Annotated in this window: 56 protein-coding genes, 1 rRNA gene, 1 pseudogene and 1 riboswitch (1 of these 59 only partly in view); of the genes and pseudogenes, 22 read left to right on the top strand and 36 right to left on the bottom strand. The window is 72.5% G+C overall.

From position 1 onward, the window contains the following. Window positions 1–146: the final stretch of a 4-hydroxybenzoate 3-monooxygenase gene (locus tag ACGF5T_RS27600; protein ID WP_366767577.1), read on the top strand. The gene continues 1,078 nt to the left of window position 1, outside the view; 146 of the gene's 1,224 nt are visible here — the last part of the coding sequence; the start codon falls outside the window, past its left edge; its stop codon occupies window positions 144–146. Window positions 147–181: 35 nt separating this feature from the next. On the opposite strand, the gene ACGF5T_RS27595 is transcribed toward ACGF5T_RS27600, so the two are convergent. The 3 genes from ACGF5T_RS27595 to ACGF5T_RS27585 form a co-directional block, all read right to left on the bottom strand. Further along, complete coding sequence (locus tag ACGF5T_RS27595; protein ID WP_356606353.1) at window positions 182–739, bottom strand: YbaK/EbsC family protein; 558 nt, start codon at window positions 737–739, stop codon at window positions 182–184. 43 nt (window positions 740–782) lie between these two features. After that, complete coding sequence (locus tag ACGF5T_RS27590; protein ID WP_366767576.1) at window positions 783–1,355, bottom strand: XRE family transcriptional regulator; 573 nt, start codon at window positions 1,353–1,355, stop codon at window positions 783–785. A 126-nt stretch (window positions 1,356–1,481) separates the two neighbouring features. Further along, a complete protein-coding gene (locus ACGF5T_RS27585) occupies window positions 1,482–2,285 on the bottom strand; it encodes an acyltransferase (RefSeq protein WP_356606349.1) in 804 nt (267 codons plus the stop codon). A gap of 107 nt (window positions 2,286–2,392) precedes the next feature. On the opposite strand from ACGF5T_RS27585, the gene ACGF5T_RS27580 reads away from it, so the two are divergent. After that, a complete protein-coding gene (locus ACGF5T_RS27580) occupies window positions 2,393–2,929 on the top strand; it encodes a gamma carbonic anhydrase family protein (RefSeq protein ID WP_356606915.1) in 537 nt (178 codons plus the stop codon). 86 nt (window positions 2,930–3,015) lie between these two features. Here ACGF5T_RS27580 and ACGF5T_RS27575 read toward each other — a convergent pair whose 3' ends face one another. Together ACGF5T_RS27575 and ACGF5T_RS27570 are read right to left on the bottom strand one after the other, a co-directional pair. Beyond that, the gene (locus tag ACGF5T_RS27575; protein ID WP_356606347.1) at window positions 3,016–3,639 is read right to left on the bottom strand and encodes a DedA family protein; all 624 of its coding nucleotides are present in this window, start codon (window positions 3,637–3,639) and stop codon (window positions 3,016–3,018) included. A 107-nt stretch (window positions 3,640–3,746) separates the two neighbouring features. Then, window positions 3,747–4,184, bottom strand: a complete 438-nt coding sequence (locus ACGF5T_RS27570) for a DUF4442 domain-containing protein (RefSeq protein ID WP_356606913.1) — start codon at window positions 4,182–4,184, stop codon at window positions 3,747–3,749. Window positions 4,185–4,332: 148 nt separating this feature from the next. Between ACGF5T_RS27570 and ACGF5T_RS27565 the strand changes: the two genes are divergently transcribed. Next, a complete protein-coding gene (locus ACGF5T_RS27565; protein ID WP_356606345.1) occupies window positions 4,333–5,358 on the top strand; it encodes a hypothetical protein in 1,026 nt (341 codons plus the stop codon). Between the two features lie 41 nt (window positions 5,359–5,399). On the opposite strand, the gene ACGF5T_RS27560 is transcribed toward ACGF5T_RS27565, so the two are convergent. The 3 genes from ACGF5T_RS27560 to ACGF5T_RS27550 form a co-directional block, all read right to left on the bottom strand. After that, a complete protein-coding gene (locus ACGF5T_RS27560) occupies window positions 5,400–6,191 on the bottom strand; it encodes a fused MFS/spermidine synthase (protein WP_366767621.1) in 792 nt (263 codons plus the stop codon). Between the two features lie 225 nt (window positions 6,192–6,416). After that, the gene (gene tuf / locus ACGF5T_RS27555) at window positions 6,417–7,607 is read right to left on the bottom strand and encodes an elongation factor Tu (protein WP_361010085.1); all 1,191 of its coding nucleotides are present in this window, start codon (window positions 7,605–7,607) and stop codon (window positions 6,417–6,419) included. A 270-nt stretch (window positions 7,608–7,877) separates the two neighbouring features. Continuing rightward, window positions 7,878–8,600 (bottom strand): DNA alkylation repair protein, encoded by a 723-nt coding sequence (locus tag ACGF5T_RS27550; protein ID WP_361010082.1) that lies wholly within the window; start codon window positions 8,598–8,600, stop codon window positions 7,878–7,880. Window positions 8,601–8,649: 49 nt separating this feature from the next. Here ACGF5T_RS27550 and ACGF5T_RS27545 point away from each other — a divergent pair, with 49 nt between their 5' ends. From ACGF5T_RS27545 to ACGF5T_RS27535, 3 genes are all read left to right on the top strand, one after another. After that, window positions 8,650–9,429 carry a TVP38/TMEM64 family protein gene (locus ACGF5T_RS27545; RefSeq protein WP_356606320.1) on the top strand — a complete coding sequence of 260 codons (780 nt, stop codon included), beginning with the start codon at window positions 8,650–8,652 and terminating at the stop codon, window positions 9,427–9,429. A gap of 258 nt (window positions 9,430–9,687) precedes the next feature. Continuing rightward, a complete protein-coding gene (locus ACGF5T_RS27540; protein ID WP_356606318.1) occupies window positions 9,688–10,563 on the top strand; it encodes an undecaprenyl-diphosphate phosphatase in 876 nt (291 codons plus the stop codon). 63 nt (window positions 10,564–10,626) lie between these two features. Continuing rightward, a complete protein-coding gene (locus tag ACGF5T_RS27535) occupies window positions 10,627–10,806 on the top strand; it encodes a hypothetical protein (RefSeq protein ID WP_356606316.1) in 180 nt (59 codons plus the stop codon). Window positions 10,807–10,878: 72 nt separating this feature from the next. On the opposite strand, the gene ACGF5T_RS27530 is transcribed toward ACGF5T_RS27535, so the two are convergent. Next, window positions 10,879–11,655 (bottom strand): SDR family oxidoreductase, encoded by a 777-nt coding sequence (locus ACGF5T_RS27530; RefSeq protein WP_361010078.1) that lies wholly within the window; start codon window positions 11,653–11,655, stop codon window positions 10,879–10,881. 180 nt (window positions 11,656–11,835) lie between these two features. Between ACGF5T_RS27530 and lnt the strand changes: the two are divergent. Both lnt and ACGF5T_RS27520 read left to right on the top strand, forming a co-directional pair. After that, window positions 11,836–13,383: pseudogene (gene lnt / locus ACGF5T_RS27525) on the top strand (apolipoprotein N-acyltransferase); the annotation flags it as partial. 12 nt (window positions 13,384–13,395) lie between these two features. Then, window positions 13,396–13,908, top strand: coding sequence for a DinB family protein (locus ACGF5T_RS27520; protein ID WP_356606308.1), 513 nt, complete (start codon window positions 13,396–13,398; stop codon window positions 13,906–13,908). Window positions 13,909–14,582: 674 nt separating this feature from the next. Here the strand turns inward: ACGF5T_RS27520 and ACGF5T_RS27515 are convergent. From ACGF5T_RS27515 to fabG, 5 genes are all read right to left on the bottom strand, one after another. Further along, entirely contained in the window at window positions 14,583–15,125 is a 543-nt protein-coding gene (locus tag ACGF5T_RS27515) for a hypothetical protein (RefSeq protein ID WP_366767575.1), read from the bottom strand. Between the two features lie 130 nt (window positions 15,126–15,255). Beyond that, window positions 15,256–15,939 carry a uracil-DNA glycosylase gene (gene ung / locus ACGF5T_RS27510; RefSeq protein ID WP_366767574.1) on the bottom strand — a complete coding sequence of 228 codons (684 nt, stop codon included), beginning with the start codon at window positions 15,937–15,939 and terminating at the stop codon, window positions 15,256–15,258. 83 nt (window positions 15,940–16,022) lie between these two features. Then, a complete protein-coding gene (locus tag ACGF5T_RS27505; protein WP_356606302.1) occupies window positions 16,023–17,609 on the bottom strand; it encodes an ABC transporter substrate-binding protein in 1,587 nt (528 codons plus the stop codon). A gap of 208 nt (window positions 17,610–17,817) precedes the next feature. Beyond that, window positions 17,818–18,579, bottom strand: coding sequence for an SDR family oxidoreductase (locus ACGF5T_RS27500; protein ID WP_356606300.1), 762 nt, complete (start codon window positions 18,577–18,579; stop codon window positions 17,818–17,820). A gap of 36 nt (window positions 18,580–18,615) precedes the next feature. Continuing rightward, a complete protein-coding gene (gene fabG, locus ACGF5T_RS27495; protein WP_356606298.1) occupies window positions 18,616–19,377 on the bottom strand; it encodes a 3-oxoacyl-ACP reductase FabG in 762 nt (253 codons plus the stop codon). A gap of 271 nt (window positions 19,378–19,648) precedes the next feature. On the opposite strand from fabG, the gene ACGF5T_RS27490 reads away from it, so the two are divergent. After that, window positions 19,649–20,434, top strand: coding sequence for a hypothetical protein (locus ACGF5T_RS27490; RefSeq protein ID WP_366767573.1), 786 nt, complete (start codon window positions 19,649–19,651; stop codon window positions 20,432–20,434). Window positions 20,435–20,466: 32 nt separating this feature from the next. Here ACGF5T_RS27490 and ACGF5T_RS27485 read toward each other — a convergent pair whose 3' ends face one another. Then, a complete protein-coding gene (locus ACGF5T_RS27485) occupies window positions 20,467–20,850 on the bottom strand; it encodes a DUF3037 domain-containing protein (protein WP_356606294.1) in 384 nt (127 codons plus the stop codon). Continuing rightward, on the bottom strand, window positions 20,847–21,608 hold the full coding sequence (locus tag ACGF5T_RS27480; RefSeq protein WP_366767572.1) for a HipA family kinase: 762 nt from the start codon (window positions 21,606–21,608) through the stop codon (window positions 20,847–20,849). Before ACGF5T_RS27480 ends, ACGF5T_RS27485 begins: the two co-directional genes overlap by 4 nt. Window positions 21,609–21,800: 192 nt before the next feature. Here ACGF5T_RS27480 and ACGF5T_RS27475 point away from each other — a divergent pair, with 192 nt between their 5' ends. Beyond that, window positions 21,801–22,295: a Rieske (2Fe-2S) protein gene (locus tag ACGF5T_RS27475; protein ID WP_361010057.1), complete on the top strand. Its 495-nt coding sequence runs from the start codon at window positions 21,801–21,803 to the stop codon at window positions 22,293–22,295. After that, window positions 22,292–22,759, top strand: a complete 468-nt coding sequence (locus ACGF5T_RS27470) for a pyridoxamine 5'-phosphate oxidase family protein (protein WP_356606288.1) — start codon at window positions 22,292–22,294, stop codon at window positions 22,757–22,759. Before ACGF5T_RS27475 ends, ACGF5T_RS27470 begins: the two co-directional genes overlap by 4 nt. Window positions 22,760–22,817: 58 nt before the next feature. Here the strand turns inward: ACGF5T_RS27470 and ACGF5T_RS27465 are convergent, their stop codons facing one another. After that, the gene (locus ACGF5T_RS27465) at window positions 22,818–23,720 is read right to left on the bottom strand and encodes a LysR family transcriptional regulator (protein WP_361010054.1); all 903 of its coding nucleotides are present in this window, start codon (window positions 23,718–23,720) and stop codon (window positions 22,818–22,820) included. A gap of 75 nt (window positions 23,721–23,795) precedes the next feature. Between ACGF5T_RS27465 and ACGF5T_RS27460 the strand changes: the two genes are divergently transcribed. Further along, window positions 23,796–24,767: a DMT family transporter gene (locus ACGF5T_RS27460; protein WP_366767571.1), complete on the top strand. Its 972-nt coding sequence runs from the start codon at window positions 23,796–23,798 to the stop codon at window positions 24,765–24,767. A 295-nt stretch (window positions 24,768–25,062) separates the two neighbouring features. On the opposite strand, the gene ACGF5T_RS27455 is transcribed toward ACGF5T_RS27460, so the two are convergent. Next, the gene (locus tag ACGF5T_RS27455) at window positions 25,063–26,400 is read right to left on the bottom strand and encodes an aminotransferase class I/II-fold pyridoxal phosphate-dependent enzyme (protein ID WP_361010048.1); all 1,338 of its coding nucleotides are present in this window, start codon (window positions 26,398–26,400) and stop codon (window positions 25,063–25,065) included. Window positions 26,401–26,435: 35 nt separating this feature from the next. On the opposite strand from ACGF5T_RS27455, the gene ACGF5T_RS27450 reads away from it, so the two are divergent. Further along, the gene (locus ACGF5T_RS27450) at window positions 26,436–27,122 is read left to right on the top strand and encodes a pyridoxamine 5'-phosphate oxidase family protein (protein WP_366767569.1); all 687 of its coding nucleotides are present in this window, start codon (window positions 26,436–26,438) and stop codon (window positions 27,120–27,122) included. A 70-nt stretch (window positions 27,123–27,192) separates the two neighbouring features. Here the strand turns inward: ACGF5T_RS27450 and ACGF5T_RS27445 are convergent, their stop codons facing one another. The 4 genes from ACGF5T_RS27445 to ACGF5T_RS27430 form a co-directional block, all read right to left on the bottom strand. Further along, window positions 27,193–28,173 (bottom strand): DMT family transporter, encoded by a 981-nt coding sequence (locus ACGF5T_RS27445; protein ID WP_366767568.1) that lies wholly within the window; start codon window positions 28,171–28,173, stop codon window positions 27,193–27,195. A 187-nt stretch (window positions 28,174–28,360) separates the two neighbouring features. Beyond that, window positions 28,361–29,365: an EamA family transporter gene (locus tag ACGF5T_RS27440; RefSeq protein ID WP_356606276.1), complete on the bottom strand. Its 1,005-nt coding sequence runs from the start codon at window positions 29,363–29,365 to the stop codon at window positions 28,361–28,363. 111 nt (window positions 29,366–29,476) lie between these two features. Beyond that, a complete protein-coding gene (locus ACGF5T_RS27435; protein WP_361010042.1) occupies window positions 29,477–30,016 on the bottom strand; it encodes a Clp protease N-terminal domain-containing protein in 540 nt (179 codons plus the stop codon). A gap of 282 nt (window positions 30,017–30,298) precedes the next feature. Continuing rightward, entirely contained in the window at window positions 30,299–30,964 is a 666-nt protein-coding gene (locus ACGF5T_RS27430; protein WP_361010039.1) for a PadR family transcriptional regulator, read from the bottom strand. Between the two features lie 215 nt (window positions 30,965–31,179). Between ACGF5T_RS27430 and ACGF5T_RS27425 the strand changes: the two genes are divergently transcribed. After that, the gene (locus ACGF5T_RS27425; protein ID WP_356606270.1) at window positions 31,180–31,989 is read left to right on the top strand and encodes a PhzF family phenazine biosynthesis protein; all 810 of its coding nucleotides are present in this window, start codon (window positions 31,180–31,182) and stop codon (window positions 31,987–31,989) included. A 57-nt stretch (window positions 31,990–32,046) separates the two neighbouring features. Here ACGF5T_RS27425 and ACGF5T_RS27420 read toward each other — a convergent pair whose 3' ends face one another. Both ACGF5T_RS27420 and ACGF5T_RS27415 read right to left on the bottom strand, forming a co-directional pair. Next, window positions 32,047–32,874 carry a type II CAAX endopeptidase family protein gene (locus ACGF5T_RS27420; protein WP_366767567.1) on the bottom strand — a complete coding sequence of 276 codons (828 nt, stop codon included), beginning with the start codon at window positions 32,872–32,874 and terminating at the stop codon, window positions 32,047–32,049. A 111-nt stretch (window positions 32,875–32,985) separates the two neighbouring features. Then, window positions 32,986–34,503, bottom strand: a complete 1,518-nt coding sequence (locus ACGF5T_RS27415) for a glutamate--cysteine ligase (protein ID WP_356606266.1) — start codon at window positions 34,501–34,503, stop codon at window positions 32,986–32,988. Window positions 34,504–35,073: 570 nt separating this feature from the next. On the opposite strand from ACGF5T_RS27415, the gene ACGF5T_RS27410 reads away from it, so the two are divergent. The 7 genes from ACGF5T_RS27410 to ACGF5T_RS27380 all read left to right on the top strand — a co-directional run bounded on the left by ACGF5T_RS27410 (window position 35,074) and on the right by ACGF5T_RS27380 (window position 40,365). Beyond that, window positions 35,074–35,658, top strand: a complete 585-nt coding sequence (locus ACGF5T_RS27410) for a hypothetical protein (RefSeq protein WP_361010034.1) — start codon at window positions 35,074–35,076, stop codon at window positions 35,656–35,658. 295 nt (window positions 35,659–35,953) lie between these two features. Then, the gene (locus ACGF5T_RS27405; RefSeq protein ID WP_053127824.1) at window positions 35,954–36,157 is read left to right on the top strand and encodes a DUF5999 family protein; all 204 of its coding nucleotides are present in this window, start codon (window positions 35,954–35,956) and stop codon (window positions 36,155–36,157) included. A 335-nt stretch (window positions 36,158–36,492) separates the two neighbouring features. Further along, entirely contained in the window at window positions 36,493–36,888 is a 396-nt protein-coding gene (locus tag ACGF5T_RS27400; RefSeq protein ID WP_356606262.1) for a helix-turn-helix transcriptional regulator, read from the top strand. 260 nt (window positions 36,889–37,148) lie between these two features. Beyond that, window positions 37,149–37,943: a molybdate ABC transporter substrate-binding protein gene (gene modA, locus ACGF5T_RS27395; protein ID WP_361010722.1), complete on the top strand. Its 795-nt coding sequence runs from the start codon at window positions 37,149–37,151 to the stop codon at window positions 37,941–37,943. After that, window positions 37,940–38,827, top strand: a complete 888-nt coding sequence (locus tag ACGF5T_RS27390; RefSeq protein WP_356606260.1) for an ABC transporter permease — start codon at window positions 37,940–37,942, stop codon at window positions 38,825–38,827. The genes modA and ACGF5T_RS27390 overlap by 4 nt, the downstream gene beginning before the upstream one ends. Further along, on the top strand, window positions 38,824–39,918 hold the full coding sequence (locus tag ACGF5T_RS27385; RefSeq protein ID WP_361010030.1) for an ABC transporter ATP-binding protein: 1,095 nt from the start codon (window positions 38,824–38,826) through the stop codon (window positions 39,916–39,918). Before ACGF5T_RS27390 ends, ACGF5T_RS27385 begins: the two co-directional genes overlap by 4 nt. A 27-nt stretch (window positions 39,919–39,945) precedes the next feature. Beyond that, window positions 39,946–40,365 (top strand): TOBE domain-containing protein, encoded by a 420-nt coding sequence (locus ACGF5T_RS27380; RefSeq protein ID WP_361010027.1) that lies wholly within the window; start codon window positions 39,946–39,948, stop codon window positions 40,363–40,365. A 58-nt stretch (window positions 40,366–40,423) separates the two neighbouring features. Here ACGF5T_RS27380 and gcvP read toward each other — a convergent pair whose 3' ends face one another. Continuing rightward, window positions 40,424–43,309: an aminomethyl-transferring glycine dehydrogenase gene (gene gcvP / locus ACGF5T_RS27375; RefSeq protein ID WP_366767566.1), complete on the bottom strand. Its 2,886-nt coding sequence runs from the start codon at window positions 43,307–43,309 to the stop codon at window positions 40,424–40,426. 178 nt (window positions 43,310–43,487) lie between these two features. Beyond that, a riboswitch (glycine riboswitch) is annotated at window positions 43,488–43,583 on the bottom strand. Between the two features lie 138 nt (window positions 43,584–43,721). Here gcvP and ACGF5T_RS27370 point away from each other — a divergent pair. Continuing rightward, entirely contained in the window at window positions 43,722–44,105 is a 384-nt protein-coding gene (locus ACGF5T_RS27370; RefSeq protein ID WP_366767565.1) for a PRC-barrel domain-containing protein, read from the top strand. 24 nt (window positions 44,106–44,129) lie between these two features. On the opposite strand, the gene ACGF5T_RS27365 is transcribed toward ACGF5T_RS27370, so the two are convergent. The 11 genes from ACGF5T_RS27365 to rrf form a co-directional block, all read right to left on the bottom strand. Further along, window positions 44,130–45,599: a DNA polymerase IV gene (locus ACGF5T_RS27365; protein WP_356606250.1), complete on the bottom strand. Its 1,470-nt coding sequence runs from the start codon at window positions 45,597–45,599 to the stop codon at window positions 44,130–44,132. A gap of 52 nt (window positions 45,600–45,651) precedes the next feature. Next, complete coding sequence (locus ACGF5T_RS27360) at window positions 45,652–46,335, bottom strand: MerR family transcriptional regulator (RefSeq protein WP_356606248.1); 684 nt, start codon at window positions 46,333–46,335, stop codon at window positions 45,652–45,654. A 193-nt stretch (window positions 46,336–46,528) separates the two neighbouring features. Continuing rightward, a complete protein-coding gene (locus ACGF5T_RS27355) occupies window positions 46,529–47,002 on the bottom strand; it encodes a bifunctional nuclease family protein (protein ID WP_356606246.1) in 474 nt (157 codons plus the stop codon). An 84-nt stretch (window positions 47,003–47,086) separates the two neighbouring features. Then, on the bottom strand, window positions 47,087–47,824 hold the full coding sequence (locus ACGF5T_RS27350) for a MerR family transcriptional regulator (protein WP_366767564.1): 738 nt from the start codon (window positions 47,822–47,824) through the stop codon (window positions 47,087–47,089). A gap of 43 nt (window positions 47,825–47,867) precedes the next feature. After that, window positions 47,868–48,404, bottom strand: a complete 537-nt coding sequence (locus ACGF5T_RS27345) for an FHA domain-containing protein (RefSeq protein WP_053127846.1) — start codon at window positions 48,402–48,404, stop codon at window positions 47,868–47,870. Between the two features lie 481 nt (window positions 48,405–48,885). Beyond that, entirely contained in the window at window positions 48,886–49,755 is an 870-nt protein-coding gene (locus ACGF5T_RS27340; protein ID WP_356606240.1) for a DUF881 domain-containing protein, read from the bottom strand. Between the two features lie 5 nt (window positions 49,756–49,760). Beyond that, on the bottom strand, window positions 49,761–50,093 hold the full coding sequence (locus ACGF5T_RS27335) for a small basic family protein (protein ID WP_003977440.1): 333 nt from the start codon (window positions 50,091–50,093) through the stop codon (window positions 49,761–49,763). After that, window positions 50,090–50,926, bottom strand: coding sequence for a DUF881 domain-containing protein (locus ACGF5T_RS27330; RefSeq protein WP_366767620.1), 837 nt, complete (start codon window positions 50,924–50,926; stop codon window positions 50,090–50,092). Before ACGF5T_RS27330 ends, ACGF5T_RS27335 begins: the two co-directional genes overlap by 4 nt. A 167-nt stretch (window positions 50,927–51,093) precedes the next feature. Continuing rightward, the gene (locus ACGF5T_RS27325) at window positions 51,094–53,589 is read right to left on the bottom strand and encodes a mannose-1-phosphate guanyltransferase (RefSeq protein WP_356606238.1); all 2,496 of its coding nucleotides are present in this window, start codon (window positions 53,587–53,589) and stop codon (window positions 51,094–51,096) included. 113 nt (window positions 53,590–53,702) lie between these two features. Next, window positions 53,703–54,311 carry a CDP-alcohol phosphatidyltransferase family protein gene (locus ACGF5T_RS27320; RefSeq protein WP_356606236.1) on the bottom strand — a complete coding sequence of 203 codons (609 nt, stop codon included), beginning with the start codon at window positions 54,309–54,311 and terminating at the stop codon, window positions 53,703–53,705. Window positions 54,312–54,421: 110 nt separating this feature from the next. After that, window positions 54,422–54,516: ribosomal RNA gene (gene rrf / locus ACGF5T_RS27315) — 5S ribosomal RNA — on the bottom strand; the annotation flags it as partial.

Raw genomic sequence — 54,516 nt, 5'->3', positions numbered from 1 at the left:
GGCTCGCGGAGCTGTACCACGGCACGACGTCGGGCGATCCGCACCGGGCGGGCGTCGCGCTGGCCCGGCTCCGGCGCCTGTTCGACTCGCCCGTCGCGGCGGCGGCGTTCGCCGAGCTGTACGTCGGCGCCCGGACCACCGGCTGAGTCCTACCGTCACGCGCGGCGCGTCCCGCGCCCGCTCAGGCGACGCCGAGCCCCTCCAGGACCGCGGCGCCCGGCAGTTCGGCGAAGGCCTTGCCCGGCACCAGCAGCTTGCCGCGCCGCCGTCCGCTGCCGACGAGGACGTACGGCAGGTCGACGACGGCCGGGTCCACCAGCACGGGCCAGTCCCCGGGCAGCCCGACCGGGGTGATGCCGCCGTACTCCATGCCGGTCTCGCCCGTCGCCGTGTCCATCGGGGCGAACGAGGCCTTGCGGGCCCCGAGGTGGCGGCGTACGGCCCCGTTGACGTCGACCCGGGTGGTGGACAGGACCACGCAGGCGGCCAGGGTGCTGCCGCCACCCCGCTTGCCGGTGACGACCACGCAGTTCGCGGACTGTTCGAGCAGCTCCCGGCCGTAGTGCTCGACGAAGACGGCGGTGTCGGCCCATCGCGGGTCGGTGTCGACGTAGAGGATCTGGTCGGCGGGGGTGCTGCCGCGCCAGTGGCGTACGGCGTCGGCGACCGGGCGGGTCAGCTCGTCGAGGCAGTCCGGGGCGGGTGTGGCGCTGTCGAAGTTCCCGATGGGTGCGTGCATGGCGGCACGCTAACAACGGCGGGCGGTGCGGGGGACGGCCGTCTCAGCGGACGGGCGGCACCGAGACCGCCATGGTCATCTCCATCGGCCCGTCGCCCTCGTTTCCGTACGTGTGCGGGGTGTCCGACTCGAAGGAGGCGCTGGCGCCCGTCGGCACGCGGTGTGCCACCCCGTCGACGGTGAGGGTCAGTTCCCCGGCCGTGACGTGCACGAGTTCGACCGTGCCGGTGGGGTGCGGGTCGGACGGGCTGCTCTCGCCCGGCATGAGCCGCCACTCCCACATCTCCAGCGGGCCGGGCGCCTCCACGCCGGCGAGCAGCCGGCTGAAACTGCCGGCGTCGGTGTGCCAGAGCCGGATCGCCTGCTCCGCGGGGACGACGCGGACCGTGGGCCCCTGCTCCCGGTCGAGCAGCGTGCTGATGCTGATGCCGAGCGCGTCACCGATCTTCACCACCGTGCCGAGGCTGGGGTTGGTGCGGGCCTGCTCGATCTGGATGAGCATGCCGCGACTGACGCCGGCCCGGGCGGCGAGCGTCTCCAGGGTGAAGCCGCGCTCGCCGCGCCAGCGCTTGACGTTGCGCGCCAGGGACTGGGTCAGCAGGTCGAGGTCGGCCACGTTCCGTCCAGGTTCTTGTCCACTGTTCTCGGGTGCCGCGCTGCGTCGGGGGCCACGGTCGGATGCACCCGAACGTTCACCGAACTGTACTGCGCGGCGACGGCGACCGGCCGGGGCGGCGAACGCTCAGCCCTCGGCGGCCGGTTCCGCGACCCTGCCCGCCGACCCGGTCCGGTCGTCCAGCTCGGCGAGGCGCGCCACCGCCTCGTCGTCCAGCCGCGACAGGGCGCGCAGCTCTCCCGGCGTGACCCCGTCGGGGATCGGCACCGGGGCCGGCGTGCGCAGCGGCGGCTGCCAGCCCTCCTCGGGCGTCCAGCGCCGTACGACACGGGCGGGCGCGCCCGCCACCACGGAGTGGTCGGGCACCGCGCCCCGGACCACGGCTCCGGCCGCGACCACCACGTTCCGCCCGATCCGCGCGCCGGGCAGGATCACCGCGCCGGTGCCGACCCAGCAGCCGGGGCCGATCTCCACCGGGTCCATCCGGGGCCACTGCTTGCCGATGGGCTGGTGCGGATCGTCGTAGGAGTGGTTGGTGGACGTCACGTAGACGTACGGGCCGAAGTAGCAGTCGCTGCCGATGCTGACCGTGGTGTCCGCGATGACGTGGCTGCCGCGCCCGAGGACGACCCCGTCGCCGATGCGCAGGATCGGCTCGGGTCCGAGGTCCAGGTCCGGCATCAGGCCGGCGGTCAGGGTGACCTGCTCGCCGATGATGCAGTGGGCGCCCACGTGGATCCAGGGTTCGCCGAAGACCGTGCCGAGCGGGAAGGCCAGCCGGGTGCCCGTGCCCAGGGCGCCGAAGCGGAAGCGGCCGGGGTGCGCCGCGGTGACGGAGCCGGTGCGCTGCACCCAGGCCCAGCCCGCGTGGACGGCCCGCTGCGCGAGGCGGCTTCGCCAGGACGGATACGTGTTCTTGCGCTTCGGCACCCGCTCACGGTAGTGGGCGTGCGGTGCGGGCACGGAGCGGGAGTGCTGTGATCTTCACCCCACCGGGTGGCGTACGGTGCCGTACATCACCCGAGCAGGAGGCGATGATGACGCAGAAGGCGCTGATCACGGGCATCGGTGGCAGGGAGCCGAAGGTGGACGCGGAGGCCTTCGTGGCGCCGACGTCCTCGGTCGTGGGGGACGTGACGCTGCACGCGGGGGCGAGCGTCTGGTACGGGGCGGTGCTGCGCGGCGACGTCGAGCGGATCTCCGTCGGAGCGAGCAGCAACATCCAGGACAACTGCACGCTCCACGCCGACCCGGGCTTCCCCGTCACCGTCGGTGAGCGGGTCTCCGTCGGGCACAACGCCGTGGTGCACGGGGCGACCGTCGAGGACGACTGCCTGATCGGCATGGGCGCCACGGTCCTCAACGGCGCGGTGATCGGCGCCGGTTCGCTGGTCGCGGCCCAGGCCCTGGTCCCGCAGGGGATGCGGGTGCCCCCGGGTTCACTGGTCGCGGGGGTGCCGGCGAAGGTGAAGCGGGAGCTGACGGAGGAGGAGCGCCAGGGGGTCACGCTGAACGGCACCATGTACGCGGCCCTCGCCGTGGAGCACCGGGCCGCGGTGGGAGAGCACTCGTAGCGGAGGTCCCGCGCCCAAGGCCCGCACGACGGACCGGCGCGGACCGCGCCCCGCGCCGCTGCTCGCCGGGCCCCCGGGGCGCGCCGCTACTCGGCGGTGGCGAGCGGCTGCGCCCTCTTCGCCTTCCTCTTCAGGACCAGCATCGAGGTCACGCCGATGACCACGGCGAGCACCAGGCCCAGCCAGGAGAACCGCTTGAGCCAGGACTCGGCGACGACGCCGACGTAGTAGATGACCGCGGTGGTGCCGCCCGCCCAGACGATGCCGCCGAGGACGTTGGCGATCAGGAACTTCCAGTACGGCATCCGCAGCACACCGGCCAGCGGGCCGGCGAAGATGCGCAGCAGGGCGACGAAGCGGCCGAAGAAGACGGCCCACATGCCCCACTTCTGGAAGGAGCGCTCGGCGGTGGCGATGTGCCCCTCGCTGAAGTGCCCGGGGAACCTGCGGCCCAGCCGGGCCAGCAGTGGCCGGCCGCCCTTGCGGCCGATGGCGTACCCGACGGAGTCGCCGATCACCGCGCCCGCGCTGGCGCAGACCCCGAGGACCAGCGGGTCCACGCCGCCGTGCTGCGACGACAGCAGGGCCGCCGAGACCAGGATGATCTCGCCCGGCAACGGGATGCCCAGGCTCTCCAGACCGATGACGAGTCCGACCACGGCGTACACGGCCGCCGCGGGCACCGTGTCGAGCCACTCCTGGACGTGCAAGGCCACACCCTCCGCTTCGCATCCCTGCTGGGTCCCGGGTGGGCCTCGCGCCGCTTCCCGGGTCGCCTCGATCGGGCGACCCGGGAAGCCTACCGGTTCACCGGGTGTCAGCCGTTGGGACGCAGGGTCCAGATGACGGTCATCTCGCCGGTCACCGCGCCGTCCTCACGCTGGATGGCGACGCTCACCGGGAACTCCGGGCGGCTGCCCGCGTCCAGCTCCGCGACCACGTCGGCGACGGGGCGGCCCAGCGTCGCGGTGGCCTTGACGGGGCCGAGCGCGATCTTCTTGAAGGCGATCTCCGCGGTGACCGGCAGCGGCACCGCCCGGGAGAGCTGGTCGCCGAAGGCGGCCAGCACGATCGCGCCGCTCGCGGACTCGCCGAGGGTGAACATGGCTCCGGCGTGGGGTCCGCCGACGTGGTTGCGGTACTCGCTCTGGTCCGGCAGGGCCAGTACGGCCTTCTCCGGAGTGGTCTCCAGGTACTCGAGGTTCAGGGTCCTGACCATCGGCACCGTGGCGGCGAGCAACTCGCCGATCGACATCTGATCTGCGCTCATGGCAGCAGGTTACCCACGAGTAGCAACTTGGGGCCAGGCCTCCGCGTGGATCGCGCCCGTCCGCGGTTTCGGTACGTCCCTGACAAGGCCCGGTGACCGAATCGTGTCCTGGGCGGCATTAGGGTGACTGCTCATGTGGCCAGGACAGCAGCCGCCCGGGGGCGAGCAGAACCCGCAGAACAATCCGTACCAGCAGCCGGGGTACCAGCAGCCGAATCCGTACCAGCAGCCCGGCTACCAGCAGCAGCCCGGCGCGTACGGGCAGCAGCAGTGGGGCGCTCCGCAGCCCCCGACGGCTCCGCAGCCGTCCGTGGGCGGTGGCGGCGGTGGTGGCGGGAACCGGACCAAGGTGGTCGCGATCGTCGCGGCGCTCGCCGTGGTGGTGGCCGCCGGCGTCACCGGGTTCCTGGTGCTGGGCGGTGACAAGGACGACCAGGCGGACCAGGGCAAGGACGGCAAGCCGTCGGCGAGCGCCTCCGCGGAGAAGTCCGAGACCCCTTCCACCGACCCCAGCGCTTCCGGTGGCGAGGACAACCCGCGCGGCGGCGACGGGCTGAAGGCGACCGTCGACGGCTGGAAGGTCGTCGCCAACCCCCGCTTCGGCACCATGTTCGACGTGCCCGCGGACTGGGAGATCGACTCCACGGACACCAGCGTCGGCTTCGAGTGGGAGGAGAAGGGCAAGACCGAGCGCACCACCGTCACCGCCCCGGCCTACCTGAAGTCCGAGTGGTGCACCACCGACGAGAACAAGGACGGCCGCAAGGAGAGCACCTCCCTCGCCACCGCGGGCACCCGCGGGGAGAGCGGCGCCAAGGACGCCGCCCAGGCGGCCGAGACGCGGGTGCCGTGGTGGATCTACGGCGGGTTCACCGAGCCGGACAAGAAGAGCGTGAAGTACGGCAAGCCGAAGCCGTACACCACGACCTCCGGCATCGAGGGCAGCGTCATCACGGCGCACTCGGAGGGCGCGCCCAAGAAGGGCAAGTGCGACACCGAGGGCAAGGCGATCACCTTCGCGTTCAAGAACGGCGCGGGTGACTTCGTCACCTGGAACCTCTACGGCGCCAAGGGTGTCAAGGAGGAGATCCCGGAGGCGACGGTGCAGAAGATCCTGAGCACCGTGCGCCTCACGGAGGCCCCGCCGACCGACACGTAGCCCACCGTGCGACGCGCGGTGGGCAGGGCGGTGCACCGGGGCTAGCCGATGCCGAACGCCCCCGCGGGAGGTTCGGGCGACGGCTCGGCGTCCTCGTCCCGCACCGGCCGCGCGTCGCCGATGAACGTCCGCAGGCCCGCCCCGTGCTCGACCCGGGCCGGGAAGGCGTCGGCGGCGGTGCGCCGGGCCAGGGCCGCCGTGTCGAGCGGCCGGTGCGCGGCGACGAGGACCGGGTTGCCGAAGCGGCGCCCGCGCAGCACACCCGGTTCGGCGATCAGCGCCAGCTCCTCGAAGAGCGTGGCGAAGCCGGCCAGTTGGGCCCGCAGGAAGCGGAACGGCGCCCCGTCGGCGAGGTTGGCCACGTACACGCCGTCGGCCCGCAGGACCCGTGCCGCCTCGCGGGCGTAGCCGACGGAGGTCAGGTGGGCCGGCACCCGGGAGCCTGAGAAGACGTCGGCGACCAGGACGTCGGCCGAGTCGGCGGGGGCGGCCTCCAGCCAGGCGCGGGCATCGGCACCGTGCGGGGTGACGCCGGCGCCGTCCGGGAGCGGCAGGTGCTCGGCGACCAGGTCCAGCAGGGCCCGGTCGGCCTCCACCACGTCCTGCCGTGAGCCCGGCCGGGTCCGCGACACGTACCGGGGGAGGGTCATCGCACCCCCGCCGAGGTGCAGCACGTCCAGCGCCCGCCCCGGCTCGCCCACCGTGTCCAGGACGTGGCCGAGCCGACGCGTGTACTCGAACTCCAGGTGCTCCGGCTCGTCCAGGTCGACGTACGACTGCGGGGCACCGTCGACGGTGAGCAGCCAGGCCCGCCTCCGGTCGACGTCGGGCATGAGCTTCGCGGTGCCGTGGTCGGTGACGCGGCTGACGGGTACGGCTTCGTCGTTCACCCCCTGATTGTGCCCGGGGCCGAGCGCCCACCCCGGCGGGGGGCGCCCCGGCGGCCCCGGCCGAAGCCGCGCCGCCGCGGGCCCGGCCACCACGCCGGACCCGCGACGCCCCGCGCCCCGGACGCCTCCCCGCAGCGGACCCGCGACGCCACGGACCCCCGGCCTCCATCACGCCACGGCGGTCACGGTCCCCGCCGCCACGGTGCGCCCGCCCTCACGGACGGCGAACCCCAGACCGGCCTCCAGCGGCACGTCCCGGCCCAGTTCCACCGTCATCGTGACGGTGTCCCCGGGCCGGGCGACGGCCACCTCACCGAGGTCCACGTCCCCGACCACGTCCGCGGTCCGGATGTAGAACTGGGGCCGGTACCCCGTGGTGACCGGCGTCGACCGCCCGCCCTCACGCGCCGACAGCACGTACACCCGCGCCGTGAAGCGCCGACCGGGCACCACACTGCCGGGGGCGGCGACCACGTGCCCGCGCCGCACCGTGTCGCGGGCCACGCCCCGCAGCAGCAGCGCCACGTTGTCACCGGCCTGCGCCTCCTCCATCGGCTTGCCGAAGGTCTCCACGCCGGTGACGACCGTGTCGACGCGGGCGCCGAGGACCTCCACGCGGTCGCCGACGCGGACGGTGCCGCGCTCGACCGCGCCGGTCACGACCGTGCCGCGGCCGGTGATGGTGAGCACGTTCTCCACCGACAACAGGAACGGCGCGTCCAGGTACCGCTCGGGCACGGGCACGTAGGTGTCCACGGCGTCGAGCAGCGCCTCGACGGACGCCGTCCACCGCGGGTCGCCCTCCAGCGCCCTCAGCCCCGAGACCCGGACGACGGGCACGGCGTCACCGCCATAGCCGTGCGCGGTGAGCAGGTCCCGCACCTCCAGCTCGACCAGGTCGGCCAGCTCCGCGTCCTCGCCGTCCTCGACGGCGTCCGCCTTGTTGAGCGCGACCACGATGTGGTCCACGCCCACCTGCCGGGCGAGCAGGACGTGTTCGGCCGTCTGCGGCATGACCCCGTCCCGCGCGGAGACGACGAGGATCGCCCCGTCCAGCTGGGCCGCGCCGGTGACCATGTTCTTGACGTAGTCGGCGTGACCCGGCATGTCCACGTGCGCGTAGTGGCGGGTGTCGGTCTCGTACTCGACGTGCGCGAGGTTGATGGTGATGCCGCGCGCCGACTCCTCCGGGGCCCGGTCGATGCGGTCGAAGGAGACGTAGCGGGTGGTGCCGTCGGCGCCGCGCTCGGCGAGGACCTTGGTGATGGCGGCGGTCAGGGTGGTCTTGCCGTGGTCGACATGGCCCATCGTGCCGATGTTCAGATGCGGTTTGGTGCGGACGTACGCCGTCTTGGACATGGCGCTACCTCGAAGCCTCGTGGCGGTGCTGGGACCCCGGTGACCGGCCGACCCTCCCCCTGCGGGGTCCGCCGGACGATCCGGGGAGGGTCAGCTTCGGGCGCCGTCGACCGCGGCGGTGAAGGAGAGGACGGCAGCCTTCGGGGCATCCGCGACCGCGGATGCTGCGAGGTGGAAGGCGTACCGGAACATGACGCCGATCATCGCCGAGGTCCCGCCCCGCGTCGAACGGTTTTCGCGGCGCGGGAGTTGGTGGACCGCCCCGGTCCGCTACCGCCCGATGGTCCGCAGGGCTTCCCGTACGGACAGCGGTGCCAGGCGCCGCTCGTTCTCCGCCACGAACGCGCGGACGGCGTCCGGGTCCGTCTTGGCGTACTCGCGCAGGCACCAGCCGATGGCCTTGCGGACGAAGAAGTCGTCGTGGCCGCCGCGCCGCAGGCAGTATCCGAAGAGCCGGTCGGTGTCGGTGCGCTGCCGGTAGCGGAGTTGGTGGAGCAGGGCCGCCCGGACCAGCCAGAGGTCCGGGTCCCCGATCCAGGCGTCCATCTCGGCGGTGAGCCCGCGATCGGCCGCGACCAGGCCGCCGACCACGTGCGCGGAGAGCAGGTCGACGGTGTCCCACCAGGGCACCGTGGTGAGCAGATGCCGGACCACCGGCAGGAAACCGGAAGAGCAGTTCGTCACATGCCGGCACAGCAGGTCCACGGCGAAGTACTGGTACTCGCGCTCGGGCAGCCGCCAGCAGCGCAGGGCGACCGCGGTGAGGTCCCGCTCGTCGGGGCGGGGCGTCCCCGCGAGGACGGTACGGGACAGCGTGCGCCGATCAGGGGAGGTCAGGCCCAGGAAGGGAGCCACGTCCCGCATGTACGCCCGCTGGGTCGCGGCCCGTTCGGGATCGGCCGCGGCGGCGTACACGGTGGTGAGCCGCTCCAGCACGGTGTCGGCGAGCGGACTGTGCGGGACGTCCGGAACTCCCTTGGCTGTGACGCTCATGAGACGCACCATACGGCGATCACACACATTTGTCGGTTAGTGTCACCGGATGCTCGATGCCACCACCCGCTCTGGGGGCACCGCCACGGTCTCTCCCCGGGCCACCGCAACGGAGCTCGCCGTCGCCACAGCCGGCGGGCCGGTCGCACCGACCGGCCTCGCCGCCCGTGTGACGAGAGTGCTGCTCTCCCCGTGGTCCCGACTCTCCCTGCTCCTCGCCTTGCTCGCCTCGGCCGCGACGACGGTCCTGCTGTTCCGGCCGCAGGAGTTGCTGACCGACGGCTGGCCACCACAGCTCGGCGGAGCCACGGCGGCGCTCGCCTACGCGGTGGCGTACGGGCTGTGCACCGTCGCTTTCGTCCCCCGGCCCCTGCTCAACCTGGCCGCCGGCGCCCTGTTCGGCTCGCAGCTGGGTCTCGCGTCGGCGCTGGCGGGGACGGTGCTCGGCGCCGGGATCGCCTTCTGCCTCGGCCGGGTGCTGGGCCAGGAGGCGCTGCGCCCGCTGTTGCGGGGCAAGTGGCTGAAGGCCGCGGACGGACAGCTCAGCCGGCACGGCTTCCGTTCGATGCTGGCGGCGCGGCTGTTCCCCGGGGTGCCGTTCGCGGCCGCCAACTACTGTGCGGCCGTCTCCCGGATGGGTCTGCTGCCCTTCCTTCTGGCGACGGCCCTCGGCTCCATCCCCAACACCGCCGCCTACGTCGTCGCGGGGGCCCGCGCCTCGACGCCCACGTCGCCGGCCTTCCTCATCGCGCTGGCCTGCATCGCCCTGCCGGGGCTGGCGGGCGCCGCGGTGGCCTGGCGCAAGCGGCACCGGCTGCGCGGCCACTGACGCGGACGCCGACCGGGGCACGCCCGTCCTCCCCGGACCCGTCGTCCCCGGACCCGGCGCCGGCGGTCGGTGCGCGCGGTCGCGCCGGCCGCCAAGCGACCGGTCCGACCGCACGCGGGAGCCCCTCCACCCCTGTGGGCCGATCTTCACTTTGGGGCGCTACGCTGCCCCTCGGCACGCCAGACCCTGATCACCGCGCACGGCGGTGCGGTGTGTCCATCGACCGTTTCTCGATCGGCACTTGGACTCCGTAACCTCATGTCTTGGTTTGAATCCCTCATCCTCGGACTCGTCCAGGGGCTGACCGAGTTCCTCCCCGTGTCCTCCAGCGCGCACCTGCGGCTGACCGCGGCGTTCTCCGGCTGGCACGACCCGGGCGCGGCCTTCACGGCGATCACCCAGATCGGCACCGAGGCCGCCGTGCTCATCTACTTCCGCAAGGACATCGGGCGGATCCTCGCGGCGTGGACGCGGTCGCTCACCGACAAGTCGATGCGCCGCGACCCCGACGCCCGCATGGGCTGGCTCGTGATCGTCGGCTCGATCCCGATCGGTGTGCTCGGCCTGACCCTGAAGGACCAGATCGAGGGACCGTTCCGGGACCTGCGGATCACGGCGACCATGCTGATCGTCGTGGGCGTCATCATCGGTATCGCGGACCGGCGGGCGGCCCGGGACGAGAAGGGCGGCCGGCACCGCGCGCCCCAGCAGCGCAAGGAACTGGAGAACCTGACGGTCCGGGACGGCCTGATCTACGGCCTCTGCCAGGCGGCGGCCCTCATCCCCGGCGTCTCCCGCTCCGGCGCCACCATCAGCGGCGGGCTCTTCATGGGCTACCGGCGCGAGGCGGCGGCCCGGTACTCGTTCCTGCTCGCCATCCCGGCGGTGCTCGCCTCCGGCCTGTTCGAGCTGAAGGACGCGATGGAGAACGACCACGTGTCCTGGGGGCCGACGCTGTTCGCGACGGTCATCGCCTTCGCCACCGGCTACGTGGTCATCGCCTGGTTCATGAAGTTCATCTCGACCAAGAGCTTCATGCCGTTCGTCTGGTACCGCATCGCCCTCGGCATCCTCATCATCATCCTGGTCACGGCGGGCGTCCTCAGCCCGCACGCCGCGGAGTCCGCCGGCTGACCGCACCCGCTTGTGTAGCCGTCCGGTAGCGCACTGTCAGCGCTTGGCCCTACGCTGTTCCGCATGTCCCCCGATTCCTTGACTCCTGGTTCCGTGCGGTCCGCAGCGGAGCTGAACGACGAGATCCGCGCGCTGTGGCTGCGCGCGGGCGGGACCCTGTCGGCGCAGGAGCGCGTGGAGTACGAGTTGCTGGTGGTCGAGTGGGCGTCCGCGATCCGCGGCGAGGTCATCGAGGCGGCCTGACCGGCCCGGGCCTCCCCGCCGGTCGGCCGACGGCATCCCAAGGCCTGGACCCGTCCTCCCCCGGGCCCGGCGTCAGCGTCCGCCGGCCACCCGCACCACCGTCCCCGTCGTGTACGACGCGTCCGCCGACATCAGCCAGGAGATCGCCGCGGCGATCTCCTCGGCCCGCCCCGCGCGGCCCAGCGGGACGGCCGCTCCCATCCGCCCGGCACGCTCCGGGTCGCCCATCGCGGCGTGCATGTCGGTGTCGACGACCCCCGGCGCGACGGCGTTGACGCGGACACCGTCCGGGCCCAGTTCCTTGGCCAGGCCCAGGGTCAGGGCGTCGACGCCCGCCTTGGTGGCCGCGTAGTGGACGTACTCGCCGGGGCTGCCGATGGTCGCCGCGCCCGAGGACACGTTCACGATCACCCCGCTCCCCCGCGCGGACATCAGCTGGGCCGCCCGCCGGGCACACAGCAGCACGCCGAGCAGATTGACGTCGAGGACGCGGCGCAGGTTCGCGGTGTCGCTGTCCGCCAGGCGCCCGAGCGGACCGGTCACCGCCGCGTTGTTCACGAGCCCCGTCACCGGCCCGAGCCGGTCCTCGGCCACCTCGAAGAGCCGCTCGACGTCGGCCTCGACCGACGTGTCCGCCCGCACGGCGACGCCCCGTCCGCCCGCCTCGCGCACCCCGGTCAGGACCGCCTCCGCGGCGGCCGAGTCCCGCGCGTAGCCCACCACGAGGTCGTGCCCGTCCGCCGCGAGACGCAGACAGGTGGCCGCGCCGATCCCCCGGCTGCCGCCGGTGACCACCGTGACGGGACGCCCCGTACGCCCTGTAGGCCTCGTACGCTCCGTACGCTCCATGAGTACCTCCCGCAGGGGATCGGATGACCTGGCCCGACCGGACCGCCACCCTGTTTGATCGATCATCGATCATCCTAGGTGAGGCCCTGCTTCCCCGGAAGCGGTCATCCCATGTGATCAACTGCAATCCGCCCTCGTCGAGAGCGCACACTGAAAGGACCACGGGGTAGGGAGGCGCCTATGAAGACGCTCGACCACTGGACGGCCTCTCCGTGGCGGCGCTCGGCCACCGCCGTGCTCGCCGGCGCCCTTCCCGTCCTGGCGTTTCCGGGGCCCGCCCTGTGGTGGTGGGCCTGGGTCGCCCTGGTGCCCTGGCTGCTGCTGGCCCGGACCGCGCCGGGCGGAAGGCGGGCCGCGTACGACGGCTGGTGCGGCGGCTTCGGGTTCATGCTGGCCATGCACCACTGGCTGCTGCCCAACCTGCACGTGTTCACCTTCGTCATCGCCGCGCTGCTGGGCGCACTCTGGGCACCGTGGGGCTGGCTCGTGCGCCGCATGCTGGGCGGGGCGCCCTCGCTCCGCCGGGCCGGGGCGGCGCTGGTGGTGCTGCCCTCGGGGTGGCTGGTGGTGGAGCTGGTCCGTTCCTGGGAGGGGCTCGGCGGTCCCTGGGGCGTGCTCGGCGCGAGTCAGTGGCAGGTGGCGCCGGCTCTGCGGCTCGCCTCGGTGGGCGGGGTGTGGCTGCTGAGCTTCCTGGTGGTGACCGTCAACGTCGCGCTCGCCGTGCTCGTCGCCGTCCGCCGGGCCCGGACGCCCGCCCTCGCCGGCCTCCTCGCCACCGCCGCCGCCACCTCCGCGGCCTGGGCCTGGTCACCGCGTCCCGACACCGACGAGCGGGCCGCGATCGCCGTGGTGCAGCCCGGTGTCGTCGCCGGGGCGGACAGCGCCGACCGGCGCTTCGACCGCGAGGAGCAGCTCACCCGCGGCCTGTCCGGGCGGGACCTCGACCTCGTCGTCTGGGGCGAGAGCAGCGTCGGCTTCGACCTGGACGACCGGCCCGACCTGGCGCGGCGGCTCGCCGCGCTGTCCCGGGAGACCGGTGCGGACATCCTGGTCAACGTGGACGCCCGCCGCTCCGACAAGCCGGGCATCTACAAGAGCTCGGTGCTCGTCGGTCCCGACGGCCCGACCGGCGACCGGTACGACAAGATGCGGCTGGTCCCGTTCGGGGAGTACGTCCCGGCCCGCTCCCTGCTCGGCTGGGCCACCTCCGTGGGCGAGGCGGCGGGCGAGGACCGCAGGCGGGGCACCGAGCAGACCGTCATGAGCGTCGGCGGCGGGCTGCGGATCGGGCCGATGGTGTGCTTCGAGAGCGCGTTCCCGGACATGAGCCGCCGACTGGCCGCCGACGGGGCCGAGGTGCTGCTCGCCCAGTCGTCCACGTCCACGTTCCAGCAGACCTGGGCGCCCGGGCAGCACGCCTCGCTGGCCGCGCTGCGCGCCGCCGAGACCGGCCGGCCGATGGTGCACGCGACCCTGACCGGGGTCTCCGCCGTCTACGACGCGAACGGCACCCGGATCGGCTCGTGGCTCGGCACCGACGCGAGCGCCTCGCGCGTCTACGAGGTGCCGCTCACGCACGGCAGCACGCCCTACGTCCGCTTCGGCGACTGGACCCAGTACGCGGCGCTGCTCGTCCTGGCGGCCTGGGCCGCCGCCGAGGGCGTACGGGCGGTGCGGCTCAGGCGGAACGCTCCCGCACCGCCCGTACCAGAACGACGTACCGTGCACGAGGATGCCGACATGACGACGAAGCGCCTGGAACCCGCCCCCGATGCCGACGAACGCACCATGCTGGAGGGCTGGCTGGAGTACCACCGGCAGACCCTCGCCCTCAAGTGCGAAGGTCTCACCGACGCCCAGCTGAGGACGGCCGCCGTGGCTCCCTCGAACCTGTCCCTCATGGGGCTGGTGCGGCACGCGGCGGAGACGGAGCGGAGCTGGTACCGCCGGGTCCTCGCGGACGAGGACGCGGGCCCCCTCCACTACTCCGACGAGGACCCCGACGGTGAGTTCCACCTGACCGAGGACGACACCTGGCAGGAGGCGTACGCCGGCTGGCAGGCCGAGATCGAGGCCGCCCGGCGCAACGCGGCGGGCTTCCACCTCGACGACCTGTCCCGCGGGAAGCACCGGCGCACCGGCGCACGGCCCAGCCTGCGCTGGATCCACACCCACATGATCGAGGAGTACGCCCGGCACAACGGGCACGCCGACCTGATCCGCGAATGCCTCGACGGCACCACCGGGGAGTGACGTCAGCCTCGGCGGCCCCCGGGCCTCCGTACGGGGCCTGAGATCACCCGTGCGAGGCACACTCCGCTCGTCCGGCACCACGGCCGGGCCCCCGACCGCCAGAGTGGCGCGGGTGCATCGAACGACGACCACCGCAACGCTTCTGGTGACCATGGCCGTCTCGGCCCTGGCCGGCTGTACGACGGTCCACGGTCCGGCCCCGGCCGGCCCTTCGGCGGACGGCGCCCGCTCGTCCGCGCCACGCCCGGACGGCCCGGCCGAGCCGCGCGTCGTGCAGGCCCCGGCCCGGGAGGCGTTGGGGACGACCGGACCCTCCCGGGCCCCCGACGGCGCCTCCGGCGCACCGCGTCGCGCGACGCCCCCGGCCGCCCCGCCGCGGCGGCAGCCGCCGGCCGCCGGCGCCGGACAACAGTCGCGGCCCGCCCGGCCGGCGGCACCGAAGCGGACGCGCCCGCCGGAACGGCCCCGCGCCGGCGTCCCTTCCGTCCCCCGGTCGCCCGCGGTGGACGCCGGCGGGAACGCGGACCTGTGCTCGCTCGGCAGGAAGTACGGCGGGTGGCGGCCCGGCAGCCCGGAGGCGGTCATCTGCGAGCAGACGTACGGACGCTGAGCCCGCTCGAAGTCGGAACGACCGGTACGGACCGCCCGGGCGGGGTCGGTCCGGCCCGGCCGGGTCAGGGGCGCTGCCGCGGGGGTCCCCATCCTCCGTCGGGACGCTCGGGTCCGTCCGTGGCGGGGCCGGACGCGGCCAGCCGTGACTCCAGCCGGTCGATGGCCGCGCGCACTCCCTCCCCGTAGCGGTCGGGGGCGAGGGACCGCGCCGCGCCGCGGGCGCGCCTGAGGTGCAGGTGGGCGGCCTCACGGTGGCCGAGCCGGTCGTAGTCGGCGGCCAGGTTCAGGTGCAGCGACGGGTAGAGGGCACGCGCGGCGAGCACGCCCTCTCTCCGGTCGGCGGGCCGGTCCCGGGTGAGTTCCTCGGCGGCCGACAGCGCCCGCAGGTCCCAGGCCAGTTCGTCCCCCGGGTCGTCCTGCGTGTCGGCCAGGTAGTGGGCCAGGGTGCAGCGGTGGAGCGGGTCGCCGTGCTCGCCGATCTCGGCCCACAGACCGAGGAAGCGGAGCCGGGCCTCCTCGCGGTCGCCCGCGTGGTGCAGCATGACGACCTGCCCGATCCGCGTCAGCACGGCGTCCGGCGCCGTCTGCTCCTGTCCCTTGGCCACCGCGTCCTCCGTGCCCGTCGTCGGCTGTCCCCGACGACGCTAACCGCACCTGCCGGAAATGCCGGTCAGGCGGCCCGTGACGCGCGCGGGCGGCCCGGTGGCCGAGCGGCCCGACCGGTCCGGCGGCGGGTCAGCCCAGGTTCGGGATGGTCCAGTCGATCGGCTCGTGGCCCTGCTTTGCCACCGCCTCGTTGATCTGCGTGAACGGACGGGACCCGAAGAACTTCTTCGCCGACAGCGGCGAGGGGTGCGCGCCCTTGACGACCACGTGCCGCGTCTCGTCGATGAGCGGCAGCTTCTTCTGCGCGTAGTTGCCCCACAGCACGAACACCGCCGGGTCGGTCCGGTCGGCCACCGCGCTGATCACCGCGTCGGTGAACAGCTCCCAGCCGCGGGCCTTGTGCGAGTTCGCCTCGCCGGCCCGCACCGTGAGCACCGCGTTGAGCAGCAGGACGCCCTGCTCGGCCCAGGGCATGAGATAGCCGTTGTCCGGGATCGGGGTGTCCAGCTCGGCGTGCATCTCCTTGTAGATGTTCCGCAGGGAGGGCGGTACCTTGACGCCCGGCCGGACCGAGAAGCACAGGCCGTGGCCCTGCCCCTCGCCGTGGTACGGGTCCTGTCCGAGGACCAGCACCTTGACCCGGTCGTACGGCGTGGCCTCCAGGGCGGCGAAGACCTCCTCGCGCGGGGGGTAGACGGGGCCGTTCGCCCGCTCCTCCTCGACGAACTCCACCAGCTCCTTGAAGTAGGGCTGCTGCAGTTCGCCCCCCAGCACCTCGCGCCAGGACTCGGGCAGCATGGCGATGTCGGTCACGTCAACTTCCTTACGCTGTGCGGTCGCTTCCGGTCCTCAGGAATCTACCGGCGACCACTGACATCGGGAGCCGCTGCCGGCGTCTACCAGCTGGTCTTCCGGTACAGCTGCCACATCATCATGATCGTCGAGGGGTCCATGGCCCCTTCCGCACCCGAGATGTCCGCACTTGCCGCCACGTACTGCTTGCCCTGCCACAGCGGCAGCAGCCGGGCGTCGTCCACCAGGATCTGCTGCGCCCGCTCGAAGTCCTTCTCCACGTTGGCGCGGTCGCTCTCCCGGCGTGAGCGCGGCAGCAGCTCACCGGTGATCTCCGGTGCGAGGTAGGGCGTGCCCAGCGCGTTCTGCTCGCCGACGAAGGGCGCGATGAAGTTCTCCGCGTCCGGGAAGTCGGGGGACCAGCCGCGGCCGAAGACCGGGTACTCCCCCTTCTGGTAGCCGGCGACGTACGTCTTCCACGGCCGGTTCTCGAGCGTGACCTCGAACAGCTCGGAGGCCTCCAGCTGACGCTTGATCTCGCCGAACTCCTGCGCCGTCTCCGAGCCGTAGCGGTCGGTGGTGTACCAGAGGGTGAGCGGGACGCGCCGGGTGATGCCGGCCTCGGCGAGGATCTTGCGGGCCTTGGGGACGCTGGGGTCGCCGTAGTCGTCGAAGAAACCCGTGGTGTGACCGGTGAGGCCCTTGGGGACCATCGAGTACAGCGGGTCGACGGTGTCCCGGTAGATCTTGTGGGCGATGGCCGCGCGGTCGATCACCTGGGCGATGGCCTGGCGCACTTCCTTCCGGCCCGCCCAGGGGTCCTCGGGATTGAAGACGAGGTAGCGGATCTCCGTCCCGCTCCCCTCCACCAGTTGGAGGTTCTCGTCCTTGCTGGCCTTGCCCTGCAGGGTGATGACGTCGTCGGCCGCGAGCCCCCGGTAGGTGACCTGGATGTCCCCGTCGCGCAGCGCCTCGACCATGCCGGCGGAGTCCTTGAAGTAGCGGATGGTCACCGCGTCGTTGTGGCGTTCGGCGAAGCCCTCGTAGCGGTCGTTGCGGACGAGTTCGGCACGCTCGCCGTCCGTGTACGACCGGAGCTCGTAGGGGCCGGAGCCGACGACCTTGCCGTCCTCGCGCAGCGCGTCGGCCGGGTAGCCGCCGGGTTCGACGATCGACATGGCGGGGGTGGCGAGTACGAACGGGAAGGTCGCGTCCGGCTTTCCGAGGTGGAAGACCACCTCGCGCTCGCTCGGCGCCTGGACCCGTTCGAGGGTGCCCAGCAGGCCCGCGGGACCGCCGTTGACGTTGATCTTCCTGATCCGGTCGATCGAGTGCTTGACCGCCCGGGCGTCCAGTCGGTCCCCGTTGGAGAAGGTCAGGCCCTTGCGCAGCTCGCAGCGGTAGACCTGGTTGGAGGTGTCGGTGAAGGCGCACTTCTCCGCGGCGTCGGGCTGGGGCTCGGTCGCACCGCCCGGGTAGCTGAGCAGCGTCTGGTAGACGTTGCGGAACAGCTCCCAGGAGCCGTCCCAGGAGGCGGCCGGATCCAGGGTGCTGGGAGCGCTGGTCGTGCCGACCACGATGGGCCCCTCGTCGTCCGAGCTGTCGGACGACAGGATGCCGCATCCGGTGACCAGCGACGATATGGACACGATGGCCGCGACCCGCCGCAGGCCTCGCTTCCGGTTGAACACGCGCACGCTCCTCGATCCGCCGTACCAAGGTCGGCAGACCATACCGCAGCACCACGCCCCCTGAACCCCCTTCTGAACAGGGGTTTTGATCATCTGGCGATGACTACGTTGTCATGCCCCCGGTGATCTCGAAACGCGGACACGGGCGCCGTCCGTGGAGACGGCGCCCGTGCTCTTCGGTGTCCCTGCGGCTCGGTGAGCGTCGGTATCAGGCCACGCCGGCGTTCAGGAAGATGCCCCCGTCGACCACCAGCGTCTGCCCGGTGACCCAGTCGGACTGGGCCGAGGTGAGGAACGCGGCGGCGCCGCCGATGTCGGAGGGGACGCCGAGCCGGCCCAGCGGGTAGCCCGCGGCGGCCTCCTCCTCGCGGCCCTCGTACAGGGCGGCGGCGAACTTGGTCTTCACGACGGCCGGGGCGATCGCGTTGACCCGCACCTTGGGCGCGAACTCGTGCGCGAGCTGCGCGGTGAGGTTGATCAGCGCGGCCTTGCTGACGCCGTAGGCGGCGATGAAGGGCGAGGGCGACAGGCCCGCCACCGAGGCGATGTTGACGATCGCGCCGCCGTTGTCCTTCTGCCAGGCGTGCCACGTGCGCTGGGCGAAACCGAGGGCCGAGATCACGTTGGTCTCGTACACCTTGCGCGCGACGTTCAGGTCGAGGTCGGCGATCGGCCCGAACACCGGGTTGGTGCCGGCGTTGTTGACCAGGAAGTCGACGCGGCCGAAGGCCTCCATCGTGCGCTCGACGGCGACGGCCTGGTGGGCCTCGTCGTGCGCCTTGCCCGCGACGCCGATGACCCGGTCGGAGCCGAGCTTGTCGACGGCCTCCTCGAGGGCTTCCTCGTTGCGTCCGGTGATGCAGACGCGGTCGCCGCGCGCGACGAGCGCCTCGGCGACGCCGTAGCCGATGCCGCGGCTGGCGCCGGTGACGAGCGCGACCTTGCCGGAGAGTCCGGGGAGTTCAGTCATGTCAGTGGTCCCTAGGTTCCCTAGTCTCCGCGATCCCTAGTCGAGCGGTCCGCCGGCCACGTACAGCACCTGGCCGGAGACGAAGCCGGCGGCCTCGCCGGTGAAGAAGGCGATGGCGTTGGCGATGTCCTCGGGCTCGCCGACGCGCGCCACCGGGATCTGCGTGGCGGCGGCGGCCTTGAAGTCGTCGAAGCCCATGCCGACGCGGTCGGCGGTGGCCTTGGTCATCTCGGTGGCGATGAAGCCGGGGGCGACGGAGTTGGCGGTGACGCCGAACTTGCCGAGCTCCTTGGCGAGGGTCTTGGTGAAGCCCTGCAGACCTGCCTTGGCGGCGGAGTAGTTGACCTGGCCGCGGTTGCCGAGCGCCGAGGACGAGGACAGGTTGACGATGCGGCCGAAGCCGGCGTCCACCATGTGCTTCTGGCAGGCCTTGGACATCAGGAAGGCGCCGCGCAGGTGCACGTTCATGACGGTGTCCCAGTCGGAGACGCTCATCTTGAACAGCAGGTTGTCGCGCAGTACGCCCGCGTTGTTGACGAGGATCGTCGGCGCGCCCAGTTCGTCGGCGATCCGCGCGACGGCCGCCTCGACCTGCGCCTCGTCGGAGACGTCGCAGCCGACCGCGATGGCCTTGCCGCCGGCCGCGGTGATCTTCTCCACGGTGTCCTTGCAGGCCGCCTCGTCGAGGTCGAGGACGGCGACGGCGCGGCCCTCCGCGGCCAGTCGTACGGCGGTGGCGGCACCGATGCCGCGCGCGGCTCCGGTGACGACGGCGACCCGGTGCTCAGTGGTGGACATTGCTGCTTCTCCTCGTCCTGGGGATGCGGCCCATGCGGAGCTCCGCGGGCCGCCCGGTGGTGAGCGACCGCTTAGTACCTTCCGCAGACGTGACGCTAGAAGCCCTGGCACCCGGTGTCAACGGGACACCGGGCCGGTGTGATCCATTACCCGGGGTCCCGGGTGGGTCGCCGTGCCCGGCCCACCCGATCGGCCCACCGCTGCGGGCCCCCGCGCCACCGGCGCCCTAGCGTCGGAACTCGAGCCACTCGTGGCCGGAAAGGAGGCGTCCATGCGCCGTCGTACCGGTGCCGCAGGCATAGCCGTCGCGATCGCCGCGATCGTGCCGCTGGCCGATCCCGCACACGCCCAGGAGCCGAGCTCCCGGAATCCCACCCAGCTGAGGGCGTACCAGCCCGCCGTCGCCCTTGTCCCCGGTGACGACCCGTTCGCCCCCGACCCGTTCGCCCCCGACGCCCTGTCCCCGGGCTCGCTCTCCCCGGACGGTCTCGCTCCGGACGGCCTCGCTCCGGACGGCCTCTCGGGAGATCCGCTCGCCGAGGACGGGCTCGACGGGTTCGGGACCGACGAAGGCCCCCTCGACCAGAGCGGGCTCGACGAGTTCCGCCCGGGTCAGGGCGACGGGGACGGAACGGGCTCCGGCCAGGGCGCGGGTCAGGGCGGAACCGATGGGGGCCGACCCGACGAAGGTCCGCTCGGCCAGGGGCACACCGACCAGGGCCACGCCGACCAGGGCGGGAACGGGGCCGCCTGGCAGGCCGGCGGCTCCGTCGGCGGGGCGCCACCGCGGCGGGACTCGCTCCCGACGATCTCCGCGACCTCCAAGCCGCGTCCCGCTCCCACCACCCCGGCCCCGGTGGCCACCCCGACGCGGACCCCCGCCGTACCGGCTCCCACGACCTCACCGACCACGGCACCGACGCTCGGCACCCGGGGCGGGCTGGGCGGCGCGTCGGGCACCGGGCCCAGCGACTGGGACCTCGGCATCGGCCTGGGCTGCGTGGCGAGCGCCGCGCTCGCCACCGCCTTCGTGGTCAGGCGCCGCCGACGGGTGTGACCACGGGTTCCCAGGGGGACCCCACGCCGGCCCTAGCGCACCAGCAGGTCGAGCAGCCGTTCCGTCTCGGCCGCAGGGTCGGCCGTGAGGCCGGTGTGGACGGGGCCCGGTTGCACGATCGTGGAGCGGGGAGCGATCAGCCAGCGGAAACGGCGGCCGGGATCGTCACCGGCCGCCTGGCCCGCCGCGTCCCCGCCGGTGCACAGGCTCTCGACGGCCCGCAGCGCCGCCCGCACGCCGGGCAGGTCCACCTGCGGGTCGAGGGCCAGCAGCCGGGCCTCGTCGAGGTGGGTGCGGGCCCCGACGTAGGAACGGGCCCGGCAGTACACGAGCACCCCGGCGTTGACGCACTCCCCGCGCTCGATCCGGGGGACGACGCGCAGCAGCGCGTACTCGAAGACGTGACGGTCGCTCATCGGTGCCCCTCCACCTGTACGCGCTCGTGGACGGTGGCGGCCCGGTCGAGCAGGGGGCGTGCGTAGGCGCGCCGCAGTGCGTCGGGCGTGGCGAAGCCGGGCTCGTCCGACAGCCAGACGTCCGGGATCTCCGCGGTCACGTCGGCCAGGAGTTCCTCGGTGACCAGCGGGGCCAGCTCGGCCGCGGCCGCGCGTACGTCCGGGGCGAAGCGCGCGAGGGCATGGTCCGAGGCGTCGTAGGGCCGGGCGGCGGAGGTCTCTGCGCCGGGCCAGTGGTGGTGCCAGATCATGGTGGCGCCGTGGTCGACGAGCCACACCTCGCTCCGCCACCTCAGCAGGTTGGGGTTGCGCCAGGACCGGTCGACGTTGTTCACCAGCGCGTCGAACCACACGATCCGCCCGGCCTCTTCCGGGCTCACCTCGAAGGCGAGCGGGTCGAAGCCGAGGGCGCCGGACAGGAAGCCCATCCCGAGGTTGGTGCCACCGCTCGACTTGAGCAGTTCCTGCACCTGCTGGTCGGGTTCGCCGAGCCCCAGCACCGGGTCGAGGCCGACCGTCACCAGCCGGGGCACCCGGAAGCCCAGCCGCCGGGCGAGTTCCCCGCAGACCACTTCGGCGACGAGCGTCTTGCGGCCCTGTCCCGCGCCGGTGAACTTCAGGACGTACGTCCCGAGGTCGTCGGCCTCGATCAGTCCCGGCAGCGAACCGCCCTCACGCAACGGCGTGATGTAGCGGGTCGCGATGACTTCCTTGAGCATCGCCCCAGGCTACCGGCGGGGTGGGACGGCACGGGCCTCGGGCGGGGGCCCGGTCGACAGCTGATCGACAGCTGTGGTTTACGCCCGTCCGACCGCCGGGGCGACAGCATCTCGGCACGGTCTGAACAGCATGTGCACCGGGCCCGTACCTCTCGGCAGATCATCACGCATCCACCCCGGAAGGGACCCAGCATGACCAGCGCATCGTTCCACCCCGCAGCCGGACCGGCTCGTCGTACCGTCGTGGCCGCGGCCGGAGCGGCGGGGCTCGCCGTCGTGCTGACCGCCTGCGGCGGGTCCGACGACGACGCGTCGAGCGACACCGGCGCCGCGCCGTCGGCTCCCTCCGCAGAGGCGGCGGACGGCGGCGGTTCGGGCGGCGACGACGCCGGTGCCGGCGCGGCGCTCGCGGCGACCGCGGACATCCCCGAAGGCGGCGGGAAGGTCTTCGCCGATCAGAAAGTGGTGGTCACCCAGCCCGCGGCGGGCGAGTTCAAGGCCTTCTCCGCCACCTGCACCCACCAGGGCTGCGCGGTGAAGAGCGTGTCCGAGGGCGTCATCAACTGCCCTTGCCACAACAGCAACTTCTCCATCACCGACGGCAGCGTGCAGAGCGGTCCGGCGCGCAAGCCGCTGCCGGCCGTGCAGATCACGGTCAGCGGGGACTCGATCCGGCTGGCCGGGTGACCGTCCCCCAGCGCCGGGGCCGGAAGATCATGATGACCCCGGGCGAGCTGGACGCGTTCCTCACCGTCCAGCGCACCTGCCGGGTCGCCACGGTCTCGGCCGACGGCGCCCCGCACGTGAGCACGCTCTGGTTCGCCTGGGACGGCTCCGCGATGTGGTGGTACTCGGTCGTGCGCAGTCGGCGCTGGACGGATCTGCGACGCGACCCCCGGGTGGCCGTCGTGATCGACACCGGGGAGGCGTACGACGAGTTGCGCGGCGCGGAGCTGTCCGGCCGGGTGGAGTTCGTCGGTGAGGTGCCCCGCACGGGCGAGCTGTGCGCCGAACTGGACGTCCCGGAGACGCTTTTCGCCCGCAAGAACTTCGGGTTGGACGAGATGCCGCACGACGGCCGCCACGCCTGGCTGCGGCTGACGCCCGAGAAGGTCGTCTCCTGGGACTTCCGCAAGCTCGCCGCGCGGTAGGCGGTCGGGCGGTAGGCGGTCGGGCGGTAGGCCCGGCGGGCGAGCCGCACGCCGATCGTCAGCGGAGCCCTCCCGCCGTCGCCCGCAACGCCTCCACCGCCGCCCGGATCGACGGGCGGCGGTCGGCGTCCGCGCGCCAGACGACGTACACGTGCCGGCGCACCCGTTGCCGCAGCGGCGCGGTGACCACCCCGGCCGGCACCGGATGGCGTCCGAGCAGCGGGGCGATGCACACACCGAGCCCCGCGGCGACCAGCCCGAGTTGGGTGTGGGTCTCGGCCGCGCGGTGGCCGACGACCGGCTCGATGCCCTTCGAGCGCAGGGTGAACATCAGCCACTCGTGGCAGAACTCGCCCTCTCCCCAGGTGATCCACTCGTCGTCAGCGAACTCGGCGAGGTCCACCTCGTCCCGGCCCGCCAGCCGATGCCCGGCCGGCATGGCCACGTCGGCGGGATCGTCCAGGAGCTGCGCCTTGACCAGCCCGTCGGGCAGCGGCATCGGCTTGTTGTACCAGTCGAGTACGACGGCCAGGTCGAGGTCGCCGCGCACCACGCCCGCGATGCCGCGCTCGGGCTCCAGCTCGCAGGAGCGGATGCGCAGGGCGGGGTGCTCGGAGCGCAGCGCGGACAGTGCCGCCGGGAAGAGGCCGCGGGCGGCCGTCGGGAACGCCGAGATCCTCAGTTCGCCCGCCACCTGGCCGCGCTGCGCCTCCAGGTCGGCCTGGGCCAGCTCGACCTGGGAGAGGATGCGGGCCGCGTGCTCGGCGAGCAGCCGTCCGGCGTCCGTGAGCCGCACGCCCCGGCCGTTCTTGGCGAGCAGGCGCTGCCCGGCCTCGCGCTCCAGTTTGGCCATCTGCTGGGAGACGGCGGAGGTGGTGATGTGCAGGCCCGCGGCGGCACCGCTGACCGATCCGTGCCGCGCCAGGGCGTCGAGGGTACGCAGGCGCTCCAGGTTCAACATGTAAGCAATACTACGAGGTACTCCGCGCGAAATCTCGATTGTGCTACGAAGACGGGGTGGGCCATCGTGGTCCGCATGAGTACCCCGGTCACGCCCTCCCCCGCGGTCCGCCGCGCCTTCGACTGGCGGCTGCGCTTCGGCCTGCTGTCCCTGGTCTGGGGCTTCAGCTTCCTCTTCATCAAGGTGGGGACCGAGGCCTTCGCCCCGTTCCAGGTCACGCTGGGGCGGTTGCTGTTCGGTACCGCGGTGGTCGTCGCGGCGATGGCCGTGAAGCGGGAGCGGCTGCCGCGCGGGGCGTCGACCTGGGCGCATCTGGCGGTCGCCGGGTTCCTGCTCAACGCGCTGCCGTTCTCCCTGTTCGCCTTCGCCGAGCTGACGATCCCCTCCTCGCTCGCCGGTATCTGCAACGCGACCTCGCCGCTGTGGGGCATGGCCCTGTCACTGGTCGCCCTCTCCGAGGACCGTCCGACCCGGCGGCGGGTGGCCGGCCTCGGCATCGGCTTCCTCGGCGTCCTGACGGTGCTGGGGGTCTGGCAGGGCTTCCAGGGCCTGGACGTCACGGGCACGGCCCTGGCGCTGCTGGCCTCGCTCAGCTATCCGGTCGGCTGGATCTACGTCCGTCGCACGCTGGCCGGCTCCAGCCACTCCCACCTCTCCCTGGCCGGTGCCCAGCTGTCGTTGGCCACGGTGCAACTGGCCGCCGTGACACCGCTGTTCACCTCGGTGCCGAGCAGCTTCCCGCTGCTGCCGCTGCTGTCGGTCGCGGCGCTGGGCATCCTAGGGACGGGGCTCGCCTTCCTGATCCAGTACGACCTGGTCGCCGAGGTCGGGCCGACGACGGCCCAGATGGTCACGTACTTCACCCCGGTCATCGCCACCGCCGCGGGCGTCACCCTCCTCGGCGAGTCCCTGTCCTGGTCGACGCCGCTCGGCGCGGTGATCGTCCTCGCGGGCGCGGCCCTCACCCAGTCGCGGCCCAGGACCTCCACGGAGGGCCCGGCGCGCGGGTCCCTCCGCAGGCCGGAGCGCGAGAAGACCCTGACGTAGGCGGGCGGCGGCTTCCTCCCACGGCCCCGAGCGGACGCCCCGGGACGGCGGCCCGGGACCGCGGCCCGGGACCGCGGCTCGGGACGGCGGCTCGGGACGGCGGCTCGGGACGGCCGCCACCTCATGGACGCCCTCGATCCGGCGGCCCGGCACGGCCGACACCCCGATCCAACCGCCCCGCACCACCAGCCACCCTACGAACGCCCCGAACCCAGTCGCCCCGCACGGTCGGCCACGCCCCCGCGAGACCCGCACCGGTCCCCCGTACCGGCCCCGACCGGCCGGCGAGCGCAGCTCACGCGTGGCTCCGGAGCCGCCCCGTCCGTGCCCTCACCGCCTCCGCGACCACGTCCGCCAGCGGCCCGATGTCGCCGTCGGTCAGCGTCGAGACGGTGATCCGGACCCCCGGCGGTGCGGTCAGCCGGAAGCGGGCGCCGGGCGCCACCGCCCAGCCGGCGTGCAGCAGCCGGGCGACGGCCCCGGTCTCGTCCGGCACGGGAACCCACACGTTCATGCCACTGCGCCCGTACGCGGCGACCCCGCGTTCCGCGAGCGCGCCGAGCAGGGCTTCCCTGCGCCGCCCGTACGCCGCCGCCACCGCGCGCGGGTCCACCGAGCCGCCCGCCCACAACCGGGCCACGGCCCGCTGGGTGATGCGGCTGACCCAGCCGGGGCCCAGCCGCTGCCGCCCGCGCACCCGGTCGAGGGTGACGGCGTCCCCCGTCAGCACGGCGAGCCGCAGGTCGGGGCCGTAGGCCTTGGCGGCCGAACGGACGAAGGCCCAGTGGTGGGTCGTACCGGCGAGGGGGTGCAGGGGCAGGTCGACGATGCGGTGACCGTGGTCGTCCTCGATCAGCAGCGTCCGGGGGTACTCGCTCAGCACGGCCCTGAGCGCACGCGCCCGCGCGGCGCTCACCGCCGCGCCCGTCGGGTTCTGCGCCCGGTCGGTGACGACCAGGGCCCGGGCGCCGGCCGCGAGGACCCGGCGTACGTCGTCGGGCAGCGGCCCCTCGTCGTCGACGCCGACGGCGACCGCGCGCAGGCCGAGCGCGGGGACGAGGTCGAGGAGGCTGCCCCAGCCGGGATCCTCGACGGCGACCGCGTCACCCGCCCTGAGGTGGGTCGCGAGCACGCGCTCCATGGCGTCCAGCGAGCCGGAGGTGACGGCCACGGGCCCGTCCGGTACGCCGTCCGCGTCCAGTTCGGCCCGGGCGATGCGCAGCAGTTCGGGCTCCACGGCCGCGTCCCCGTACAGCACCGGCTCCCGGTCACCCTGCTCGGCCGCGGCGGCGAACGCCGGGCCCAGGGCCGGCAGCAGGGCCGGGTCCGGATTGCCGTCGGCCACGTCGCGCGCACCCTCCGGCACCTCCACCCGGATGAACTCGCGCCCGGTGGTGGCGGGTGTCGCGCGCACCCTGCTGCCCCGCCGCCCGGACGTCTCGATGACCCCGCGCTCGCGCAGGGTGCGGTAGGCGGCGGCGACCGTGTTCGGGTTCACCCCCAGCTGCTGCGCCAACTCCCGCATCGGCGGCAGCGGTTGCCCCGGCTCCAGCTCGCCCGCGCCCACCGCACGCTCGATGCTCGCCGAAATCTCCGCTGCGCCCCGGCCCGTGACCCGATATTCTCCTAGCACAAAGCAGATTATGCACTAGTACAATGGAGAGCGCCATGCAGGGGACCACACGGACGCCGTCGCAGCCCGGCACCACCTATCCGCCCACCGACCGCACCGTCCCCACCCGCTCCGCCGACCGGGCCTCCTACGACAAGGAACTGGTGCACTCGATACTCGACGAGGGCTACGTGTGCCATCTCGGCTTCGTCCGCGACGGCGCCCCGGTGGTCCTCCCGACGCTCTACGCCCGGGTGGGCCAGCGCCTCTACGTGCACGGCTCGACGGGCTCCCGGCCGCTGCGGATGACGGGCGCGGCCGACCCGGGCCTGCCCGTGTGCCTGACGGTGACGCACGTGGACGCGCTGGTGCTGGCCCGCTCGGCCTTCCATCACTCGATCAACTACCGGTCGGTGGTCGTGCACGGAACCGCCTACGACGTGACGGGCCCCCAGGAGAAGCGCACGGCGCTGGACGCGCTGGTCGACCACGTCGTCCCCGGACGCTCCGCCGACTCCCGGCCGGCCGACAAGAAGGAACTGGCCGCCACCGCCGTGATCCGCCTGGACCTGGACGAGGTCTCCGCCAAGCTGCGCACCGGCGGTGTGAACGACGAAGCCGAGGACCTCGCCCTCCCCCACTGGGCCGGTCTCCTCCCGCTCCGCAAGGGTTACGACGCCCCGGTCGCCGATCCCGGCCTGGCTCCCGGCACCGTGCTGCCCGGCTACCTGTCGGCCCTGTGACACCGGTCCGCTCCTGAGACGCACCGGCCGGCCCGGTAAGGGGGCCTCCCCGCCGAGAGGCCCCCCGCGGTCACACCGGCGCCGGCCGCGTCCGCGCCTCCCTCGCCTCCCTCACCTCCCGAGCCGCCCGAGCCTCCGCCACCGCGAGCCCGGCGACCGAGACGAGCATCAACAGCGTGCCCGCCAGCGTCGCCGCGGTGAGGTGCTCGCCCAGCACGAGGACGGCGAGCCCTGCCGCGCTGACCGGCTCGAGGAGCATGATCACGGAGACGGTCGCGGACCGGACGACGGCGGCTCCGGCGAAGTAGAGCCCGTAGGCGAGGGCGGTCGGAACGGCCGCGACGTACACCAGGAGCCACAGGAGCCGGGCCGGCTCGGCGGTGTGCGGCACCAGCCCCTCGGCCAGGGCGAGCGGCAGCAGGCAGGCACTGGTGACGGCGAACGCCCCGACGGACGTGCTCCCGGCGTCCGCCCCGCCGTCCCGGCCCCACCAGCGGGTGAGCAGGGTCATCAGCGAGTACCCGACCGCGGACAGCAGGGCGAGGAGCACCCCCGACAGGCGCACGCCGGCGGCGCCGCCGCCGAGGACGAGCACCCCGAGCCCGGCGAGCGCCCCGAGCACGGCGGTGGTTCCGCCCCACCCCAGACGCTCCCCCAGGGCGAGGCGTGCGCCGAGCGCGATCAGCACCGGGCCGGCGCCCAGGGTCACGACCGTGGCCACGGCGAGGCCGGTGGACTGCACCGCGGCGAAGTAGGCGGTCTGGAACACCGCGAGGCCCAGGCCCGTGACGAGGGCTCGCGGGGCCCTGCGGGCGAGGGGTTCGCGGACCGCTCGGACCGCGCCGCGCGGACGGCGGGAGGTCAGCGGACGGACCGCGAGCAGCAGCACCAGCCCGATGGCGCAGCGCCAGAACGACAGGGCGACGGGCCCCATGTCGCTGGCCCGGTAGACCAGCGAGGCGGCGGCCCCGGCGGTGCCCCAGGCGACACCGGCGACGATCAGATACAGCAGGCCACGCCCGACGGGCAGGCCGGTGAAGGCATTCGACACGAGTTCTCTCCGCAGACGCGCACGAGGCGCGGGAGTTCGAAGCGGCCCCGGAAGGACCGGGGCGCGGGGACTGCGTCTGCGGGCAGCGTCCTGAGGCCCTGCGACAGCGCGCCGGGCTGGTCGAGGGGGCCCGCCTCAGGCGACCGGAGGCGGGAGGACGAGTGTGTCGGAATGCATGATCAGCACCTTAGGCCGCGGTTCCCCGGCCGGACAACTCCCTTTCGGGGCCGCCCCCGGCCAGTGGCTCGGGAGAGCCCTTCGCGGGCGTCGACGACTGGGCGATGAAGGCACCCACGAGGACCACGGCACCGCCGACGATCTGCGGGGCGGAGAGGTGCTCGCCGAGCAGGACCCAGGCCAGGACGGTCGCGACGACCGCTTCGAGGCACGCCACCACGCCGGCGACCTGGGGCGAGAGACGGCGGACGGCGACGACGCCGGTGACGTAGGCGAGGACCGTGGCGATGAACACGATCCAGGCCAGCAGCAGCGCGGCGGCGACGGGGGTGCCGTTCATGGGCGCGGTGTCCGCGAGCAGGGACCAGTCCATGCTCCAGGGTCGGGCGACGACGGTGAGCACCGCGGCCCCGACGAGCAGGCCGTAGGCGATGACACCGAGCGGGTCGGGGGCCTCCTCACCGGCGTCGCTGCCCTGGTCGGACAGGACGAAGTAGCCGACCTGGCAGCAGGCGGCGCCGAGCGCGAGGAGCAGTCCGAGGGCGTCGAAGCGCAGGCCCGACCAGACCTCCACCACGCAGGCGAGACCGCCGACCGCGAGGACCACGCCGAGCGCCGCGGCCCGTGTCACCGGCCGGCGCTGCACGAACCGCACCCAGCCGAGCACCAGGGCGGGTGCCAGGTACTCGACGAGCAGCGCGACGCCCACGGGGATACGGGAGATGGCGGCGAAGTAGCAGGCCTGGACACCGGCCACGGCGAGCAGCCCGAATCCGGCGAGCAGCCCGGGACGGCTGCGCAGCAGCGCACGGTGGCGCACGGCGAGCGGCAGCATCACCAGGGCGGCGCCGGCCACCCGCAGCCAGACCACGTGGAGCGGGTCGAGTCCCGCCTCGATCAGCGGCTTGGCCGCGACCCCGGACCCTCCGAAGGCGACCGCGGAGGCGAGGGCGAGACCGAGCCCGGTGCCTCTTCCGCGGCTGCCGTGAGCGCTGTCTGTCGTATGCACCGGCACATGATGACAGGGGACGACATGACCGTCACCCTTGATGACACCTGTCTCACCGACTGGACGTCCAGGACGCCGACGACCCGCGATCAGCACCCCGGGGCTCGAGGGTGAGGGTCAGGGCGTCGGCTCGCGATGCTCCTCCGCGCGGGCCAGTACCGCACGCGGCTCCACGGCGGCGCGGCCCAGCACCTCCACGGCCCGCGTCCGCGGGTCCGCGACGAGGGCGGCGAGCAGGTCGACACCGACGGCCCGGTCGGCTCCGCGGCGGGCGGCGCGGGCGCAGGCGTCCTCCAGGACCGCGGAGGCCAGCGGCGAGAATCCGGCCGCGCCGGTCGCCCGGGGCAGGGTCCCGGAGTCCTCGACGCTGCCCTGCCAGCGCAGGCCGTAGCCGATGCTGCGCTGCACGAGGTAGCCGAGCAGGCGCGCTACCTGCGGCCCCTCGCCGAGGAGGGCGCGTGCCTGCGGGTCGTACTCCAGGAGGGAGTGCAGCAGGTGCGCCGTGTCGATGTGCCGGTCGCCGTCCCGCACCGCTCTGCGGCGGGCGCCGGAGATCACCGATGCCAGTTCCGCGCTGAACCGGGCATCGGCGTCGGCGCCGTCCGGGCCTCGGCCGCCTTGCTCTCCGGCAGACTGCCGGGGGATACGGGATTGCACTCCCTCAGCTCACCAGTCCCGCCCGATCGGGTCATCCCCGAGGGGAAGCATTTCGGCGTCCCACGCAGAGTGGACCCGTGCGGCCGGAATCTCCTCCTTACGGATGAGATCAAGCCGTTTCGCCCCGTCGACCGCGCGTCGACTTGCCGTCTGCCGAGCACCGCCACGACGAGAACACCGGCCGACCCGCCGCCGTGCCGCCGCCGCCGCCGAGGACACCGGTACGCGAAAGGTGCCCCGCGGATCGCTCCGCGAGGCACCTCGGTCCGGGGCCGTGCCGGGTCAGTCCTCGTCGGCGAGGATCAGGTACAGCTTCTTGCGGGCGTCACCGATGACGGCGAGCGCCTTCTCCCGCTGCTCCTTGCTGCCGGTCTTCCAGACCTGGCCGAAAGCCTCCATCAGCCCGAAGCCGGCCTGCCGGACGTCGTTCAGCGCCTCCCAGTCGACGCCCCGCGAGGCCTCCTCCCAGGGAGCTTCGGGGCCTTCCTCGGCCGCGGCGCGGCCCGCCTCGGTGAGGGCGAACAGCTTCTTGCCGCCCTCGCTCTCACTGGCGATCAGACCCTCGTCCTCCAGCAGCTGGAGGGTGGGGTACACCGACCCGGGGCTGGGCTTCCACGCTCCGCCGCTGCGCTCGGCGATCTCCTGGATCATCTCGTAGCCGTGCATCGGACGGTCCTTCAGGAGAGCCAGTATCGAGGCCCGTACGTCGCCGCGCCGCGCCCTCCCCCTGGGCCCGCCGCGACCACGGCCGCCCCAGGGGCCGCCGTGCCCGAAGCCGGGCCCGAAGGGACCGCCGGGACCACCGCCGGGGCCGCCCGGCCCGAAGGGACCGAAGGCCGCACGGCGGCCGTCGAAGCCGTCGAAGCCGCCGCGCCCGAAGGGACCGCCGGGGCCGCCCTCTCCGCGACCGTGTCCACCGTGTCCACGCTCGTATCCGTGGGTACGCATCGTCATCACTCCATTCGATCATTGATCTGTCGTAGATCCATCACGTATCGAACGCGATGCCTCAACGATATATCGGAAACTATCGCGCGGCAAGTACCGGACATCAGCACCGGTCCGCACGGAACCCGGTCCATCGGGTCCATCGGGTCCGTCCGGTCCAGCACTCGCGGATTGGCCTTGGCCGGACGCGTCGCGGAGCGTCTAGCGTCGCGGGCATGCGTATCCGAATCGTCGACGCCTTCACCGACCGGCCCTTCGCCGGCAACCCCGCCGGAGTCCTGCTCCTCGACGCCTTCCCGGACGACGAACGGCTCCAGCAAGTCGCCCTGGAGGTCAACCACGCCGAGACCGCGTTCGCGCACCCCCTGCCGGAGGGCGGGGAGGCCGACTGGGCGCTGCGGTGGTTCACCCCGGTCACCGAGGTCGCCCTGTGCGGCCACGCGACGCTGGCCGCGGCCCACGTGCTGCACAGCACCGGCGCCCACGAGGGACCGGTGCGGTTCGCCACGCGCAGCGGCGTCCTCGTCGCGACGCCCAGGGAGGACGGCTCGACCACCCTCGACTTCCCCACCGCGCCGCTCACCCCCGTGGAGGCGCCGCCGGGCGTCGCCGAGGCCCTGGGCGCCGAGCCCCGCGCGGTCCTGGACACCGGGCCGGACCTCGGTGACCTGCTGGTCGAGGTCGCCGACGAGCAGACCGTGCACGGTCTGGCCCCGGACCACAAGGCGCTGGCCGCCCACTCCGCCCGCGGCATCATCGCCACCGCGCGGGCGGACGATCCGGCACGCGGCTACGACTACGTCTCCCGCTGCTTCTTCCCGAACGTGGGCATCGACGAGGACCCGGTGACCGGCAGCGCGCACACCGCCCTCGCGCCGTTCTGGTCCGAGCGCCTCGGCCGCCCCGACCTCACCGGGCTCCAGGCCTCGGCCCGCTCCGGGCGCGTCCGCACGGAACTGCGCGGTGACCGCACGCTGCTCAGCGGGCGCGCGGTGACGGTGATCGAGGGCGAGCTGCTGGCCTAGCTGTACCGCCCAGCCGGCAGGGAGCGGTGCGGGGGCTCTCCGCGCCCCTCCCTCCCGTTACGCCGTCGGCAGCCAGTCCACCTTCCCGGCCAGCAGCGCGTAGCCCACGAAGGCACCGATGTCGAGCAGTGCGTGTGCCACCACCAGCGGGCCCACCCGTCCCCACCGGCGGTACAGGTAGACGAAGACGACGCCCATCACCATGTTGCCGATGAAGCCGCCGATGCCCTGGTAGAGGTGGTACGAGCCGCGCAGCACCGCACTGGCCGCCAGCGACGCGCCCGGGCTCCAGCCGAGTTGGTCGAGCCGGCGCAGCAGATAGCCGACGACGATGACCTCCTCCAGGACGGAGTTCTGGACGGCCGAGAGGATCAGGACGGGGTACTTCCACCACACGTCCGGCAGCGCCTCGGGCACCACGGTGAGGTTGAAGCCGAGTCCCCGGGCCGCCAGGTAGAAGGCGATACCGGTGCTGCCGATCACCGCCGCGACGGCGGCCCCGCGGGCCAGGTCGGGCCAGGGCCGGGCGCGGTCGAAACCGAGCGTGCGCAGGCTGCGCCCCTCACGGAGCAGGAAGTGCGCGACGAGGGCGACCGGGACCAGCGCCGTGGTGATCCCGAAGAGCTGCCAGGCCAGGTCCAGCCAGGGGCGGCCGGGCGCGGCGGAGGCGTTGAGCGTGGCCGCCTGGTCCTTGAGCCCGCCGGGGCGGGTGACCGAGCCGATGAAGCTGATGAGGGCGGACACCCCGCTGGCACCGAGCGACAGGGCCAGGACCAGCAGGGTCTCGTCACGGAGGCTCCGTCGCGAGAGCCCCTCGCCCGCGACCGGCCCCCCGGGAACTGGTTTCTGAGGGAACGAATCGTCCACCGGGCCCGCCTCCGCCATGCACACCTGCCTCCAGCTGGGACGTCACAGCTTGCCCGATCAGTATGCGGCGGCGTGCGGCGGGGGCGGGGGCGAGGGTGCCGTGGCGTCACGGCACCCTCCCGCGCGGACTCAGCCCAGGGGCGCCGGTTCCGGCAGTCCCACCGGCCAGAGGTGCACGGGGTCGCCCTCGCGCATGAGTTCGCAGTAGCGGCGGGTCGTGGCGGCCAGCGCGGCGTCCCTGGACAGCCCCGCCTCCAGCCCCCGGTGGAACGTGGCCGCCTGCCACGACGCGCCGTTGACCCGGCGGCGGCACCGCTCCTCGATCACGCCGAGGTACAGGTCCCGGTCGGCGGGCTCCACGCCCCACGCGTCCAGCCCCGCCTCGGCGAGCGGCAGCAGTTCCTCCCGTACGAGGACCGCGGCGTCGACCTCCGTGGTGCCGCCCAGCCTCCCGCGCCGGGGCCACTCGAAGCGGGCGTCGATGCCATGGCGGCAGGCGGCCTCGAAGTTGGCGGCGGCGGCCTCGAACGGGAGCCGGGTCCAGATCGGCCGGGGTTCGTCGGCGAGCGCGCGCACCACTCCGTAGTAGAAGGCCGCGTTGGCGATGACGTCGGTGACGGTGGGGCCCGCGGGCAGGACCCGGTTCTCCACACGCAGGTGGGGGACGCCGTCGGCGATGTCGTAGACGGGGCGGTTCCAGCGGTAGACGGTGCCGTTGTGCAGGACCAGCTCCGAGAGCGAGGGCACGCCGCCCGCGTCCAGGACCTCCAGCGGGTCCTCGTCGTCGCAGATCGGCAGCAGGGCCGGGTAGTAGCGCCGGTTCTCCTCGAACAGGTCGTACGCGGAGGTGACCCACCTCTCCCCGAACCAGGTGCGGGGCCGCACGCCCTGGGCCTGGAGCTCGGGCGGGCGGGTGTCGGTGGACTGCTGGAACAGCGGTGGCCGCGACTCGCGCCACAGCTCGCGCCCGAACAGGAAGGGCGCGTTGGCACCGACGGCGATCTGCGCGGCGGTGACCGCCTGGGCCGCGTTCCACACGTCCGCGAAGCGGTCCGGGGTGACCTGGAGGTGCAGCTGCACGGAGGTGCAGGCGGCCTCCGGCGCGATGGACTTGCTCGTACAGGTCAGGCGTTCCACGCCCTCGATGTCGAGGGTGAAGTCCTCGCCGCGGGCGGCGACGATCTGCTCGTTGAGCAGGGCGTAGCGGTCGACGGCGGACAGGTTCGAGGAAACCAGGTCGTCCCGGTCCAGGGTCGGCAGGATTCCGATCATCGCGATCGCCGCGTCGACCTCGCCTGCCTTGCGGTCCGCATAGGACAGCGAGGTGCGGATCTCCTCCGCGAGGCGGTCGAACACCCGGCCGCCCAGTCGGTGCGGGGCGATGTTGACTTCGAGGTTGAACATGGCGAGTTCGGTCTGGAAGTCACGACTCGCGATACGTTCGAGGACTTGCGCATTCAACATTTTCGGCATGCCGTCGGCGCCCACGAGATTCAATTCGATCTCCAGCCCCATCAGGTTCTTGGGACGGTCGAACCGCTTCTCCGCCAGGAGTCGCTCCAGTCCCGTCAGGCACCGCTGGAGCTTCTCGCGGTAGCGCTGGCGATCGGACAGGTCGAACTGACCTGCCACGACCTTCTCCCCCATGGAAGCGTCCCTTCTCGGAGCGGTGAGTCGAAGACCCGGCCTCCGGCGGCCGGGTCAGGGGGGATGATGCCCCGCCGAAGCGATCGATAACGTCCCCGCACGGGCCTGGTACCCGCTACGCTGTGCCGATGTGACCGGTGGCACATTCACGAGGCATGGCACGCCGAGCAGTTTCCAGGTCCGCGAACTCGTCCGCGAACTCGTGAAAAAAGCCGATGACAATTGGCCGACCGCTCGGTGAGCATTTCCCGAGGTCAGCGTCGCACACCCGGCACGAAATCCGGAGGATTCCCGCATATCGACGACCGAATGCAGCCTTGTTCGTGTTGCCGGAATCGGCTAGCCGAAACACAGTCTGAACACATGTCGTATAAACTCCGCGAACGAGGCGGAAGACCGGCGCCAACGGTCGATGGATCCTGCCGTCGAGTCTGACGCTCGGCAGGCCTCACCCACTTCTCGGTTTCCGGACGCCGGCCCCTGCCTCCCAGCCCTCGTGAGCCGACAGCGTCGTCGTCCGCCCTGCTCCGCCCTCGCGCCACCGTGCCTTCGAATGAGAGGCGACCCATCATGCCCCTGCATGTCTTCCCGGCCCCCGCGCCCGCCCTGCGCTCCGTTCTCACCGCCCTCTCCTCCCCCACCGCGGTGCGCGAGGCCCGAACTCCCTCCCTGCTCGGCGCCCAGGGACCCGTCACTCCCGAACTTCCGTTGCCGGTCCACGTCCTGGACCACATCACGGCGGAGGGCGTGGCGGTCACGCGGCTGACCGGATGGCGGTTCCTCATCCGCTGCGGCGACCGCGCGGTGGCGGCGGCCGAGACCATGCTGACCCCGGACGGCTGGGCGTTCTCGCACTTCTTCGAGGGCCCCTACGTCGCCTCGACCGAGCTCGCGCTGCGCCAGGCCGAGTCGGTGCCCCAGTCCCACCAGCCGCGCCTGCTGTCGGTCCCCGGGCTGTACATGCTCACGCTCTGGCTGCACGGCGACCGCACCGCCGACGCCGCCGCCGGCCACCCCGCGGCCACCGACCTGCTGGTTCCGCTGGCGCCGGCGCCGCCCGGCATCGCGGCCCACCGCCCGCACCGGGTCGACGAGCTGCTGCCGGTCCTCACGCACCGGGTGACGCCGACCCGGCTGCTGCGCTCCCCCGCCTGACCCACCCCTCACCACCGGTACCCACCCACCCGTACCCACCCGCGCGGACTAGCCCCATCCGGCCATGCCGAACCATCCGAAGTGACAGTGCAGTTGGGATGAACCGTCCGCGCGGGTGACGCGTCATGAACCTGTGAGAAGCGGTGCAGCGAAATCCCTGCGGATCGAGGCCCGTAGGGCAACACTGGGTTCGGACCGACTTGGACAACGGGGGGCGGCCATGAACGACGCTTCACGCCGCGGGACAGACAAGACAGCGCACTCACCCGACACCACAGACCGAGAGACCCCACTCATGTGTCAGCACCAGCCACCGTGCCCTTCAGCCGACTCCGCCGACCGGGAATCCGCCCGCCTCGCGGCGCACCACCCGGAGCAGGGTTGGAGCCTGCTGTGCAACGGCGTCGTCCTGTTCGAGGACACCGGTGAGCTCCTGCCGGACGGCCAGGTCATCGCCCCGCACCGCCCTGTCGGCGCGGGCCTGATGACCGCCGCCTGAGCAACAGCCGGGCGGTGTGGCACCGCTCCGCCCGGCGCACTTCCCGGGGCCGGCCCGCGGACCTGTCTGCGCACCGGCCCCCACGCGTGCCCGGGGCCGGTCACACCGCGTGGCGCCCTGTGCGGTCGCGGTGAACTCAGCCCTCCGGGTAGGGGCCCGGCGGCATTCCCGGCGCCGAAACACGCTCTCGTGGCGGTCCGGTCGAGCAGCGGCGTGAGTCGTCACCGGTGGCCGCGACGACACAGCCCGGCACGTCGCGCCGGGCCGGCCTGACCGGGCCCGACCCCGGCCGCCCCCGCACCCGACGCCCCCAAGGGCGGCCTATCGTGACCGGCATGCAGTCCTACACGATCGGCCAGGCAGCGCGGCTGCTCGGCGTCAGCCCCGACACCGCCCGACGCTGGGCCGACGCGGGCCGGATCACCACCCACCGCGACGAGGCCGGCCGGCGCCTCGTCGACGGACGGGACCTGGCCGCGTTCTCGGTCGGTCTCGCCCGCTCGGGCGACACCGGCGACGAGACCTCGTACACCTCGGTCCGCAACGCCTTTCCCGGCATCGTCACCGCGATCAAGCTCGGGGACGTGGCCGCCCAGGTCGAGATCCAGGCCGGCCCGCACCGGCTGGTCTCCCTGCTGACCCGGGAGGCGGTGGAGGAACTCGGCCTGGAGGTCGGCATGGAGGCCACGGCCCGCGTGAAGTCGACGAACGTCCATATCGACAGAACCTGACGCACCGCACCGCACCGCACCGCACCGGTCACGTCGTATCAACGCACATGCGAGCTTCAACCGCTCCCTGCCTCGCTCATGCGATACGACAAGAGACTTCCGCCTCGCAGATGCGGAAGTATGATCGGCGCAACGAGGAGCCCGACGCGGCCGGCGCCCGGCCCCGTCCCGTCGTACTCCTTGCCTCAGCAGACCGAGGGAGTGGCCCCGTGAAGACCCGTTCCGTGCGCAGGAACCGCCGTGTCCGCCGGACCCTGCGGATGAGCGGTGCGGGGACTGCCGTGCTGCTGGCCCTGAGCGCCTGCTCGTCGTCCTCCGGCTCGGACCCGGCCTCGGACTCGGCCGGGTCCGCCTCGTCGTCCGCCGCGCCGGTCTCGGGCCGGGTCACCGTCTTCGCCGCCGCCTCGCTGGAGGAGAGCTTCACCGCGCTCGGCGACACGTTCGAGAAGCGGCACCCCGGCACCGCGGTCACGTTCAACTTCGCCGGCAGCGACACCCTCGCCGCCAGCATCACCAGCGGTGCCCCGGCGGACGTGTTCGCCTCGGCCAGCCCGAGGACGATGGCCACCGTCACCGACGCCGGCGCCACGGCCGCGACCCCGGCCCCCTCCACCTTCGTACGCAACGAGCTGGAGATCGCGACCCTGCCCGGGAACCCCGACCGGATCGCCTCCCTGAAGGACCTCGGCGCCTCCGGGCTCAAGGTCGTGCTGTGCGACGAGACCGTGCCGTGCGGTGCCGCGGCGCGAAAGGCCCTGGAGGCGGGCGGTCTCGACCTCACGCCGGTCTCCTACGAGCAGGACGTCAAGTCCGCGCTGACCAAGATCGAGCTGAAGGAGGCCGACGCCGCCCTCGTCTACAAGACCGATGTGAGGGCGGCCGGTGACAAGGTGACCGGGGTGCCCTTCCCCGAAGCGGCCCAGGCCGTCAACGACTACCCGATCGCCCTCCTCGAGGACGCTCCCAACGCCGCCGCGGCGAAGGCCTTCATCGAGCTGGTGAAGTCCGCCGAGGGGCAGCGGGTGCTGACCGGGGCCGGGTTCCGCACGCCGTGACGAAGCACGCGCCCCCGTCCGCCCCGGCCGAGCCCTTCGGGAGCGGCGGCACGGCGTCCGACACCGTCGAGGGCGGCCCCGGACGCCCCCGCCGGCGCGGACGGACCCGCACGGTACCGGTGCCCCTGCTGCTGCCCGCCCTCGTCGGCCTGGCGTTCCTGCTGCTGCCCCTGATCGCCCTGCTCGTGCGGGCACCGTGGCGCAGCCTGCCCGACCAGCTGACCAGCCCCGAGGTGTGGCAGGCGCTGCGCCTGTCGCTGCTGTGCGCCACGTCGGCGACCGCGCTGAGCCTGGTCGTCGGCGTGCCGCTGGCCTGGGTGCTGGCGCGTACCGACTTCCCGGGGCGCGGCCTCGTCCGGGCGCTGGTGACGCTCCCCCTCGTGCTGCCCCCGGTGGTGGGCGGCGTGGCGCTCCTGCTGGCGTTCGGGCGCAACGGCGTCATCGGGCAGTGGCTGGACGCGTGGTTCGGGATCACCCTGCCGTTCACGACGACGGGCGTCGTCCTCGCGGAGACCTTCGTGGCCCTGCCGTTCCTGGTCATCAGCGTCGAGGGGACCCTGCGCGCCGCCGACCCCCGCTACGAGGAGGCCGCCGCGACGCTGGGCGCCTCCCGGTTCACCGCGTTCCGCCGGATCACGCTGCCGTTGATCGCGCCGGGCATCGCGGCGGGCGCCGTCCTGGCGTGGGCGCGGGCGCTGGGCGAGTTCGGGGCGACGATCACGTTCGCCGGCAACTTCCCGGGCCGGACCCAGACCATGCCGCTGGCGGTCTACCTCGCGCTGCAGAACGACCCGGCGGCGGCCATCGCCCTCAGCCTCGTGCTGCTGGCCGTCTCCATCGCCGTACTCGCGGGCCTGCGGGACCGCTGGATGAGGACAGCATGACCGACACCGAGGAACGGGCCGCCATGGAACCCCCCGGCGGGCAGGCGCCCCGCGGCGGCCTCGATGCCCGGCTCGTCGTGGACCGCGGCACGTTCCGCCTGGACGTCCAGCTGACCGCCGCACCCGGGGACGTCGTCGCCCTGCTCGGTCCCAACGGCGCCGGGAAGAGCACCGCCCTGCGCGCCCTCGCCGGCCTGGAACCGCTCACGGGCGGCCGACTGCACCTCGACGGCGCCCCGCTCGACGGCACGCCACCCGAGTCCCGCCCGGTCGGCGTGGTCTTCCAGGACTACCTGCTCTTCCCCCATCTCACCGCCCTCGACAACGTCGCCTTCGGGCCGCGCTGCCGGGGCGCGAGCAAGGCGGAGGCGCGGGCGCGGGCCACCGTGTGGCTGGAGCGCATGGGCCTCGCCGACCAGGCGGGCGCCAGACCGCGCCGTCTCTCCGGGGGCCAGGCCCAGCGCGTCGCGCTCGCCCGCGCCCTGGCCACCAACCCCCGCTTGCTGCTGCTGGACGAGCCCCTCGCGGCGCTGGACGCCCGGACCCGGCTGGAGGTGCGGGCCCAGCTCCGCCGTCACCTGGCCGAGTTCGAGGCCGTCGCCGTGCTGGTCACGCACGACCCGCTGGACGCCATGGTGCTGGCCGACCGCCTGGTCGTCGTCGAGGACGGCAAGGTCGTCCAGGAAGGCGGCCCCGCGGACATCGCCCGCCGCCCGCGGACGGACTACATCGCTCGCCTCGTCGGCCTCAACCTCTACCGCGGAACCGCCGACGGCCACACCGTGCGGTTCGACGCCGGCCCCGCCGTCACCACCACCGAGGACCTCTCCGGTCCCGTCTTCGTGGCGTTCCCGCCCGGCGCCGTGACCCTGTACGCGGAGCGCCCCACCGGCTCCAGCGCCCGCAATCTGTGGCCTTGCGAGGTCGCCGGCCTGGAGACGCACGGCGACCGGATCCGCGTGGACCTCACCGGGGAGCTGGCGCTCACCGCGGACGTCACCACGGTCGCCGCGGCCGAGCTGGGCCTCCACCCGGGGGCACCGGTGTGGGCGACGGTCAAGGCGACGCAGACGCACGCATACCCGGCATAGGGGCCTCGCCGGGCTACGTTGGCCCGCATGAGCCTGAGCATCCGCAACCAACTCACCGGCACCGTCACGGCCGTCACGCCGGGCGAGGCCATGGCGACGGTCCGGGTCCGCCTCTCCGGCGGTCAGGACCTCACCGCGGCGATCACCCGCGACGCCGCCGACGACCTCTCCCTCGCCGCCGGGTCCGCCGTCCGCGCCCTGGTGAAGTCGACGGAGGTCGCCCTGGCTACCGGCCGTGTCGACGGCCTGTCCATCCGCAACCGGCTGCCCGGGACGGTCACCGCCCTCACCGCCGGCCAGGCGATGGCCTCGGTACGGGTGGCCGTCGAGGGCGCCGAACTGACCGCCGCGATCACCAGGGAGGCCGCCGACGACCTGTCGCTGTCCGTCGGCGCTCCCGTCGTCGCGCTGGTCAAGTCGACCGAGGTGTCGCTGGCGACGTCCTGACACGCGGGAGGCCCCGCCCAGACCCCCACGCGGGCTGGACGGGGCCTCCCGGCACGGCTCAGTCCTCGTAGGCGTCCAGCGGCGGGCAGGAGCAGACCAGGTTCCGGTCGCCGAAGGCCTGGTCGATGCGGCGCACCGGCGGCCAGTACTTGTCGGCGGCGGACACCCCGGCCGGGAAGACGGCCTCCTCGCGCGTGTACGCGTGGTCCCAGTCGCCGCCCAGCGCACCGGCGGTGTGCGGCGCACCCCGCAGCGGGTTGTCGTCCGCGGCCCAGGCGCCGGAGCCGACCTTCTCGATCTCCGCGCGGATGGCGATCATGGCCTCGCAGAACCGGTCCAGCTCGGCGAGGTCCTCGGACTCGGTCGGCTCGATCATGAGCGTCCCGGCCACCGGGAAGGACATCGTCGGCGCGTGGAAGCCGTAGTCGATCAGCCGCTTGGCCACGTCGTCGACGCTGACACCGGTCGCCTTGGTCAGCGGGCGCAGGTCGATGATGCACTCGTGCGCGACGAGCCCGCCGGGACCGGTGTACAGCACCGGGAAGTGCGGCTCCAGGCGCTTGGCGATGTAGTTGGCGGACAGCACGGCCACCTGCGTGGCGCGCTTGAGCCCCTCGCCGCCCATCAGCCGGACGTACGACCACGAGATCGGCAGGATGCCGGCCGAGCCCCACGGCGCCGCCGAGATGGGGCCGACGCCCGTCTGCGGACCGGCCGCCGGCTGGAGCGGGTGGTTGGGCAGGTACGGCGCCAGGTGCGACCGTACGGCCACGGGGCCGACGCCGGGACCGCCGCCGCCGTGCGGGATGCAGAAGGTCTTGTGCAGGTTCAGGTGCGAGACGTCGCCGCCGAAGTGGCCCGGCTTGGCGACGCCGACCAGGGCGTTGAGGTTGGCGCCGTCCACGTAGACCTGACCGCCGGCCTCGTGCACCTGGGCGCAGATGTCGGCCACGTGCTCCTCGAACACGCCGTGCGTCGAGGGGTACGTGATCATGAGCACGGCCAGCTGGTCGCGGTGCTGCTCGATCTTGGCCCGCAGGTCCTCGACGTCGATCTCGCCGTCCTCGGCGGTCTTCACGACGACGACCTTCATGCCGGCCATGACCGCGCTGGCGGCGTTGGTGCCGTGCGCGGAGGACGGGATGAGGCAGACGGTGCGCTGGTCGTCGCCGTTGGCCCGGTGGTAGCCGCGCACGGCGAGCAGGCCGGCGAACTCGCCCTGCGACCCGGCGTTGGGCTGGAGCGAGACCTTGTCGTAGCCGGTGACCTCGGCGAGCCGCTCCTCCAGCTCGCGGATGAGGGTGAGGTAGCCCTGCGCCTGCTCGGCGGGCGCGAAGGGGTGCAGCGCACCGAACTCGGACCAGGTGACCGGTTCCATCTCGGTGGTCGCGTTGAGCTTCATGGTGCACGAGCCCAGCGGGATCATGCCGCGGTCCAGGGCGTAGTCCCGGTCGGCGAGGCGGCGCAGGTAGCGCAGCATCGCCGTCTCGGAGCGGTGCTGGTGGAAGACGGGGTGGGTCAGGAAGTCGTCCGTGCGCAGCAGCGCGTCGGGCAGCGCCTCCTCGGTCGCCGCGTCCAGCGACTCGATGTCGCCCTCGACGCCGAAGGCGTTCCACACGCCGCCGACCTGGGCGCGTGTGGTGGTCTCGTCGCAGGCGAACGACACGTGGTCGGCGTCGACGAGACGCAGGTTGATGCCGTTCTCGCGGGCGGCGTGGACGACCGCGGTGGCGCGGCCGGGCACCCGCGCGGTCACCGTGTCGAAGTAGGCGCCGTGCACGATCTCGACGCCGCCCGCCGCGAGGCCCGCCGCGATGAGCGTGGCGTACCGGTGGGTGCGCCGGGCGATGGCCCGCAGCCCCTCGGGCCCGTGGTAGACGGCGTACATGCCGGCCATGACGGCGAGCAGCACCTGCGCGGTGCAGATGTTGCTGGTGGCCTTCTCCCGGCGGATGTGCTGCTCGCGGGTCTGCAGGGCGAGGCGGTAGGCCCTGTTGCCGTCGGCGTCCACCGAGACGCCGACCAGGCGGCCGGGCAGGCTGCGCGCGAACTTCTCTTGCACCGCCATGTAGCCGGCGTGCGGACCGCCGAAGCCCATCGGCACGCCGAAGCGCTGGGTGGTGCCGACGGCGATGTCCGCGCCCAGCTCACCGGGCGACGTCAGCAGGGTGAGCGCGAGCAGGTCGGCGGCGACGGTGACGAGCGCACCGAGTTCGTGCGCCCGGTCGATGACCGGCTTGATGTCGCGGACGGCACCGGAGGCGCCCGGGTACTGGATCAGGACGCCGTTGATCTCCCGCTCGGCGACCTCGGCCGGGATGCCCTCGCTCAGGTCGGCGACGACGACCTCGACACCGGTCGGTTCGGCGCGGGTCCGGATCACGGCGATGGTCTGCGGCAGCGCGTCGGCGTCGACGAGGAAGAGGCCCTTCTTGTTCCTGCCCATGCGCCGGGACAGCGCCATCGCCTCGGCGGCGGCGGTGCCCTCGTCCAGCAGTGAGGCGCCGGAGGTGGGCAGGCCGGTCAGCTCGGCGACCGTCGTCTGGAAGTTGAGCAGCGCCTCCAGGCGGCCCTGGCTGATCTCCGGCTGGTACGGGGTGTACGCCGTGTACCAGGCCGGGTTCTCCATGACGTTGCGCAGGATGACCGGCGGGGTGAAGGTGCCGTAGTAACCGAGGCCGATCATGGAGTCGAGGACCTGGTTGCGGTCGGCGAGCGAACGCAGTTCGGCCAGCACCTCGGCCTCGGAGCGCGCGCCCGGCAGGTCCAGCGCGTCGGCGTTCTTGATCACATCCGGCACCGCGGCGGCCGTCAGCTCGTCGAGCGAGCCGTAGCCGACCTGCGCGAGCATCTTGGCCCGGGCCTCGTCGTCGGGGCCGATGTGGCGCTGCTCGAACGGCGCGGCCTGTTCGAGCTCGGAGAGCGAAATGCGAGGGGCGGTCATTGCGGAGGCCTCCTGGTCTGACGACCTTCGAGGGGCACCACGGCGCGGGTACCCGAACGGCCTCCCCCTCTGTCATCTCGACCTGAGAGCTTCACCGGGGCGGCCCGAGGGCTCCACCCGGCTTTCACCGTCGGTGAGAGCGGAAGCCGTCGACACCCGCTCTGCTTTCCAGAGTGACCTCGTCCATGCGGTACGTGAGCCTGAGAGATTCCGGGGAGGATTTGCTCCTTCGGCGCCTCCGGAGGTGTCCGGAGGACTCTCCCGCACGGGGTCAGCAGCCATTCGCCAGCGTACCAGCGCGCTCGCCGCACGGACCTTCGAGTGGCCGTCCCGCCCTTTGTGCCCTTTTGTAGTACTTACGGATGATTCGGCGGCTGGTGTGCGATCCCAGTGCGACCAAGTGGAGGGCCCCGTGCGTACTGACATCGACCCGCGGAACCTGATCGGCCGCAAGGCCTTCGACCGCGACGGCGCCCGGATCGGCACCGTCGACGAGGTCTACCTCGACGACGCGACCGGCGTCCCGGAGTGGGCGGCCATACGCACCGGCCTGTTCAGCAGGGACGCCTTCGTGCCCCTGGAGCCGAGCGAACTGGTCGAGGGCGCCCTGCGGGTGCCCTTCGAACGGACGCTGATCAAGGAGGCCCCCGACTTCGGTGTCGGCCGTCACCTCTCGCCGGAACAGGAACTGCAGCTCTACCACCACTACGGTCTGGACGTGGCCGCACCCGCGCCCGCCCCGCCCGCCGACCGCGACTTCGGCAAGCTGGCCGGTCAGGGCAAGGAAGAGAGCTGACCGTCCCGCCCCCGGGCCCCGCCGCTAACCGGGAGCCGGACGCTCGCGGTCCGACGAACCGCCGCCCGCCCCGGTCCCCGGAGCCGAATCGGCGGGCGCGGCCTCCGCGTCCCCCCGTCTTCGCGGCCCGGCAGACCCGGCAGACCCGGCAGGCCCATCAGGCCCGGCCGGGACCAGCGGCAGCGGATCCGCCGGGGTCAGATCCGGGTCGTCCACCGGGAAGGTCCGTACCCGCCCGGTCCCCGAGTACGGCGTCTCGAACCGCACGGTGACCCGCCCCAGCCCGCTGCCCTGCACCCACCCGTGCCCGTACTCCGCGTGCCGCACGTCGTGCCCCGAGGGCCACCGGCGCTCGGCGGGCGCCGGTGCGTGCTGCTCCTCGGCGGGTTCGGGCTCCTCGGCGAGTTCCCCGGACCGGTCCCCGGCCGCCTGCGCGAACAGGTCCTCCTGTGTGTAGTCGGCCAGCCCGCTGACGCCCACCCCCAGCAGCCGTACACCGCCCGTGGTGTCCACCGAGTCCAGCAGCCGGGCCGCCGCCTCGCGCACGACCGCCGGATCGTCCGTGGGCCCGCGCAGGGTCTCGGAGCGCGTCAGCGTGGAGAAGTCGTACCTGCGCACCTTGAGCACGATCGTCCGTCCGGACAGCCCGGACCCGCGAAGCCGCCGCACACACCGCTCCGCCAGCCGTCCCACCTCCACCCCGACCCGCACCCGGTCATGGATGTCCACGTCGTAGGTGTCCTCGACCGACACCGACTTCGTCTCCCGCTCCGACACGACGGGCCGGTCGTCGCGGGCCAGGGCCATGGCGTACAGCGCGTGCCCGTGCGCCTTGCCCAGCAGCCGCACCAGCTCGTCCTCGCCCGCCTCCGCCAGCTCGCCGACCGTGGTGATCCCGGCGCGCCGCAGGTGGTCGCCGGTGGCCGGCCCCACCCCGGGCAGCGTCCGCACGGACATCGGCTCCAGCATGGCCCGCTCCGTGCCCGGCCGGATCAGGACCAGTCCGTCGGGCTTGGCCTCCTCCGAGGCGATCTTGGCGAGCATCTTGGATGCCGCCAGTCCCACCGATCCGGTCAGGCCGGTGAAGGTGCGGATGTCCGTGCGCAGCCGGGCACCGGCCAGCCGCGCCGACGCCGCGTCCCAGGCCGCCCCGCCGGCCTCCAGGTCCACGAACGCCTCGTCAAGACTCAGCGGCTCCACGAGGGGCGACAGGGCTCGCAGTAGCCGCATCACCTGCTCGCTGATGGTCCGGTAGAGCTCGAAACGCGGCACGAGATACGCGGCGTGGGGGGCCAGCCGACGGGCCTGGCCCATGGGCATCGCCGAGTGCACCCCGAAGACCCGCGCCTCGTACGAGCAGGTGGCCACCACCCCGCGCGGCCCGAGGCCGCCCACGATCACGGCCTTCCCGCGCAGGCTCGGCTTGGACGCCTGCTCCACCGAGGCGAAGAAGGCGTCCATGTCGAGGTGCAGGATGGTGGGCGCGGTTCTCACATCTCCGATGCTGCCCTACGCCACTGACATTGCCCTGCGGCGGTGGCGCCGGTCAGACCGCCCGGTTGCGCCGCCGCGCCAGCTCGTCCGCCGGATTGTGCCCGACCAGGGTCTCCCCCGTGTCCACGCGCTCCCCGTGCAGCTGCGACAGCGCGCTCTCGACGTCCCGCCACACCACGCCCACGGCGATCCCGAAGATGCCCTGGCCGCCCTGGAGCAGGGCGTGCACCTCGTCGGGCGACGTGCACTCGTGGACCGTGGCGCCGTCGCTCATCAGCGTCATCCGCTCCAGGTCCTGGAAGCCGCGCTCCCTGAGGTGCTGGACCGCGGTGCGGATGTTCTGCAGGGACACCCCGGTGTCGAGGAAGCGCTTGACGATCTTCAGCACGACGACATCGCGGAAGCTGTACAAACGCTGCGTCCCGGAACCGTGCGCGGGCCGCACACTGGGCTCCACGAGACCCGTGCGGGCCCAGTAGTCGAGCTGCCGGTAGGTGATTCCGGCGGCCGCGCAGGCCGTCGGCCCGCGATAGCCGATCTGCTCGGACGCCATGGACGTCGCCCCTCCGCTGCTCGGCACGGCGGCCGGCCGCTGCGGAGCCGGGTCGACCGCGCCACCCTGCTGGGGATACCTCCCGCTCGCTCGGAGCCGAGAGCCCTGGGGAGGGTACGGTCCACTCTCCCCGAGGCTGTGCCCGGGGCCACCCCCAGCCGTACCGTCGCCGCTGATTCTCACGCCGACCTCCGTCCTTGACCTGCCTCCTCGAAGGTAGGCAGTCACCAAGGGTGCGTCAACGATCGCCACACTCGGCACGCCGAGTGATAATCACCCTAAGAGTGGTTTAGCGTGCCCCGACACGGGGAAAGGCTAGCCGAATGTGCCGGAAAGGGTCCGCGTGACACCGCGCACCACCTCCGCCTCGCACGGCTCACTGGTTGCTGGTCCCGAAGTCCTCCGGGGAGATCTGGTCGAGGAACTCGCGGAACTTCTCGACCTCGTCCTCCTGCTCGTCCGGGATGGCGATGCCCGCGTCGTCGAGCACCGCGTCACTGCCGTAGATCGGCGTTCCGGTGCGCAGCGCAAGCGCTATGGCGTCGGACGGCCTGGCACTCACCTCGACACCGCTGGCGAAGACCAGTTCCGCGTAGAAGACCCCGTCCCGCAGGTCGGTGATACGCACTTCCGTGAGCTCCTGGCCGACCGCTTCCAGCACGTCCTTGAACAGGTCGTGGGTCAGCGGCCGCGCGGGGGACATCCCCTGCTGGGCGAAGGCGATCGCCGTCGCCTCCCCCGGCCCGATCCAGATGGGAAGGTAGCGGTCGCCTCCCACCTCGCGCAGCAGCACGATCGGTTGGTTGGAGGGCATCTCGACCCGGACACCTACGACATCGAGCTCGTTCACACAGCAACCCTAGGCCGTGCCCGGGACCTTTGGGTAGTCGGGCCGGGATCGAGCGGGTGATCCGGCTCTCGGAGCACGTCCGTTTCAGGGCAGCCGCACGCCCAGGGCGCTCTGCACCAGCGCCGCGTGCAGCCTCACCGCCAGCCCCGCCAGCTCCTTGGTACGGGCTTCCGCATGTGCCCTGGTCTGGGGGTTGCGGTGGCGTCTGAGCGGCGCGACCACCTGGTCGACGAGGCCCGCCTCCCGGTCGGCGGCGGCCTTCATGACCCGCAGGTGACGCGGCTCGATCCCGAACCGTCCCAGTTCGACCACCAGCGAGGCGACGGTGGCCGCCTCGGCGTCGTAGGCCCCGTCGGCCAGTGGAGCGACGAGCCCGTAGGACTCCCACTCCTTCAGTTCCTGGTCGCCGATACCGGCCGCGACGAGCAGCTCGTCCCGCCCGATCCTGGCGGCCGTGGGTCCCTCGGCCTGCTCCGGTACGGCCTCCGGGTCCCGCTGCCTGCCCAGTGAGGGCAGGGGCACGGCCTCGCCGCGCTCCATGGCGTCCAGATGCTCGCGGATCACCTTCAGCGGCAGGTAGTGGTCGCGCTGCATGCGCAGCACCTGGCCCAGGCGCTCGACGTCGTGGGCGCTGAACTTGCGGTACCCGGCCGGCGTCCGGCGCGGCTCGACGAGCCCTTCCGACTCCAGGAACCGGATCTTGGAGATGGTGATGTCGGGGAACTCGTCACGCAGCGCGTTCAGCACCGTGCCGATGCTCATCAGCCCACTGTCCGCGGCGGCGGCGCCGTGCCCGGCACCGCCGCTCGGTGTATGAAGCATGGACCTTCCCTGGAGGTTCCCCGGGCCGGGGCCCGGGGGCGGGTCAGTAACCCCGCTGGCTCGCGTAGAAGACCAGCCGGTACTTGCCGATCTGCACCTCGTCGCCGTTCGACAGGGCGACCTGGTCGATGCGCTCGCGATTGACGTACGTACCGTTCAGGCTGCCGACGTCGGCCACCGTGAACGATCCGTCCGGACTGCGGCGGAACTCGACGTGCCGGCGGGAGACCGTCACGTCGTCCAGGAAGATGTCGCTCTGCGGATGACGTCCGGCGGTGGTCAGCTCGCCGTCCAGCAGGAAGCGGCTGCCCGAGTTCGGCCCACGGCGTACCACCAGGAGCGCGGAGCCCAGGGGCAGCGCGTCGACGGCGGCCTGCGCCTCGGGAGAGAGCGCCGGGACCGCGGTCTGGCCGGTGACCTCGGCGTCGTACGCCTCCAAGCCGGAGATGGAGATCGTGGAGGTCGTCTCGGACGCACGCTCCGGGACCGCCCCGGCACGCAGCGGCGCACCGCAGTTGGAGCAGAAGCGGCTGTTCTCCGCGTTGCGGTTACCGCACCTCGTGCACACCAGGGCCGACATGGAAGGATCCTCCTGCCGCGGCTGCCCCGCCGGGGCGTTCGACGCGTACGGGCCGGGAGGAAACCCTCCACCCGTACCTGAGGTTGACGGTTGCCCGAAACCTATGCCGCCGGACTGTGCAGGGTCAACAGACGCCGCGCCCTGACCACCCGAAATGTCCCCGCCCGGACCCACCTGGTCCCGGAACATCGGGCGTCGGCCCTCCGCGTCGGGCTGTGCGCGATGGCGCGCGGTCGCGTTGGCGCTGCCCTCTCGCGCGCTCTTGCCGAACAACTTCGCAAACAACTTCACGGGCGATTCCCCTTGACCGAAACAGACCCGCCCGTGGGGCAGGACGAACCCTGACTGAACCTACTGACCGACCCGGACACCTTCACAACGTCCGTCTGCACCAGACAGTTTCCACCACGCACCACCCAATCGGTGCGCCGACCCCCCGCAACCTCATGCCCTGGCCGGACGTCCCCCATGCACCACCGGTTCACTGGGAGGACGACCGAGCGTAGTCAGGCCGCTTCGCTGCTCGCAAGGCGTCCACGACGATCTTGTCCGACCGCTCGACGGTGACGGTGGCCTGTTCCTTCTCCAGAGTCTGCACCACTCCTCCAGGAATGTTGAGAGCCGGTTCGAGGTCCTGCGGCTTGCCGATGACCTGGAAACGATAGGGCGCGTTGATCTTGTTCCCGTCGACGGTCACGGACTTGTCGGCGTCCGTGAGGTACGTTCCGGCGACGACCCGCACACCGTTCACCTGGATCGCCTCCGCGCCCGCCGCACGCAACTCCTGCACCGCGTCGAGCAGCATGTCCGCCTCGACCGTCCCCTTCGTGTCCTCGATCGTCACCGTGATGCCGGGCCCCTGCGCGGCCACGGTGCCCGCGAGGACGCCGAGTTGCCGCTCCTTCTCGAGCGTCTGCTTCCGGGCCTCCTCGGCCTGGTCGGAGCTGTTCTCCAGCTCGTCGCGCTGCTGCTCGAGGCCCTGCTTCTCGTCTTCAAGACGCTGAGTACGGTCGTCCAGTTCATCGAGGATGCGGACCAGATCCTCCTGTCGCGCTCCTCTCAGCGCGCTGTCGCCGTCGCTGTTCGACGCCACCTGCACGGCCAGGCCGAAGCCCAGCCCGAACAGCAGCAGCGCGACGATGAGTTGGGCCCGGGTGAGGCGCGGCGGCCACAGTCCCTTCACCAGCCGCTGCCTGCCGGTCAGCCCCGCCCTAGGCTCCTGCTGCCGCTCCGCCCGCTGCCCGTCCGACGCGTCACCGGCCGGGGTCTCCTCGGCCTTCCGCGCCGGCGGTACCTCGTCGGGCAGCTCTCTGCGCAGCCGGTTCGTGTTCTGCTCGTCCTGGTCGCTCATCGGCCTCACGCCCGGAAGACGTGGCGGCGGATGGCCGCGGCGTTGGAGAAGATGCGGATACCGAGGACGACGACGACACCGGTGGACAGCTGGGCCCCCACGCCCAGCTTGTCGCCGAGGAACACGATCAGCGCGGCCACCACCACGTTCGACAGGAACGACACCACGAAGACCTTGTCGTCGAAGATGCCGTCGAGCATGGCCCGCAGACCACCGAAGACGGCGTCCAGCGCCGCCACGACGGCGATCGGCAGGTAGGGCTCGACGGCCGCCGGCACCTCCGGCCGGACCAACAGGCCGGCCACGACTCCCACGACGAGGCCCAGTACGGCGATCACGATGTGCCCTTCTCGGTTATCGGTTGTGCTGTACGTACGATCACGCTCGGCGCGCCGGGCAGCTTGAGGTCGTCCGCGGCGGAGATGGCCGTCCGGATGCCGTAGTTCTCCTGCAGGGCGTGCAGGTAGAGCCCGTCGGCGCTGTCCTGGAACCGGGTGGCGAGCCGCTCCCCGTCCCCCACGGCGAGCACCGTGTACGGCGGCACCAGCGGCCTGTTGTCGACCAGTATCGCGTCACCGGCGGCCCTGATCGCCGACAGCGCGGTCAGGCGCTGCCCGTTGATGGAGACGGCCTCGGCTCCCGACTCCCAGAGCCCGTTGACGACGCGCTGCATGTCCCGGTCGCGGACCCGGCCCGTGTCGGAGAACCCGGAGGTGCCGCGCGGCTGACCGTCGCCGCCCGTGGCCGCCTCCTTGGCGTCGTCCACGACGAGTTCCACCCCGGGGCCGTGCACCTCCACCGCGCCCGACAGGATGCCCATCAGGTCGGACCGTCCGCTGTCGCCGTTCTTCTCGAGCGCCTCGTGCTGCCGCGCGCTGACGTTGTCACGCAGGGTGTCGACGCTCTCCTCGAGTTCGTCGGCCGCCGAGGTCTCCCCCTCTATGCGGTCGATGAGTTCTTCGCGTTCCTTGGCGACTGCGGGGGCGGCCACGCGCGCCTGGGCCGCGCCGACCGTCACCACCAGGGCCGCCAGCACCAGCCCGGCGGCCAGTCCGAGCTTGGCCCGGAGGGTCCTCGGCATTCCGCCGCTGCCGTCGGCCTTCTTCCGCGCGGCGGCTTCGGCGTACCCGTCGTCGAGGCTGTGGTCCATGACGTTGGTGATCAGCGACATGGACGCGTCCGGGCGTGCGGGCCGCGTGGGTGTGCTCCGAACGGGGGGTTGCTGCGGCATGCCGCACATCGTCGCACGCCACGCCCACTACCTCCGAATGGCCCCACCGGCGTGCCGGACAGGCCCCCTTGGGGACACTTGTCCGGCACGCACGCGTGCGGCCCGTATTACCGGCCCGCGCTGTCCACCACCGCGGCCCACTCGTCGAGCAGCGCCTGCGCGGAGGCGTCGTCGGGGCCTTCGGCCCACAGGTGGGTGACCGCCTCGGCCGGGTCGGGCAGCACCATGACCCAGCGCCCGTCGGTCTCCACCACGCGCACGCCGTCGGTGGTGTCCACGAAGCGGTCTCCGGCCGCCTCGACGACCCGCCGCATGACGAGGCCCTTGACGGCCCAGGGGGTCGCGAGATCGCGCTTGAGGACGTGCGCCCGCGGGATCCGCGCGTCGATCTGGCTCAGCGTGAGCTGGGTCCGGGCGACCAGACCGATGAGCCGCACGAAGGCCGCCGTACCGTCGTAGACGCTGCTGAACTCCGGGACGATGAAGCCGCCCTTGCCGTCACCACCGAAGATCGCGCCTTCCTCACCGCCGACCCGCGTCAGGTCGTCGGGCGAGGTGGTCGTCCACTCGACCTGCGTCCCGTGGTAGGCCGCCACCTGCTCGGCGATCCTCGTGGTGGTCACCGGCAGCGCGACCCGCCCGCTGCGCCGTTCGGCGGCGATCAGGTCGAGCATCACCAGCAGCGCACGGTCGTCCTCGATGATGCGGCCCTTCTCGTCGACGAGCGACAGCCGCTCACCGACCGGGTCGAACCGCACGCCGAACGCCGCGCGCGAGGAGGCCACGATCTCCCCGAGGCGCACCAGCCCCGACCGCCGCATGTCGGCCGACTCGGTCGGCCGGGACTCGTCGAGACCGGGGTTGATGGTCAGCGAGTCGACGCCCAGCTTCCCCAGCAGGCTCGGCAGGACCAGTCCGGAGCTGCCGTTGGAGGCGTCGACGACCACCTTGAGACCGGACTCCGCGATCCCGGTGATGTCGACGTTGCGCAGCAGCGACCCGGTGTACGAGTCGAAGACGCTGGACGGGAAGTGCAGGTCCCCGATCTCACCGGGGAAGGCGCGCCGGTACTCCTGCCGCGCGAAGACCCGGTCGAGCTTGCGCTGGCTTCCCTGCGACAGGTCGGCGCCCTGCCCGTCGAAGAACATGATGTCGACGGAGTCCGGCACCCCCGGGGTGGTCCGGATCATGATCCCGCCGGCACTGCCTCGCGCGGTCTGCTGTCGTGCCACGGGCAGCGGTACGTTCTCCAGGTCCCGTACGTCGATGGCGCTGGCCTGCAGGGCGGAGATCACCGCCCGCTTCAGCGCACGGGCACCACGGGAGTGGTCGCGGGCCGTGGTGACGGTGGAGCCCTTCTTCAGCGTGGTCGCGTAGGCGCCGGCCAGCCGTACGGCCAGCTCCGGCGTGATCTCCACGTTCAGGATGCCGGACACCCCGCGGGCGCCGAAGAGGTGCGCCTGGCCGCGGGACTCCCAGATGACGGACGTGTTGACGAAGGCGCCGGCCTCGATGGTCTTGAAGGGGTAGACCCGCACGTTGCCCTGGATGATCGATTCCTCGCCGACCAGGCACTCGTCGCCGATGACCGCGCCGTCCTCGATCCGCGCGGCACGCATGATGTCGGTGTTCTTGCCGACGACGCAGCCCCGCAGGTTGCTGTGCGGACCGACGTACACGTTGTCGTGGACGACTGCCTTGTGCATGAAGGCGCCGCTCTTGACGACGACGTTGGAGCCGACGACCGTGTGCTCGCGGATCTCGGCGCCGGCTTCGACCTTGGCGTAGTCACCGATGTACAGGGGGCCCCGGAGCACGGCGTCGGGGTGCACCTCGGCACCTTCGGCGACCCAGACGCCGGGGGAGATCTCGAAGCCGTCGATGTCGACGTCGACCTTGCGCTCCAGCACGTCGGCCTGGGCCTTCACGTAGCTCTCGTGGGTGCCGACGTCCTCCCAGTAGCCCTCGGCGATGTAGCCGTAGACGGGCTTGCCTTCCTTCATCAGCTGGGGGAAGACGTCACCGGACCAGTCCACGGGCACATCGGGGTCCACGTAGTCGAAGACCTCGGGCTCCATGACGTAGATGCCCGTGTTCACGGTGTCCGAGAAGACCTGGCCCCAGGTCGGCTTCTCCAGGAAGCGCTCGACCTTGCCCTCTTCATCGACGATGGTGATACCGAATTCAAGGGGGTTCGGCACGCGTGTGAGACACACGGTGACGAGCGCGCCCTTCTCCTTGTGGAAATTGATCAGGTCGGTGAGGTCGAAGTCGGTCAGGGCATCACCGGAAATGACGAGGAAGGCATCGTCCTTCAACGCCTCCTCGGCGTTCTTGACGCTTCCGGCGGTACCGAGTGGCTTCTCCTCATTGGCATAGGTGAGCTCCATCCCGAGCTCCTCGCCGTCACCGAAGTAGTTCTTGACCAGCGAGGCCAGGAACTGGACGGTGACGACGGTCTCGTTCAGCCCATGCCTTTTGAGCAGCCGCAGAACATGCTCCATGATCGGCCGGTTGGCCACCGGCAGGAGCGGCTTGGGCATGCTCGAGGTCATGGGACGAAGGCGCGTGCCTTCGCCTCCAGCCATCACGACGGCCTTCATGTCGGAAGCGTCCTCCTCTAAGACGACGGATTGACCGACTTCTCCCGTCCAGAGTCCCGCACTTTGGCAGAGCGGGCCATCCGGCCGTCGGGGCCGCACATTCAGCGAACGAGTCAGTCGGCCATGGTGCCCGCGCGAACCAAGCGGCGGACCTGCACCACATAGAGAACACCTGCCCACCAGTACAGGGTTGTACCCCATCCGGCGAACGCCCATCCGAAAACAGCGGCGAGTGACGCGATCCATCCGCTTGCGTCACTGAGCAGCAGCAACGGGAAGGCGTACATGAGGTTGAAGGTGGCGGCCTTCCCCAGGAAGTTCACCTGCGGCGGCGGATAGCCGTGACGCCGGAGGATCCCCACCATGACGAGCAGCACGGCCTCGCGCGCGAGCAGGACGAGGGTCAGCCAGAGCGGAAGGACCTCCCGCCAGGTGAGGCCGACCAGGGTGGAGAGGATGTACAGCCGGTCGGCCGCGGGGTCCAGGAGCCGGCCGAGGCTGCTGATCTGGTTCCAGCGCCGCGCGAGCTTTCCGTCCAGGTAGTCGCTGATCCCACTGAGGGCCAGCACCAGGAGGGCCCAGCCGTCGCTCTTGGGGCCCCCGAACTCGGGCCTGAGGATGAGCCACAGGAAGAGGGGCACGCCGGCGAGGCGGGCCATGCTCAGGATGTTCGGGATGGTGAGGACCCGGTCGGTCTGCACGCGGGTCTCCTGGACCTCCACGCGGGGGCCTCCTGGGGTGAAACGAGCCAATGATGCTCCCTGACCCTACCTCAACGCAAAAAAGCTCTGGCTCTCGGGCTGCATGCCCAAGAGCCAGAGCTCTAAGAGGAGTTCGGCGGCGTCCTACTCTCCCACAGGGTCCCCCCTGCAGTACCATCGGCGCTGAAAGGCTTAGCTTCCGGGTTCGGAATGTAACCGGGCGTTT

The sequence above is a fragment of the Streptomyces sp. NPDC047853 genome (assembly GCF_043204535.1).
Taxonomy (GTDB): Bacteria; Actinomycetota; Actinomycetes; order Streptomycetales; family Streptomycetaceae; genus Streptomyces.
Note: the sequence above shows the minus strand (reverse complement) of the source record. Positions and strands in the feature narration are given on the sequence as shown.

What these genes read in the sequence shown, in the direction of transcription:
- ACGF5T_RS27460 (WP_366767571.1), top strand. Translation starts at nt 23,796, where the DNA reads ATGAGTACCCCGGTCACGCCCTCCCCCGCGGTCCGCCGCGCCTTCGAC.
- modA (WP_361010722.1), top strand. Translation starts at nt 37,149, where the DNA reads ATGAGCGGTGCGGGGACTGCCGTGCTGCTGGCCCTGAGCGCCTGCTCG.
- gcvP (WP_366767566.1), bottom strand. Translation starts at nt 43,309, where the DNA reads ATGACCGCCCCTCGCATTTCGCTCTCCGAGCTCGAACAGGCCGCGCCG.
- ACGF5T_RS27415 (WP_356606266.1), bottom strand. Translation starts at nt 34,503, where the DNA reads ATGGGGGAGAAGGTCGTGGCAGGTCAGTTCGACCTGTCCGATCGCCAG.
- ACGF5T_RS27535 (WP_356606316.1), top strand. Translation starts at nt 10,627, where the DNA reads ATGTCCCCCGATTCCTTGACTCCTGGTTCCGTGCGGTCCGCAGCGGAG.
- ACGF5T_RS27595 (WP_356606353.1), bottom strand. Translation starts at nt 739, where the DNA reads ATGCACGCACCCATCGGGAACTTCGACAGCGCCACACCCGCCCCGGAC.
- ACGF5T_RS27325 (WP_356606238.1), bottom strand. Translation starts at nt 53,589, where the DNA reads ATGAAGGCCGTCGTGATGGCTGGAGGCGAAGGCACGCGCCTTCGTCCC.
- ACGF5T_RS27450 (WP_366767569.1), top strand. Translation starts at nt 26,436, where the DNA reads ATGCAGGGGACCACACGGACGCCGTCGCAGCCCGGCACCACCTATCCG.
- ACGF5T_RS27385 (WP_361010030.1), top strand. Translation starts at nt 38,824, where the DNA reads ATGACCGACACCGAGGAACGGGCCGCCATGGAACCCCCCGGCGGGCAG.
- ACGF5T_RS27345 (WP_053127846.1), bottom strand. Translation starts at nt 48,404, where the DNA reads ATGTCGGCCCTGGTGTGCACGAGGTGCGGTAACCGCAACGCGGAGAAC.
- ACGF5T_RS27475 (WP_361010057.1), top strand. Translation starts at nt 21,801, where the DNA reads ATGACCAGCGCATCGTTCCACCCCGCAGCCGGACCGGCTCGTCGTACC.
- ACGF5T_RS27380 (WP_361010027.1), top strand. Translation starts at nt 39,946, where the DNA reads ATGAGCCTGAGCATCCGCAACCAACTCACCGGCACCGTCACGGCCGTC.
- ACGF5T_RS27565 (WP_356606345.1), top strand. Translation starts at nt 4,333, where the DNA reads ATGTGGCCAGGACAGCAGCCGCCCGGGGGCGAGCAGAACCCGCAGAAC.
- ACGF5T_RS27530 (WP_361010078.1), bottom strand. Translation starts at nt 11,655, where the DNA reads ATGGAGCGTACGGAGCGTACGAGGCCTACAGGGCGTACGGGGCGTCCC.
- ACGF5T_RS27410 (WP_361010034.1), top strand. Translation starts at nt 35,074, where the DNA reads ATGCCCCTGCATGTCTTCCCGGCCCCCGCGCCCGCCCTGCGCTCCGTT.
- ACGF5T_RS27430 (WP_361010039.1), bottom strand. Translation starts at nt 30,964, where the DNA reads ATGCGTACCCACGGATACGAGCGTGGACACGGTGGACACGGTCGCGGA.
- ACGF5T_RS27540 (WP_356606318.1), top strand. Translation starts at nt 9,688, where the DNA reads ATGTCTTGGTTTGAATCCCTCATCCTCGGACTCGTCCAGGGGCTGACC.
- ACGF5T_RS27550 (WP_361010082.1), bottom strand. Translation starts at nt 8,600, where the DNA reads ATGAGCGTCACAGCCAAGGGAGTTCCGGACGTCCCGCACAGTCCGCTC.
- ACGF5T_RS27580 (WP_356606915.1), top strand. Translation starts at nt 2,393, where the DNA reads ATGACGCAGAAGGCGCTGATCACGGGCATCGGTGGCAGGGAGCCGAAG.
- ACGF5T_RS27420 (WP_366767567.1), bottom strand. Translation starts at nt 32,874, where the DNA reads ATGGCGGAGGCGGGCCCGGTGGACGATTCGTTCCCTCAGAAACCAGTT.
- ACGF5T_RS27350 (WP_366767564.1), bottom strand. Translation starts at nt 47,824, where the DNA reads ATGCTTCATACACCGAGCGGCGGTGCCGGGCACGGCGCCGCCGCCGCG.
- ACGF5T_RS27405 (WP_053127824.1), top strand. Translation starts at nt 35,954, where the DNA reads ATGTGTCAGCACCAGCCACCGTGCCCTTCAGCCGACTCCGCCGACCGG.
- ACGF5T_RS27520 (WP_356606308.1), top strand. Translation starts at nt 13,396, where the DNA reads ATGACGACGAAGCGCCTGGAACCCGCCCCCGATGCCGACGAACGCACC.
- ACGF5T_RS27485 (WP_356606294.1), bottom strand. Translation starts at nt 20,850, where the DNA reads ATGAGCGACCGTCACGTCTTCGAGTACGCGCTGCTGCGCGTCGTCCCC.
- ACGF5T_RS27570 (WP_356606913.1), bottom strand. Translation starts at nt 4,184, where the DNA reads ATGTCGATCGGCGAGTTGCTCGCCGCCACGGTGCCGATGGTCAGGACC.
- ACGF5T_RS27500 (WP_356606300.1), bottom strand. Translation starts at nt 18,579, where the DNA reads ATGACTGAACTCCCCGGACTCTCCGGCAAGGTCGCGCTCGTCACCGGC.
- tuf (WP_361010085.1), bottom strand. Translation starts at nt 7,607, where the DNA reads ATGTCCAAGACGGCGTACGTCCGCACCAAACCGCATCTGAACATCGGC.
- fabG (WP_356606298.1), bottom strand. Translation starts at nt 19,377, where the DNA reads ATGTCCACCACTGAGCACCGGGTCGCCGTCGTCACCGGAGCCGCGCGC.
- ACGF5T_RS27480 (WP_366767572.1), bottom strand. Translation starts at nt 21,608, where the DNA reads ATGCTCAAGGAAGTCATCGCGACCCGCTACATCACGCCGTTGCGTGAG.
- ACGF5T_RS27330 (WP_366767620.1), bottom strand. Translation starts at nt 50,926, where the DNA reads ATGTCGCTGATCACCAACGTCATGGACCACAGCCTCGACGACGGGTAC.
- ACGF5T_RS27560 (WP_366767621.1), bottom strand. Translation starts at nt 6,191, where the DNA reads ATGCCCGACGTCGACCGGAGGCGGGCCTGGCTGCTCACCGTCGACGGT.
- ACGF5T_RS27465 (WP_361010054.1), bottom strand. Translation starts at nt 23,720, where the DNA reads ATGTTGAACCTGGAGCGCCTGCGTACCCTCGACGCCCTGGCGCGGCAC.
- ACGF5T_RS27340 (WP_356606240.1), bottom strand. Translation starts at nt 49,755, where the DNA reads ATGAGCGACCAGGACGAGCAGAACACGAACCGGCTGCGCAGAGAGCTG.
- ACGF5T_RS27490 (WP_366767573.1), top strand. Translation starts at nt 19,649, where the DNA reads ATGCGCCGTCGTACCGGTGCCGCAGGCATAGCCGTCGCGATCGCCGCG.
- ACGF5T_RS27400 (WP_356606262.1), top strand. Translation starts at nt 36,493, where the DNA reads ATGCAGTCCTACACGATCGGCCAGGCAGCGCGGCTGCTCGGCGTCAGC.
- ACGF5T_RS27425 (WP_356606270.1), top strand. Translation starts at nt 31,180, where the DNA reads ATGCGTATCCGAATCGTCGACGCCTTCACCGACCGGCCCTTCGCCGGC.
- ACGF5T_RS27545 (WP_356606320.1), top strand. Translation starts at nt 8,650, where the DNA reads ATGCTCGATGCCACCACCCGCTCTGGGGGCACCGCCACGGTCTCTCCC.